Origin of the sequence: Stenotrophomonas sp. A3_2 (assembly GCF_036624925.1) — a bacterium.
Taxonomy (GTDB): Bacteria; Pseudomonadota; Gammaproteobacteria; order Xanthomonadales; family Xanthomonadaceae; genus Stenotrophomonas; species Stenotrophomonas hibiscicola.
The window spans coordinates 56,204-102,260 of the sequence record NZ_JAZKVY010000362.1 but is presented as its reverse complement, the minus strand read 5'-3'; the positions used below and the strand labels follow the sequence as shown (position 1 = coordinate 102,260).

General features: G+C 64.1%; 45 protein-coding genes and 1 tRNA gene (1 of these 46 only partly in view). 13 read left to right on the top strand and 33 right to left on the bottom strand.

The features are described from left to right. Positions 1-113: 113 nt before the first annotated feature. The 10 genes from hisIE to hisS form a co-directional block, all read right to left on the bottom strand. Positions 114-734: a bifunctional phosphoribosyl-AMP cyclohydrolase/phosphoribosyl-ATP diphosphatase HisIE gene (hisIE, locus tag R5H29_RS21710; RefSeq protein ID WP_134731467.1), complete on the bottom strand. Its 621-nt coding sequence runs from the start codon at positions 732-734 to the stop codon at positions 114-116. Continuing rightward, positions 724-1,500, bottom strand: a complete 777-nt coding sequence (gene hisF, locus R5H29_RS21705; RefSeq protein WP_332329821.1) for an imidazole glycerol phosphate synthase subunit HisF — start codon at positions 1,498-1,500, stop codon at positions 724-726. The genes hisIE and hisF overlap by 11 nt, the downstream gene beginning before the upstream one ends. After that, the gene (gene hisA / locus R5H29_RS21700; RefSeq protein WP_332329820.1) at positions 1,494-2,228 is read right to left on the bottom strand and encodes a 1-(5-phosphoribosyl)-5-[(5-phosphoribosylamino)methylideneamino]imidazole-4-carboxamide isomerase; all 735 of its coding nucleotides are present in this window, start codon (positions 2,226-2,228) and stop codon (positions 1,494-1,496) included. The genes hisF and hisA overlap by 7 nt, the downstream gene beginning before the upstream one ends. After that, positions 2,225-2,827 (bottom strand): imidazole glycerol phosphate synthase subunit HisH, encoded by a 603-nt coding sequence (gene hisH, locus R5H29_RS21695; RefSeq protein ID WP_332329819.1) that lies wholly within the window; start codon positions 2,825-2,827, stop codon positions 2,225-2,227. Before hisH ends, hisA begins: the two co-directional genes overlap by 4 nt. Continuing rightward, positions 2,824-3,897 carry a bifunctional histidinol-phosphatase/imidazoleglycerol-phosphate dehydratase HisB gene (gene hisB, locus R5H29_RS21690; RefSeq protein WP_134731463.1) on the bottom strand — a complete coding sequence of 358 codons (1,074 nt, stop codon included), beginning with the start codon at positions 3,895-3,897 and terminating at the stop codon, positions 2,824-2,826. Before hisB ends, hisH begins: the two co-directional genes overlap by 4 nt. Then, a complete protein-coding gene (gene hisC / locus R5H29_RS21685; protein ID WP_332329818.1) occupies positions 3,894-4,988 on the bottom strand; it encodes a histidinol-phosphate transaminase in 1,095 nt (364 codons plus the stop codon). The genes hisB and hisC overlap by 4 nt, the downstream gene beginning before the upstream one ends. After that, entirely contained in the window at positions 4,985-6,280 is a 1,296-nt protein-coding gene (gene hisD, locus R5H29_RS21680; RefSeq protein WP_332329817.1) for a histidinol dehydrogenase, read from the bottom strand. The genes hisC and hisD overlap by 4 nt, the downstream gene beginning before the upstream one ends. Continuing rightward, positions 6,277-7,188: an ATP phosphoribosyltransferase gene (gene hisG, locus R5H29_RS21675; RefSeq protein WP_164144271.1), complete on the bottom strand. Its 912-nt coding sequence runs from the start codon at positions 7,186-7,188 to the stop codon at positions 6,277-6,279. The genes hisD and hisG overlap by 4 nt, the downstream gene beginning before the upstream one ends. 34 nt (positions 7,189-7,222) lie before the next feature. Further along, positions 7,223-7,531: a YerC/YecD family TrpR-related protein gene (locus tag R5H29_RS21670; RefSeq protein ID WP_005416326.1), complete on the bottom strand. Its 309-nt coding sequence runs from the start codon at positions 7,529-7,531 to the stop codon at positions 7,223-7,225. 262 nt (positions 7,532-7,793) lie between these two features. Then, positions 7,794-9,188 carry a histidine--tRNA ligase gene (hisS, locus tag R5H29_RS21665; RefSeq protein WP_019661411.1) on the bottom strand — a complete coding sequence of 465 codons (1,395 nt, stop codon included), beginning with the start codon at positions 9,186-9,188 and terminating at the stop codon, positions 7,794-7,796. Positions 9,189-9,314: 126 nt separating this feature from the next. Here hisS and R5H29_RS21660 point away from each other — a divergent pair, with 126 nt between their 5' ends. Continuing rightward, entirely contained in the window at positions 9,315-10,067 is a 753-nt protein-coding gene (locus R5H29_RS21660; RefSeq protein ID WP_058982370.1) for a Crp/Fnr family transcriptional regulator, read from the top strand. 129 nt (positions 10,068-10,196) lie between these two features. Here the strand turns inward: R5H29_RS21660 and thrC are convergent, their stop codons facing one another. Genes thrC through thrA form a run of 3 tightly spaced genes read right to left on the bottom strand, consistent with a single transcriptional unit; the run spans position 10,197 to position 14,931 of the window. Further along, positions 10,197-11,486, bottom strand: a complete 1,290-nt coding sequence (gene thrC / locus R5H29_RS21655) for a threonine synthase (RefSeq protein ID WP_332329816.1) — start codon at positions 11,484-11,486, stop codon at positions 10,197-10,199. A 29-nt stretch (positions 11,487-11,515) separates the two neighbouring features. Then, on the bottom strand, positions 11,516-12,430 hold the full coding sequence (locus R5H29_RS21650; RefSeq protein ID WP_332329815.1) for a homoserine kinase: 915 nt from the start codon (positions 12,428-12,430) through the stop codon (positions 11,516-11,518). Continuing rightward, on the bottom strand, positions 12,427-14,931 hold the full coding sequence (gene thrA / locus R5H29_RS21645; protein ID WP_180877143.1) for a bifunctional aspartate kinase/homoserine dehydrogenase I: 2,505 nt from the start codon (positions 14,929-14,931) through the stop codon (positions 12,427-12,429). Before thrA ends, R5H29_RS21650 begins: the two co-directional genes overlap by 4 nt. A gap of 27 nt (positions 14,932-14,958) precedes the next feature. Here thrA and R5H29_RS21640 point away from each other — a divergent pair, with 27 nt between their 5' ends. Then, positions 14,959-15,228, top strand: a complete 270-nt coding sequence (locus tag R5H29_RS21640) for a hypothetical protein (protein WP_197575604.1) — start codon at positions 14,959-14,961, stop codon at positions 15,226-15,228. Between the two features lie 60 nt (positions 15,229-15,288). On the opposite strand, the gene R5H29_RS21635 is transcribed toward R5H29_RS21640, so the two are convergent. Beyond that, positions 15,289-16,239: a DMT family transporter gene (locus R5H29_RS21635; RefSeq protein ID WP_188249766.1), complete on the bottom strand. Its 951-nt coding sequence runs from the start codon at positions 16,237-16,239 to the stop codon at positions 15,289-15,291. Between the two features lie 166 nt (positions 16,240-16,405). After that, a complete protein-coding gene (locus R5H29_RS21630; RefSeq protein WP_180877147.1) occupies positions 16,406-17,101 on the bottom strand; it encodes an AraC family transcriptional regulator in 696 nt (231 codons plus the stop codon). An 81-nt stretch (positions 17,102-17,182) separates the two neighbouring features. Between R5H29_RS21630 and R5H29_RS21625 the strand changes: the two genes are divergently transcribed. Continuing rightward, the gene (locus tag R5H29_RS21625; protein ID WP_308305133.1) at positions 17,183-17,962 is read left to right on the top strand and encodes a DUF6491 family protein; all 780 of its coding nucleotides are present in this window, start codon (positions 17,183-17,185) and stop codon (positions 17,960-17,962) included. Here the strand turns inward: R5H29_RS21625 and R5H29_RS21620 are convergent. From R5H29_RS21620 to R5H29_RS21610, 3 genes are all read right to left on the bottom strand, one after another. After that, complete coding sequence (locus tag R5H29_RS21620; RefSeq protein WP_332329814.1) at positions 17,959-19,011, bottom strand: linear amide C-N hydrolase; 1,053 nt, start codon at positions 19,009-19,011, stop codon at positions 17,959-17,961. The two genes, R5H29_RS21625 and R5H29_RS21620, sit on opposite strands and share 4 nt — an antisense overlap. A gap of 65 nt (positions 19,012-19,076) precedes the next feature. Next, a complete protein-coding gene (locus R5H29_RS21615) occupies positions 19,077-19,490 on the bottom strand; it encodes a DUF6691 family protein (protein ID WP_332329813.1) in 414 nt (137 codons plus the stop codon). Continuing rightward, positions 19,487-19,924, bottom strand: a complete 438-nt coding sequence (locus tag R5H29_RS21610) for a YeeE/YedE family protein (protein WP_058982685.1) — start codon at positions 19,922-19,924, stop codon at positions 19,487-19,489. The genes R5H29_RS21615 and R5H29_RS21610 overlap by 4 nt, the downstream gene beginning before the upstream one ends. A gap of 85 nt (positions 19,925-20,009) precedes the next feature. Between R5H29_RS21610 and R5H29_RS21605 the strand changes: the two genes are divergently transcribed. Then, complete coding sequence (locus R5H29_RS21605; protein WP_019661400.1) at positions 20,010-20,324, top strand: metalloregulator ArsR/SmtB family transcription factor; 315 nt, start codon at positions 20,010-20,012, stop codon at positions 20,322-20,324. Positions 20,325-20,333: 9 nt separating this feature from the next. On the opposite strand, the gene R5H29_RS21600 is transcribed toward R5H29_RS21605, so the two are convergent. The 5 genes from R5H29_RS21600 to R5H29_RS21580 form a co-directional block, all read right to left on the bottom strand. Beyond that, a complete protein-coding gene (locus tag R5H29_RS21600) occupies positions 20,334-20,762 on the bottom strand; it encodes a BLUF domain-containing protein (protein ID WP_019661399.1) in 429 nt (142 codons plus the stop codon). Positions 20,763-20,845: 83 nt separating this feature from the next. After that, on the bottom strand, positions 20,846-21,979 hold the full coding sequence (locus R5H29_RS21595; RefSeq protein ID WP_019661398.1) for a hybrid sensor histidine kinase/response regulator: 1,134 nt from the start codon (positions 21,977-21,979) through the stop codon (positions 20,846-20,848). Next, positions 21,976-22,551 carry a chemotaxis protein CheB gene (locus tag R5H29_RS21590; RefSeq protein WP_019661397.1) on the bottom strand — a complete coding sequence of 192 codons (576 nt, stop codon included), beginning with the start codon at positions 22,549-22,551 and terminating at the stop codon, positions 21,976-21,978. Before R5H29_RS21590 ends, R5H29_RS21595 begins: the two co-directional genes overlap by 4 nt. After that, positions 22,551-23,375 (bottom strand): protein-glutamate O-methyltransferase CheR, encoded by an 825-nt coding sequence (locus R5H29_RS21585; RefSeq protein ID WP_019661396.1) that lies wholly within the window; start codon positions 23,373-23,375, stop codon positions 22,551-22,553. Before R5H29_RS21585 ends, R5H29_RS21590 begins: the two co-directional genes overlap by 1 nt. Then, positions 23,372-26,479, bottom strand: a complete 3,108-nt coding sequence (locus tag R5H29_RS21580; RefSeq protein ID WP_332329812.1) for a response regulator — start codon at positions 26,477-26,479, stop codon at positions 23,372-23,374. Before R5H29_RS21580 ends, R5H29_RS21585 begins: the two co-directional genes overlap by 4 nt. Before the next feature lie 151 nt (positions 26,480-26,630). Here R5H29_RS21580 and R5H29_RS21575 point away from each other — a divergent pair, with 151 nt between their 5' ends. Together R5H29_RS21575 and R5H29_RS21570 are read left to right on the top strand one after the other, a co-directional pair. Next, complete coding sequence (locus R5H29_RS21575; protein WP_407073566.1) at positions 26,631-27,794, top strand: nitrogen regulation protein NR(II); 1,164 nt, start codon at positions 26,631-26,633, stop codon at positions 27,792-27,794. Continuing rightward, entirely contained in the window at positions 27,784-28,143 is a 360-nt protein-coding gene (locus R5H29_RS21570; RefSeq protein WP_021202849.1) for a response regulator, read from the top strand. Before R5H29_RS21575 ends, R5H29_RS21570 begins: the two co-directional genes overlap by 11 nt. Before the next feature lie 107 nt (positions 28,144-28,250). Here the strand turns inward: R5H29_RS21570 and R5H29_RS21565 are convergent, their stop codons facing one another. After that, on the bottom strand, positions 28,251-28,715 hold the full coding sequence (locus R5H29_RS21565; RefSeq protein WP_332329825.1) for a GNAT family N-acetyltransferase: 465 nt from the start codon (positions 28,713-28,715) through the stop codon (positions 28,251-28,253). A 332-nt stretch (positions 28,716-29,047) separates the two neighbouring features. Then, a tRNA-Arg gene (locus R5H29_RS21560) sits at positions 29,048-29,124 on the bottom strand. Positions 29,125-29,233: 109 nt separating this feature from the next. On the opposite strand from R5H29_RS21560, the gene R5H29_RS21555 reads away from it, so the two are divergent. The 7 genes from R5H29_RS21555 to R5H29_RS21525 all read left to right on the top strand — a co-directional run bounded on the left by R5H29_RS21555 (position 29,234) and on the right by R5H29_RS21525 (position 36,231). Beyond that, positions 29,234-29,824, top strand: a complete 591-nt coding sequence (locus R5H29_RS21555; protein ID WP_332329811.1) for a phosphatase PAP2 family protein — start codon at positions 29,234-29,236, stop codon at positions 29,822-29,824. A gap of 109 nt (positions 29,825-29,933) precedes the next feature. Next, the gene (locus R5H29_RS21550) at positions 29,934-30,233 is read left to right on the top strand and encodes a hypothetical protein (protein WP_332329810.1); all 300 of its coding nucleotides are present in this window, start codon (positions 29,934-29,936) and stop codon (positions 30,231-30,233) included. An 88-nt stretch (positions 30,234-30,321) separates the two neighbouring features. Next, entirely contained in the window at positions 30,322-31,428 is a 1,107-nt protein-coding gene (locus tag R5H29_RS21545) for a polysaccharide biosynthesis/export family protein (RefSeq protein WP_332329809.1), read from the top strand. A gap of 1 nt (position 31,429) precedes the next feature. Continuing rightward, positions 31,430-32,134: a YjbF family lipoprotein gene (locus R5H29_RS21540; protein ID WP_332329808.1), complete on the top strand. Its 705-nt coding sequence runs from the start codon at positions 31,430-31,432 to the stop codon at positions 32,132-32,134. Then, positions 32,131-32,904, top strand: a complete 774-nt coding sequence (locus tag R5H29_RS21535) for a capsule biosynthesis GfcC family protein (protein WP_332329807.1) — start codon at positions 32,131-32,133, stop codon at positions 32,902-32,904. The genes R5H29_RS21540 and R5H29_RS21535 overlap by 4 nt, the downstream gene beginning before the upstream one ends. Then, complete coding sequence (locus tag R5H29_RS21530; RefSeq protein ID WP_332329806.1) at positions 32,904-35,024, top strand: YjbH domain-containing protein; 2,121 nt, start codon at positions 32,904-32,906, stop codon at positions 35,022-35,024. The genes R5H29_RS21535 and R5H29_RS21530 overlap by 1 nt, the downstream gene beginning before the upstream one ends. Positions 35,025-35,097: 73 nt before the next feature. Continuing rightward, positions 35,098-36,231 carry a glycosyltransferase family 4 protein gene (locus R5H29_RS21525; RefSeq protein ID WP_332329805.1) on the top strand — a complete coding sequence of 378 codons (1,134 nt, stop codon included), beginning with the start codon at positions 35,098-35,100 and terminating at the stop codon, positions 36,229-36,231. A gap of 191 nt (positions 36,232-36,422) precedes the next feature. Here the strand turns inward: R5H29_RS21525 and R5H29_RS21520 are convergent, their stop codons facing one another. The 8 genes from R5H29_RS21520 to R5H29_RS21485 form a co-directional block, all read right to left on the bottom strand. Then, positions 36,423-37,205: a glycosyltransferase gene (locus tag R5H29_RS21520; RefSeq protein ID WP_332329804.1), complete on the bottom strand. Its 783-nt coding sequence runs from the start codon at positions 37,203-37,205 to the stop codon at positions 36,423-36,425. A 409-nt stretch (positions 37,206-37,614) separates the two neighbouring features. Continuing rightward, entirely contained in the window at positions 37,615-39,081 is a 1,467-nt protein-coding gene (locus tag R5H29_RS21515) for a lipid II flippase MurJ (protein ID WP_332329803.1), read from the bottom strand. A gap of 11 nt (positions 39,082-39,092) precedes the next feature. Next, positions 39,093-40,271 (bottom strand): glycosyltransferase family 4 protein, encoded by a 1,179-nt coding sequence (locus tag R5H29_RS21510; protein WP_332329802.1) that lies wholly within the window; start codon positions 40,269-40,271, stop codon positions 39,093-39,095. Beyond that, positions 40,268-41,401 carry a glycosyltransferase gene (locus R5H29_RS21505; protein WP_332329801.1) on the bottom strand — a complete coding sequence of 378 codons (1,134 nt, stop codon included), beginning with the start codon at positions 41,399-41,401 and terminating at the stop codon, positions 40,268-40,270. The genes R5H29_RS21510 and R5H29_RS21505 overlap by 4 nt, the downstream gene beginning before the upstream one ends. 39 nt (positions 41,402-41,440) lie before the next feature. Next, positions 41,441-42,691 (bottom strand): hypothetical protein, encoded by a 1,251-nt coding sequence (locus R5H29_RS21500; protein WP_332329800.1) that lies wholly within the window; start codon positions 42,689-42,691, stop codon positions 41,441-41,443. Positions 42,692-42,801: 110 nt separating this feature from the next. Then, positions 42,802-45,012: a polysaccharide biosynthesis tyrosine autokinase gene (locus R5H29_RS21495; RefSeq protein WP_332329799.1), complete on the bottom strand. Its 2,211-nt coding sequence runs from the start codon at positions 45,010-45,012 to the stop codon at positions 42,802-42,804. Between the two features lie 57 nt (positions 45,013-45,069). Continuing rightward, complete coding sequence (locus R5H29_RS21490; RefSeq protein ID WP_099589757.1) at positions 45,070-45,504, bottom strand: low molecular weight protein-tyrosine-phosphatase; 435 nt, start codon at positions 45,502-45,504, stop codon at positions 45,070-45,072. 150 nt (positions 45,505-45,654) lie between these two features. Next, positions 45,655-46,057: the 3' portion of an undecaprenyl-phosphate glucose phosphotransferase gene (locus R5H29_RS21485; protein ID WP_407073565.1), read on the bottom strand. Its footprint extends 965 nt past the window's final position; 403 of the gene's 1,368 nt are visible here — the last part of the coding sequence; the start codon falls outside the window, past its right edge; its stop codon occupies positions 45,655-45,657.

Here is a 46,057-nt window from a genome sequence, read left to right as displayed (position 1 = left end):
GCGCCTGGTCAAAGCAGCTCTCTGCACCGGTGTGGCAGGTTGGCCCCGCCGGCCGTGCCTGTGGGGGGCGGGCCGGGGGGGGGGGGGCCCCCCGGCCCCCCCACTACCGCACATCAACGATGGCGTTTTTCCAGTACCGCGCGCGCATCATCCAGCGACAGGCCGCGCGCGCGCAGCAGCACCAGCAGGTGGTACAACAGGTCCGACGCCTCGCCCAGCAATGCCTCGTCATCCTGCGCCACGGCGGCCAATGCGGTCTCCACGCCCTCCTCGCCCACCTTCTGCGCGATACGGCGGATGCCGCCCTCGAACAGGCTGGTGGTGTAGCTGCCCGGCGGGCGTTGCGCCTCACGCATCGCCACCAGCTGGCCCAGCCCGCCCAGGAAATCCTTCGGCGCCTGGTCAAAGCAGCTCTCTGCACCGGTGTGGCAGGTTGGCCCCGCCGGCCGTGCCATCACCAGCAAAGTATCGGCATCGCAGTCGACGCTGATCGACTGCACCACCAGCACGTTGCCGGACTGCTCGCCCTTGGTCCACAACCGCTGCTTGCTGCGGCTGAAGAAGGTCATGTGGCCGATGGCCAGCGTGGCCGCCAGCGATTCGGCACTCACATAGCCCAGCATCAGCACCTGCAGGGTGTCGGCATCCTGAACCACGGCCGGCAGCAGGCCGTCGCCCTTGCTCCAGTCCAGCGCCTGCAATGCGTCCGACGACGGCCTGACTTCAATAGACATCCCGCACCTCGATCTGCTGTCCGCGCAGGCAGCGCTTCAATTCTGGAATGGCGATGGCGCCGCTGTGGAACACGCTCGCCGCCAGTGCACCATCGACGTCGGCCTGGTCGAAGGCTTCTGCGAAATGTTCCATCGCACCGGCGCCACCAGAGGCGATCAGCGGCACCTGGCACAGTGCCCGCGCCTGCTGCAACTGTGCGACATCGTAGCCGCGGCGCACGCCATCGCTGTCCATGCAGTTCAACACGATCTCGCCGGCTCCACGCCGTTGCGCTTCGACGATCCAGTCGAGCGTGCGCAGCGGCACCGCCTGGGTCTTGTCCGGATCGCCGCTGAAACGACGCACCCGCCATTGCCCGTCGGCCTCGCGCACCGAATCGACCCCCACCACAACGCACTGCACGCCGAACTCGTCCGCCAGCTCGGTGATCAGCTCCGGCCGGCCCAGCGCCGGCGAATTGATCGACACCTTGTCGGCACCGGCGAACAATACGCGGCGCGCGGTTTCCACGCTGTCGATGCCACCGGCCACGCAGAACGGAATGTCGATCAGGCGTGCGATGCGCTCGATCCAGGCCACGTCCACTGACCGCGCCTCGGGGCTGGCGCCGATGTCATAGAACACCAGCTCGTCGGCGCCCTGGTCACGGTAGCGCTGCGCCAGCTCGGCGATATCGCCCATGTCGACGTGGTCGCGGAAACGCACGCCCTTAACCACGCGGCCATCGCGCACGTCCAGGCACGGAATGATGCGCCGGCTCAACATGCCAGTGCCTCCGACAGGTCCATGCGCTGCTCCAGCAGCGCCTTGCCAAGGATCGCGCCACCGCAGCCTGCACGTCGCGCTTCGGCAACGTCGGCCACGTCACGGATGCCGCCGGACGCCTGCACCGCCACGCCCGGCAGCAATGCCGACAGGTGCTGGTAGAGGCCGATGTTGGGCCCGGCCAGCATGCCGTCGCGGGCGATGTCGGTGCACAGCAGGTGGCGCATGCCGGCGCGTGCGTAGCGCTGAGCCAGAACGTCCAGGGTCACCCCGGCGTTCTCGGTCCAGCCGTGCACCGGCAGCTGCCACTGGCCCTGTGCATCCTGGCGGGCGTCAAGCGCAATGGTGATGCGTTCGGCGCCGAATTCCTCCAGCCAGCCCACCACCTCATCGGGACGGCGCACGGCCAGCGAGCCGACCACTACGCGACCGGCGCCGGCATCGAGGATGCGCGCCACGTCGTCGCGACCGCGCACGCCACCGCCGGTCTGCACCTGCAGCGGCGTCTGCGCACGGATCGACGCGAGCAGCGGCGCAAGGGTGTAGCCACCGGCACGCGCAGCGTCCAGATCGACCAGATGCATCCACTGCGCACCCTGCGCGGCGAAGGCCTGCGCGCGTGGCAACGGATCATCGCCATACGAGGTTTCCTGCGCGTAGTCGCCCTGGCGCAGCCGCACCACGCGGCCGTCGCGGATATCCAGCGCGGGGTAGACGATGAAACTCATGCAGCAGTGCCCTCGAGGAAGTTGCGCAGCATCAGCGAGCCGGTCTCGCCGGAGCGCTCGGGGTGGAACTGTGCGCCGTAGTAACGCCCCTGCTCCACCACGGCAGTGAACAGGCCGCCGTGGTCGCAGGCAGCGACGGTGTGGGTATTGAGCGGCGCCGCATAGCTGTGCACGAAGTAGGCGCTGGCACGCTCCGGCACGCCGCGCAGCAGCAGCGATTCGCGCAGTGGCAGCAGCCGGTTCCAGCCCATGTGTGGCACGCGGATGCCGCAGGCCGGCACCAGCTTGCGCACCACGCCGGGAATCAGGCCCAGTGTCTCCACACCCGCTTCCTCGGAGCGCTCGAACAGCAGCTGCATGCCCAGGCAGATGCCCATCAACGGCACCTCCAGTTGCTGCAGCGGGTCCACCAGGCCCTGCGCGTGCAGGCGCTGCATGCCGGGACCGGCGGCGCCGACACCGGGCAGGATCACCCGCTGCGCGCCGATCAGGCCGTCCGCATCGCGCACCAGCCGCACCGTCGCACCCAGACGCTCCAGTGCATAGCGCACCGAGCCCAGGTTGGCACCGCCGGCATCGATCAGCGCAACGTCACTCACAGCGCCCCCTTGGTGGTTGGCAACGCCGTGCCCTGCCGGGCCAACGCCGGCCGCAGCGCGCGTGCCAGCGCCTTGAAGCAGGCCTCCACCTTGTGATGGTCGTTGTCGCCGCGTACCTGCAGGTTGAGGTTCAGGCCGCTGGCATCGCACAGCGAGCGGAAGAAATGCGGCACCAGCTCGGTCGGCATGTCGCCCACGCGCTCGCGCTTGAACTCGCCCTCGAACACAAAGTAGGGCCGGCCGCTGAAATCCAGTGCGGCGCTGGCCAGCGTCTCGTCCATCGGCAGGGTGAAGCCGTAGCGGCCAATGCCGCGCTTGTCGCCCAGCGCCTCGCGCAGGGCCTGGCCCAATGCGAGCCCGGTGTCTTCAATGGTGTGGTGCTCGTCGATGTGCAGGTCGCCCTCGGCCTGGATGTCCAGCGCGAAGCCGCCATGCTTGCCGATCTGTTCCAGCATGTGGTCGAAGAACGGCAATCCGGTGGCGATGCGTGCATCAGCGGCACGGTCCAGGTCCAGTTCCACGCGGATCTTCGTTTCTTTCGTATTGCGCTGGACCACGGCAGTACGCGGTGCGTCGGCCAGCGCGTGGGCGATGCCCGGCCAGTCCCACTCGCCCCCGAACTGCGCGGTGCGCAGCTGGAAGCCACGGATGTTGAGGTTCTCGGCGAACTGCAGGTCGGTGATGCGGTCGCCAACCATGCCCGAGCGCGCCCAGTCGATGCTGCGGTCCTGCAGGTAGGCGGTCATCAGGCCGATGCCCGGCTTGCGGGTCGGCGCATTGTCCTGCGGCCAGCTGCAGTCGATCAGCACGTCACGGAAAGTGATGCCCTGACTCTCGAAGATCTGCAGCATCAGGTCGTTGGGGCCATCGAAGCTGGCGCGCGGGTAGCTGTCGCTGCCGAGGCCATCCTGGTTGGTGACGATCACGAACTGGTAGCCGGCGTCACGCAGCTTCAGCAGCGCCGGGATCACCTGCGGCACGAAGCGCAGCTTCTCGTAGGCGTCGATCTGGAAGTCGGACGGCTCCTCGATGAGGGTACCGTCGCGGTCGATGAACAGGATCGGGGTCATGCTGCGGCCCTCCGCGCCGACAGGGCCGCAAGCACGCGGTCGTTCTCTTCGGGACTGCCGATACTGATGCGCAGTGCATCACCCAACTGCGGCGCGGCGCGCTGGTCGCGCACCACCACGCCGGCATTCAGCAACGTGTCGAACGCCGCCTGCGCATCGGCGAAGCGGACCAGCAGGTAGTTGCCGGACGAGGCGTACACCCGGCGTACACCGGGCAGGCTGGCCAGTGCCGTTCGCAGGCGCTCGCGTTCGGCGATGACCGTGGCCACGCGTTCGGCGGTGCGTGCCCGCGCGGCCGGCTGCAGGGCCTGCACGGCCAGCTCGGCGCACGGGGTCGGCACCGGGTACGGCGCCTGGCAACGACGCAGCACGGTAATCAGTTCCGGGGCGCCGATCAGCGTTCCAACACGAGCGGCCGCGAGCGCGTGTGCCTTCGACAGCGTGCGCAGCACCGCCAGGTTGGCGTGCGCGGCCAGCAACGTGGTCGCCGACGGCCGCTGCGCGTACTCGACATAGGCCTCGTCCACCACCACCAGCGCCTGCCCGCGCAGCGCAACCACCACGCGCTCGACTTCATCCAGGGCGATGTCACTGCCGGCCGGGTTCGACGGGGCGCACAGGAACACCAGCTTGGCACCTTGCGCCTTGGCCGCGTCGATCACCGCATCCAGATCGGCACGCAGGCCATCTTCGCTGTCCACCAGCGGCACTTCAATCAATGCGGCGCCCTGCAGGCGTGCGCAGACGGCGTACATGCCGAACACCGGCGGCGTGACCAGCACGCCGTCGCGGCCCGGCACGCACAGCGCGCGCACCAGCAGATCAATGGCCTCGTCGCTGCCGCGGCCGACCAGCAGCTGCTGTGGCGTCACGCCGTACAGCGCCGCCAAGCCTTCGCGCAACGCCAACGGTTGCGGCTCCGGATAGCGCCGGCTGCTGCCAGCCGCGTCGGCCGAATTGGCCCAGGCGGACTCGTTGGCGTTCAACCAGACCTCGCCCTGCACCGCTGCGCTGCGTGCCGAGCTGTAGCCGGCGAACGCCAGCAGATCCGGGCGCACCAGCGCCAGCACCTCCTCGACAGCCGCGCTCATGCCGCCACCTCCATGCGCAATGCCACCGCACGCTCGTGGGCATCCAGGCCTTCGGCGCTGGCGATGATGCGCGCGCAGCCGCCGATCGCGGCCAGGCCGGCGGCACTGGCGCTCTGCACGCTGATCAGGTTCTGGAAGCTGGCAACGCTGACGCCACTGTAGGCACGCGCGGCACCGGCGGTCGGCAGCACGTGGTTGGTGCCGCTGCAGTAGTCGCCCAGTGCTTCGGGGGTGTAATCCCCCAGGAACACCGAGCCGGCGGCCTGCACCTTGTCCAGCCACGCGCGCGGATCACGCAGGGCCAAGATCAGGTGCTCGGGTGCATAGCGGTTGCTGATCGCGAAGGCCTCGTCCAGCGAATCGACCTGGATCAGGCGCGAGGCCGACAAGGCCTGGCGCGCGATCTGCTGGCGCGGCAACAAGACCACCTGGCGCTCCACCTCGACTTCGACCGCGGCCAGCATCGCGGCATCGTCGGTCAGCAGCAGCACCTGTGAATCCGGGCCGTGCTCGGCCTGCGACAGCAGGTCGGCGGCGACGAACGCCGGATTGGCACCAGCATCGGCAATCACCAGCACTTCGGAGGGACCGGCCGGCATATCGATGGCGGCGGCGCCATCCTGCGCGACCTGCTGCTTGGCTTCGGTCACGAAGCTGTTGCCCGGCCCGAACAGCTTGTCGCAGGCCGGAACGCTGACGGTGCCATAGGCCATCGCAGCGATCGCCTGCGCGCCGCCCAGCTTGAACACGCGCTGCACGCCGGTCAGCCGCGCCGCCACCAGTACGGCCGGGTCTGCGCTGCCATCGGCTCGCGGCGGCGTGCACAGCACCACCTGCGGGCAGCCGGCCAGCTGTGCCGGAACACCGAGCATCAGCGCGGTGGACGGCAGCGGCGCGCTGCCGGCTGGCACGTACAGGCCCACCCGGCCGATCGGACGCAGCATGCGTTCGCAGACTACGCCCGGCGCGGTTTCAACTGCGTATCCCTTGCCCATGCCGGCGGCGTGGAAGCGGGCGATGCGCTCGGCCGCGTCCACCATGGCCTGGCGCAGTTCGCCGGGTACGGCGGCTTCGGCCGCAGCGAACTCGGCTTCGCTCACTTCAAAGGACGACAGTTCGACACCATCGAAGCGTGCGGTGATCGCACGCAGCGCGTCGTCGCCCTGCGCGCGCACCTGTGCAATCAGCGTCGCCACCGCGTCGCGGGTCTGCTGCGCCACGGTCTGCACCGGGCGGGTCAATGCCGCGCTGCGCGCGGCCTCATCAAGTCGGGACCAGATCAGACGGTTCATGCCAGCGACCGCTCCACGCTCAGTACCATCAGGCCCTGCGCGCCGGCGCGCTCGAGTTCTTCCATGCGCTGCCAGCTCAGCGGGCCGGGGCACATGGTCTGCAGGCGCAGCGCACCGCCATCGGCCGGCAACCGCACCAGCGGCTCGGCATCGGCCAGCAACTGCGCCAGCGCGTCGACGCGATCCTCGCTGGCGCGGAACATCAGCAGCTTGCGGTCCTGGCGCTGCACCACGCCGTCGAGGCGACGCAGCAGCATCGCGCGCAGCGATGCGCGCGCATCATCCGGTACGCGCACTGCACCGGCCAGCACTGCTTCGCTGTCGAGCAGGTTGTGTACCGGGGTCAGCTGATTGGCGCGCAGTGTCGCGCCGCTGGACACCAGATCGCAGATCAGGTCGGCCGTGCCCAGGCGCGGTGCGATTTCCACCGAACCGGACAGCTCGACCACCTGTGCATCCACGTTCTGGTCGGCCAGCCACTGCTTGAGGATGGCCGGGTAGCTGGTGGCGATGCGGGTGCCGGCCAGCTGCGCCGGGCCCTGCCACTGCCATTCCTCGGGCACCGCCAGCATCAGCCGGCACTGGCCGAAGCCCAGCCCGCGCAGCGCCTGGTACGCGTCGGGCAGGCCGATCTGGCGACGTGCTGCGGCTTGCTCGTCCAGCTCGTTGCGGCCGACGATGCCGAGGTCGCAGACGCCGTCGGCGATCAGGCCCGGGATGTCGTCGTCGCGCACCAGCAGCAGGTCCACCGGCAGCGATTCGCCGTAGCAGAACAACTTGTCACGGCTCTCCCGCCAGCTCAGGCCACAGGCGCTGAGCAGGTTGCGGGCGGGCTCGGCCAGCCGGCCACTCTTCTGGATGGCGATACGCAGCCGGTCTCGCGCCGGCGCTGCCTGGGTTGCACTCATGGGGGAGGTCTCGAAGTTCGGAACGGGGCGCGGATCAGCGCGAAGCAAGGCGGTCGATGGCGGCGGCATAGCCTCGATGGCCATGCTCGAGCGTGCGCGCCACCCGTCCGGTGGTGGTCACGCTGACGCCGGTGCGCTCGTGGATCTCGCGGTACGGCACGCCCTGCTGCAGCAGCGGCACCACCTTCCAGCGGTCGGCCATGGCTTCCAGCTCGGCCGGAGTGCACAGGTCGCGCAGGAAGGCTTCCACCTGCTCCGGCTCGCGCAGGGCGGCAAAGGCCCGGGCCAGGGCTTCCAGGTCGGCCTTGGGGTCTTTGGCGGCAATCTCGGGGCGGGCTTTCACGGGGCTGTTTCCATGCATCAATGTAATAGCGCGTTAGTACATTAGCGCATTCTTGCGCAGCGCGTCAAATCTGGGGGAGGCTGGGCGGCGCTGCCCCTGCGCCAGCTGCATGCGAAGCAAGGTCAAATGCCAGGTTGCTGAGGGTTGGCGGGGGCGGATCCGTTTCTGGAGGAAAACCGCCCTGATCCCAGGCAATGGCAAAAAAAACGCCCACCGGGTGGCGGGCGTTTTCGTGGCGTGGTGGCGCGCGGCCAACCGCCCGTTACATCACCTTCGACTGCTCCAGCTCGACCTGCAGGGTGCTGGCCAGCTCGTCGCGGGAGACTTCGAACTGCTGTTCGCGCACCAGGTCCTTCACCGCCACCACGCCGCGCGCCAGCTCGTCTTCACCGGCCAGCACCACGAAGCGGATGCCCGCCTTGGCCGCGTACTGGAACTGCTTGCCGATCTTCTTCGGCTCCATCTGCACTTCGGTGTTGATGCCACCGGCGCGCAGGCGACGCGCGATGTCCAGCGACTGCGGCATGCCCTGCTCGTCCATCAGCGCCACCAGCGCCTGCACGCTGCTGGCCTCGATGCCATCGATCAGGCCAGCCTCGCGCAGCTGCCAGAACAGGCGCGACAGGCCGATGGAAATGCCCACGCCCGGCAGCTTCGACTTGCTGTAGTGGCTGGCCAGGTCCTCGTAGCGGCCGCCCGAGCAGATCGAGCCGATCTGCGGGTGGTCGGTCAGCGTGGTCTCGTAGACGGTGCCGGTGTAGTAGTCCAGGCCGCGCGCAATGGAGAAGTTCAGGCAGTATGCGGTTTCCGGCACGCCCAGCGCCTGCACCAGCTGCAGCACCTCGCGCAGTTCGGCCACGCCAGTGCGCAGGATCTCCGAAGAACCGGCGTTGGCTTCAAGCGTGGCCAGCTGCGCCAGTGCATCGGCATGCCCCTGCGAACGCACGGCCACGAATGCCAGGATCTTCTCGACCTGCTCGCCCGGGATGTTGAAGCCCTCGCCCACCAGCGTCTCGCGCACGTAATCGGCGCCGCGCTTGTCCAGCTTGTCCACTTCACGCAGCACCGCCAGTTGGCGCTCGCCTTCGGCCACGCCCAGGCTTTCGAAGAAGCCGCGCATCAGCTTGCGGTTGTTCAGCTGGATGTTGAAGTCACCGATGCGCAGTTCCGAGAACACGGCGTGGATGACCGCCAGCACTTCGGCATCGTAGCGAACGCTCAGGCTGTCCTTGCCGATCACGTCGATGTCGCACTGGTAGAACTCACGGAAACGGCCGCGCTGGGCACGCTCGCCGCGGTACACGCGCTGCATCTGGTAGCGACGGAACGGGAAGGTGAGTTCGTGTTCGTGCTCGGCCACGTACCGCGCCAGCGGCACGGTCAGGTCGAAGCGCAGCGCCATTTCCGGCAGCGAACGGTCACCCGATTCGGCGGCGTTGGCCAGCGCACCGGTGGACTGCACGAAATACACCTGGCGCTCGGTCTCGCCACCGGACTTGGTCAGCAGCACGTCGGACAGCTCGAACACCGGCGTCTCCACCGGCAGGAACCCGAAGCGCTCGTAGTTGCGACGGATCACGTCCAGCATTCGCTGGAACGCAATCTGTTCGCGCGGCAACAGTTCAAGGGTGCCGGGCGGGGTACGGGGCTTGATCACGGGCGGAACTCCTGCTGGAACGGGACGTGGGAGGGGGCGACATTCTAGCGCCCCCGCCTCGGGCAGGGTCGAACGGCCGCTTGAAGTATCATAAGGCCCTCCCCGCCCGCGATACGCCCCCGCAACATGTCACGGCCTTCCGGCGCTCCGCCCGCCACCAACGATCCCGCCTCGCCGTCCTGCAACACGCTGGACTGCCTGCACTGCTCGGTTCGCCACCTTGCGGTGTGCTCGGCGCTGTCGCCCGATGAAGTGCAGGCACTGGAACAGGTCACCGTTTCCCAGCAGGTCAGCATGGGCAGTACCCTGGCCCGCACCGGCGAAGAGCGCGACCATGTCTATACATTGACCGCTGGCGCACTGCGACTGGTACGCACCCTGGCCGACGGCCGCCGCCAGATCAACGGTTTCGTGCTTCCCGGCGACTACCTCGGACTGAGTGGCAGCGACCATCACCGCTACGACATCGAAGCCATCGCCGACAGCCGCGTATGCCGCGTCGCGTTGCCGCAGATGAAGGCGCTGCGCAGCCGCTTCCCGCACCTGGAGCGCAAGCTGCTGCAGCGTGCCTGCCAGGAACTGGATGCCGCGCAGGACGCTGCACTGGCGCTGGCACGCCTGCAGCCGGCAGAGAAGCTGGCTGATTTCCTGCTGCGCCTGGCCGCGCGCGAGGCCAGGCTGGGTGGTGACGGCCTGCGCGTATCGCTGCCGATGGGGCGTGGCGATATCGCCGACCACCTGGGCCTGACCATGGAAACGGTCAGCCGCACCTTCACCAAGCTGCGCCAGCAGGGATTGATTGCCCTGCCCCATTTGAACGTGGTGGAGATCCTCGATGAGGATGGACTGCGCACGCTGGCCGGTGAAGGGTTGATCTGACCGCATCGCGGTTGGCTGGGTTGCCGGCCAGCGGCCGGCACTACCCGTGTTGCGCGAAGGGCATTGTAGAGTCGAGCCATGCTCGACTCATCGCGCCGTGCGCGAACAGCAGCCGAGCATGGCTCGGCTCTACATGGGAGCCAACACCTCACGCAACGCCGCATACTCCGCAGCCAACGGTTCCGCGTGCGCCGGCCGCTGCAGCAACGCATCCAATGCAGGCGGCACGGCCACGGGTTCGCCGATCAACGGTTCGACCACAGCCTCGAACTTGGCCGGATGGGCGGTAGCCACCACCGCCCAGTCACCCTTGGCACCACGCGCACGCAGGCCCTGCAGCACCTTCACCGCCGTGGCCGTGTGCGGGCAGAACAGCTCGGCGCTGCTGGCATGCGCTGCCGCAATCGTCGCGCGGATGGTCACGTCATCCACCGAGAACGCGCGGAAGGCAGCGCGCAGCCCGGCATCATCACCGTGATAGAGCCAGCGCAGGCGTTCGAAGTTGCTTGGCGCCCCCACATCCATTGCGTTGGCAACCGTGGCCACACTGGCCTGCGGCTGGTAGTCGCCACCGTTGAAGTACGCCGGCAGTACCGCATTGGCATTGGTGGCCAGCACGATCTGCCCGATCGGCACGCCCAGCGCGCGCGCCAGCACGGCCGCCATCGCATTGCCAAGGTTGCCGGTCGGCACCACCAGGTTGAGCCGGCGACGATGCGTCGCGTAATGGGACAACGCCGCATGCGCGTAATAACTCATCTGCGGCAGCAGGCGGCCGAGGCTGATGCTGTTGGCCGAACTCAGCGGCACCTGCGCCTGCAGTTCGCGGTCAGCCAGTGCCTGCTTGACCATCGCCTGGCAATCGTCGAACGCGCCGGCCACGCGCAGCGCCTGGATGTTGTCGCCGAAACAACCGAGCTGATGCGCCTGCCGCGGTGACACGCGGCCATCCGGATACAGCACCACCACGCGTACGCCGGGCTGGCGATGGAAGGCCGCGGCAACGGCGGCGCCGGTATCGCCGGAGGTGGCGACGACGATGGTCAGATCACGGTCCTTGCCGGCCTGCAGCCGCGACAGCGTACCGGCCAGGAAGCGCGCACCGATATCCTTGAACGCCGCCGTCGGCCCATGGAACAGCTCCAGCACATGGTCACCGCCGCCGAGTGCACGCAGTGGCACCGGGAAGTCGAACGCCTCGCGGCAGATCGAAGGCAGCGCTGCCTCCAGAGCATCACCTGCGAAGAACGGTGCCAGCAGATCGGCGGCGGTATCGGCCAGCGTTGCGCCGGCCTGCAGCTCACGTGGCGCCGGCAGCACCTGCGGAACATACAGCCCACCATCGGGCGCCAACCCTGCAGCGATCGCCGCACTGAGGCCAACGGCCGGGGACTGACCCCGGGTCGAAACAAATTGCATGGGTTGGGTATCCAGTAAAGGGGAAGGATTCAGCACAAGCGGGCTCCCGGTGCATCCAGCGGCGACACCCAGGCATCGCTGTCGAAACCGGCGGCGGCGAATGCCGCCTGCACCGGTGCGGCAGCGGCGCGGGCCTGGTCGGCGTCCTCGAACCAGGCGAACACGCTGGGGCCAGCGCCCGAAATGCCCGCGCCCATCGCATGCGCAGACAGCGCCGCATCGCGTGCGGCCTCGAAGCCCGCAATCAGGCCGGCGCGGCGAGGCTCCACCAGCACATCACGCAGGCCTGCGCGGACCAGCGCGGCGTCGCTGCGATGGCAGCCACTGAGTACCAGCGCAAGGTTCGCACTCTGTGCCACGAATTCACCCAGCGCGTAGCTGCCCTGCAGCACCTGGCGCGCACGGCGTGTTTCCAGCACCGCGTGCGGATGCACCAGCAGGCTGTGCCAGGCCGCCGGCACAGGAATTGGCAGCAGGCGGTCGGCCGTACACAGTGCAAGCCCGCCCAGCAGCAATGGCCCTACGTTGTCACCGTGACGGCCACCACTGGCCACCGCCTCGCCATCCAGCGCAAATGGATACAGCGCCTCGCGCGTCAGCGGCGCATCCAGCAGCGCATTGGCGGCGACCAGCGCCGCGACACTCGACGCTGCCGAACCGCCCATGCCGGAACCGAACGGGATGCCCTTGTCGATCTCGACTGCGAAACCGATATCCAGGCCCAGGCCTTCGCGCAGCGACATCAGCGCAGCCCCGGCGGTGTTGCCGGCTGCGTCCAGTGGCAGCGCGACAGCACTGCCACGGATCGCATCGATGCGCACCGCAGGCTCGTCGATGCGGCGCACGCTCACGGTATCGCCGATACCGGCAATGGCATGGCCGAGAATGTCGAAGCCCACTGCCACGTTGGCCACCGAGGCAGGCGCGAACGCACGTGCGATCACAGCCGCGCTCCTTCACCGGCGGCGACCCGCAGCAGGTCCGCGAACACACCCGCTGCCGTCACCTCCGGACCCGCACCCGGACCCTGCACCACCAACGGGTTGTCGCAGTAGCGACGGGTACGGAACTGCACCACGTTGTCGGTCAACCGAAGGTTGGCGAAGGCGTGGTCGGCGGGCAGTTCCTGCAGGCCCACCGAGGCACCGTCAGCGCCCAGCTGTGCCACGTAGCGCAGCACCGCGCCACGCGCCCGCGCGTCCTGCAACCGCTGCAACAGGCTGGCATCGGACTCGCCCAGCCGCGCCATGAAGTCATCCACGCTGCCGTCGCGCAGCAGCGCCGGCACCAGGCTTTCCACCTGTACCTGTTCCAGGCTGAGCGCGTGGCCGGCCTCGCGGGCGAGGATCACCAGCTTGCGCGCCACGTCCACGCCCGAAAGATCATCACGCGGGTCCGGCTCGGTGTAGCCCATCGACCGCGCCTGCGCGACCAGCTGCGAGAACGGCTGGCTGCCATCGAAGCGGTTGAACAGCCAGGCCAGCGTGCCGGAGAAGATGCCTTCGATCGCCAGCACCTCGTCGCCCGTATCGACCAGATCACGCAGCGTGGTGATCACCGGCAGGCCCGCGCCCACCGTGGCTTCGTAGCGGAAGCGCGCACCACTGGCCGCCGCAGCAGCGCGGATGCGCTGGTAGCGCGGCAGTGGGCCAGCACCGGCTTGCTTGTTCGGGGTCACCACGTGGATGCCGGCTGCCAGCCAGCCCTCGTAGCGCTCGGCCACCTCGGCGCTGCCACTGCAGTCGATCACCACCGCATGCGGCAGGTGCGCGGCCAGCAGGTGTTCGGTGAAGCGATCCAGGTCGCTGGGCTCGCCCGCGTCCTGCAATGCCTCCCGCCAATCGGCGTGCAGGCCATCCACTTCCAGCCGCATGCGCGAACGCGAGGCCAGCGCGCGCAGGCGAAGATCCACATTGGCCTTGGCCAGCAGCTGCGGGCGGGCCGCCAGCAGCTGGTCCAGCAGTGCCGCGCCGACGTTGCCCGGCCCGATCACACCGACCGCGAACGTCTGCGGCGACAGCCAGAAGCCCGCATGTGCGGCCCGCAATGCGCGGGTGGCATCGGCACTGTCCACCGCCACAGAAATATTGCGCTCCGACGAGCCCTGCGCGATCGCCAGGATGTTCACCTGCGCGCGTCCCAGCGCCTCGAACAGGCGCGCCGCCACACCGGGCTGGCCGGCCATACCGTCGCCCACTGCCGCCAGCACGCTGACGCCCTCGCTGACCTGCACGCGCTGCACCTGCCCTACCGACAGTTCATGCGCGAACGCATGCAGCAGTGCCTCACGGCCACGCGCCGCTTCGGCGGCGCGAACCACGCAGCAGATCGAATGCTCTGACGAACCCTGCGAGATCATCACCACCGACACCTGCGCCTGGCGCAGCGCCGCGAACACGCGCTCGGCGGTACCGGGCACGCCGATCAGGCCGGTGCCCTCCAGGTTCAACAGGGCCAAGCCGGGGCTCAGGGTCAGGCCCTTCACCGGCCCGCGCGGCGAGCGCTCGGCGCTGATGCGCGTCCCCGGATGCGCCGGCTGGAAGGTATTGCGGATGAAGATCGGCAGGCCGAGGCGGATGGCCGGCGACATCGTCTGCGGGTGCACCACCTTGGCGCCGAAATAAGCCAGCTCGCAGGCCTCGTCGTAGCTCAGTGACTCCAGCTGCACCGCCTCGGGCACCAGCCGCGGGTCGGCCGACAGCACGCCGTCGACGTCGGTCCAGATGTGCAGTTCATCGGCATTGAACAACGCGGCGAAGATCGCGCCGGAATAGTCGCTGCCGTTGCGGCCTAGCGTGGTGATGCGGTCATGGCGGTCACGGGCAACGAAACCGGTGGCGACCAGGCGCATCTGCGGATGCCGCAGGCGCCACTTGGCCAGGCGGTCCGCGCTGGACTCCCAGTCGACATCCACACCCAGTTCGCCATGCCCGACCACCAGCACGTCGCGTGCATCGAGTACCGCACAGTCTTCGCCCAGGGCACGCAGGTGGCTGCCGAGCAGCTGTGCGGAAAACACTTCGCCCAGGCCCTGCACACGGTCGAGCACTTCGCGCGGCAGCTCGCCGATCACCGCCAGCGCCGCCAGCACTTCGGCCAGCTGATCGAAGCGGGCGTCGATCCATTCGACCGTCTCGCCGACCTGCTCGCCCAGCAGCGCCACGGCGGCGCCGCGATGGCGCGCGCGCAGGGCATGCCACGCCTCGCGCCAACCTTCGTCGCCCTTGGCCGCCAGCTGCGCCAGATCAATCAGCGCGTCAGTGACGCCCTTCATCGCCGAGACGACAGTGACCTGCAGCGGTTCGGGGCGGGCCAGCAGCAGGCCGGCAACATGGCGATAGCGTTCGGCATCGGCCACCGAGGTGCCGCCGAACTTGTGCACGACAGTGGACGGCGCAGCCAGATCGGCCGGGGCAACGGGATGGGCGGGGGCGTGGGAAGACATGCAGACCTCGGCAGGAGGCCCCGTCGCATGCAGGTGTCGAGTTTCCCCGCCACCTGGATGGTGCGGGGCCGTGGTTTTCGGGAGTTACACGAAGACGACGGGCCGCACCAGGGCAGTGGTGACGGTGGTGGTGGTAATGGTGGTGGTGGCGACCGGCGCAGTCGAACGGCCCGCAGTGGCGGGGGCGATCAGGCTGGCGTGGGCGGCATCAAGGACCATGGCGCACAGAAAACACTGCGCATGGGCCTGCTGTCAAGTGTTGCACCGCAAAAGACCACTGCCGCGATCATCGGCTAACGTGCGTACATTTGGTTGCAACTGAGACCAAGCGCGCATCAGCACGCTTGTCGACCGGATTCAGCCGGCATGTTCGGCGATCGCCCGCGGCGTGCGATGGGCATGCGCGCACAGCATCACGCCGGCCATCAGCAACACGATGGCCAGCGCTTCCAGCAGCGACGGCCAACGCTGTTGCCAGGCGAAGGCATACAGCAGTGCGAACAGCGTTTCGAACACGATCATCTGGCCAGTCAGGGTCAGCGGCAGCAGGCGGCTGGCGCGGTTCCAGAATGCGTTGCCGAGGATCGAGGCCACCACTGCCACACCGGCGCTGATCGCCCAGAAGCCACTCCACTGCGCCGCCGAATGGCTGCCGGTGTGACCGATGAAGGCCATCGGCACCAGCAGCAGGGCCAGGCCGCCAGTCGTCACGCCGGTCAGCAGCGACCAGTCGTGGCTGGACAGATCCGGTCGGCGCGCCAGCCAGCGGCTGTTGCCGATCGAGTACAACGCCCACGAGAACAGCGCGCCGAACGCGCACAGCAGGCCGATCAGGCGCTGCCGCCACGGGGTGGCCAGGTGCTCGGACATCAGCGCTTCCCAGCCAACCAGTCCCACGCCGAGCACGCACAGGCCCAGCGCCGGCAGCAGCTGCCTCAGCGGCACCGCCCCCTGCTCGCGCACGCCAACGAGGGTGACCACCACCGGGATCAGGCCGACAATCAAGGAGGCTGCAGCGCCACCAGCCCACTGCACCGCCACGGCCAGCAGCAGGAAATAGACCAGGTTGCCTGCCAGGCTCAGCCACAGCAGGCCGATCCATTCGGCACGGCCCAGCCGCGGCGCCAGCCGCTTCCATCGCGGCAGCAGCAGGGCTACGGCGATCAGGCCGTAGACCAGATAGCGACCGGCCGACAGTTGCAGGGCGTTGAACGACTGCAGCACGGCGGGCGCGAGGAAAACCACGCCCCACAGTGCGCCGGCGGCAACGCCATTGGCGATGCCCAGGGCCATCGGGTTGTTGCGCATTCGGGTTCTTCGGGGGAGAGAACGGGCCGCGCAGTGTAAGTGCTGGCCGGTAGGGGCTCTTGACCCAGGCTATTGCCTTGTCATCTCTGTAGAGCCGAGCCACTGCTCGGCTGCGATTGGCCGCTGTGCAGATAAGGGCAGCCGAGCGTGGGCTCGGCTCTATAGATCAGCCGGCGCTCCTGCGCCACGCAGCCGGGGTCTGGCCACACTCGCGGCGCAGCGCACGAGTCAGTGCGCTCTGCTCGGAATAGCCTGCGGCCAGCGCGATATCGCTGATCGGCGCCGTACTGGTGCGAAGCTGGTGCTTGGCCCAGCGCAGCCGGCACGCGCTGAGCCAGGCCTGCGGGCTCAGCCCGAACTCGCGCTGGAACAATGCGTGCAACCGGCTCTCGCTGACACCGACAAATCCGGCCATCCGGGCAACCGGCCAGGCCCGGCCGGGATCGGCCTGGACCGCCGCACACAGGCCCTGCATGCGCGCGCCACTGCCCGCCGGTGCAAACACCTGCAGCAGCTGCGGCAGCAGCGCCGGCATCGGCTGCCCTGTCTGCACGTCGGCCAGGCGCCGGCGCAACGCCAGCGGCAGATGCAGCCAGCGCTGCCGGCACAGATGCTCCTGCGTGCCGTCATCCAGCACGCCTGGAGGACAATCAACGATCACGAAACCATTGGGGCCGTCCGCCATCTGGTCATGCGCTTCGCCGGCAGCAACAAATGCCCCCTGCAGCAGGTCCAGCCGACCGCCGCGCCCTTCCATCTCGAACTGCAGCTCGCCCTGCAGCGGCAGAACCCACTGCGCGTAGTCATGGCGGTCCAGGCCGGTGGCCTGCCCGTAGTGCCGCAGATGGAAGATGGCGCCCATCCGGGCAGTGTGCGCGTGTAACAACGGCCGTGCAAACCGCTGCTATAGTCGGTCCGTCATCCAACGCAGGGAGTGCAGGTCATGACCCATCAGCAGCTGTCCCTGGTGCTTGCCACCAGCCTCGGCCTGGCGCTCACCGCCCCGGCCTCCGCTCAGGAACGTACCCCACCGGCGCCGCACTGCATGGACGCGGTCGGCGTCCAGGAAGTGGAGCAGGCGTCACCGCGTTCAATCGCCCTGCGAGCCGCCTCGGGCCAGGCTTATCGGATCGACTTCAGCGAGGAGTGCCCCGGCGTCCGCGGTGCCACCACGCTGAAACTTGAGGCGCCCGCTGGCTGGGCCTGCGGTCGCCCCAGCGAGCGTGTGGTGGTCGATGGCCGCAGCTGCGCGATCAGCGCGGTGACCCCCGTGCAGGATCGCGACTACGCCAACGTGGCCCGCGACAGCGACCGCCTGCGCATGGCCACCCTGCCCGCCCTGACCATCCGCGAGCGCAGGGACATCCGCCGCAGTTTCGGTGGTTCGCCGTCGTACTGCTTTGCCACGCGCAACGTGCGCGCGTGGTCGTCCGACCCGCAGGGCATGCTGGTGGAGACCAATCCGCATCGCAATGGTGGTCACCGCTACTATCGCGTGGAGCTTGGCAGCCACTGCCGCCAGCTCGACCGTGCGCCACAGCTGAGCTTCCACTCCGGGATGCAGAACGGCCTGATCTGTGGCAATCCGGGCGATCGCATCCTTACCGCCGGATTCGAGAAGGGTGACCTGCGCAACGATGCACTGGCGCCGCTGCCGCAGTACACCCACGGCGGCTGCACGATCCAGGCGGTCTATCCGGCTTCCAGCCAGGCGTCGAACTAACCGTCGACGCCGAGGAAGGTGAACGGTGCGCTGGGTACGAACTGGCCCAGCGCATCGCCGGCAAAGGTGTTGCGCTGGTCCTTGCCGAGGTCCAGCTTGAGGACCTGGCCGCCGAAGTCGACCTTGTTCAGATCAACCCAGAAGGTGTTCGGGGTCAACGCCGACTCGAAGAAGTACAACCGCCGCTTGTGGTCGGCTACGGTGCGCCAGCGCGTGGAAGAAATGTTCGGCTCGCCTGGCGTGGTGATGCCATACGGCACCGATGCATTGCGGATCACGCTGAACACGCTGGCCAACGCCATCACCGGGTCTTCGGCCTTGGGAATGGCATTGATGTAGAACGAGGCGCGGGCGAAGCGGTCGGCGGAACGGTTGGTGCCGGGCAGCATCACCGTGCCACCGATCTGCTGCCAATAGCTGTTCAGCGCCAGCTGGTGCTCGAAGATCGGCGAGTTGGTCATCACCTGGTAGCGCCGGTCATGATGGATCACCTGGCGACCGCCGATGTATTCGACGATCGCGCTGTCGCCGCTGGCATCGGACAGCGACAGGTGCAGCGTCGCCTGGCGGTCTTCGCCGGGCACCTTGTCGGTGACGATCGAGTACGGCTCGCGCTTCAACGCGGTGACCGCCTCTTCAACGGTAGCGAAATTGTCCAGCACATACTGCGCCCACAGCGAAATCGCCAGGCCCGGCTTGTTGCCACGCTTCTGCGGATACTCCGATTCGACCAGCCACAGCAGGTTGGCCACCAGGCCCTTTTCGTTCATGCCGTCGGTGGTCGACACGTCGTAGCCGGTGGCCACCACGCTGCCGTAGCGCGCGGTCCACGCCAGCGACTTCGGGCCGGCCTGGCCGGTGCGCGCAATGCCGCGCGGCAGTATGTAGAGGTTGGTCGCCACATCGACCTTCCAGTCCATCGAGCGCGCGGTGATCACATCGCCGTTGTCACCCAGGTACACCGCACGCGTGCAGGCCAGTGCCGGCGTGATCGCGGACGCCAACGCCACGGCCAGCATCACCTTTCCTTTCCAGTTCATCCGTGCCATGCACTACGCTCCTTTCCCCGTGATGCATGATCTGATCCGATCCAGGGTGACACCGGAGTGAAGCCTCAGCGCGCGAACCAATCGTGCGCCCAGAAGCCCAGGACCATGGCAGGCACGAACCACAGCGCCTCGCGCGATGCCGCCGCCAGCCCCGCGATGGCCGGGCCCGGGCAGTAGCCGGCCCATCCCCAGCCGATACCGAACAGTGCGGCACCCAGCAGTAGACGCGTATCGACATCGCGCGCGGTGGGCAACTGGAAGCGCATCGCGAACCACGGCCGCGCGCGCCGCAGCGCCCAGCGCTGGCCGGCCGCACTGACCAGCAGCGCCGCCCCCAGCACCCATAGCAGGGTGGGATCGAAATCCCCGGTGACATCAAGGAAGCCGAGCACGCGACGCGCATCGGTCATGCCGGAAAGGGCCAGGCCTGCGCCGAACAGCGCACCCGCTACAGCGGCAGCAGCCCTCGGACGACTCATGCCAGGGCTCCACCGTGCCGGACCAGGAAGGTCGTCAGCATCGCGAACGCCATGAATAACAGCACCGCCAGCGACGATCGCTTCGAACCGCGCGCCAGGCCACACACGCCGTGGCCACTGGTACAGCCGCTGCCCAAGCGGGTGCCGAAGCCGACCAGCAGGCCGGCGCCGACCAACTGCCAGGCCGGCAATGCATCACGCAGCAGTGCGCGCGGCGATGCCGCGGGCACCGACTGCCACCACAGCACCAGCCCCGCCGATGCCAGCAGGCCGGCCAGGAATGCCCAGCGCCAGCCACGCTCGCCTTCGGCTGCCCGCAGGCTGCCCGCGGCGATGCCGCTGATGCCCGCCACGCGCCCGATGCTGGCCAGCAACAGCACCGCAGCGGCACCGATCAAGGCGCCGCCGGTGACCGCACCCCAGGGCAGGTTCATGCCCCACCCTCTTCGCCACCGCACATGGAATTGCTCCTTAATTTAGACTACTCTAAATTAGATCATCCTAAACAAAGGAGTCAACATGGTCCGGTCCCTGCCCGACGGCGCAGCCATGGCCGAACACGCTTCAGAGGCAGCCACGCTGCTCAAAGGCCTGGCCCACCCCGCCCGGTTGCGGGTGTTGTGCCGCCTGGTCGAAGGCGAGGCGGCAGTAGCGGAGCTGCAGGCGCTTACCGGGCTGAGCGCGTCGGCGCTGTCCCAGCACCTGGCGGTACTGCGCGCGATGAAGATCGTGGCGACCCGGCGCGAGGCACAGGCGATCCACTATCGGGTGGTCGAAGGGCCTGCGCTGGGTGTGCTGCAGGCCCTGCACGCTGCCTACTGCGGCCGGGCGTGAGGTTGAATGTCAGCCGGCATGCAGCGCCGGCTGCACCACCGTGTCCAGCAGGTCGACCGGTGTCGGCGCCGCGCGATCCCCCTCCAGCGCCCGGCTGAAACCGGCCCAGTCGCTGGATGACAACTGGCGCAGCAGCGCTGCCTCCACCGGCAACGCCCGCATCGACCAGTAGGGAAACTGGCGCTGGCCGAGGCGGCCTCGCGCCAGCTCGATGATGTCGATGTGACTGCCGGCCTGGAGAATGCGCTCATACACCGAGTCGATGCCATCCGGCGGCCCCTCGATGTACTGCAGGAAACGATTGCCATCGTGCAGCAGCACTCCGGTCACCCCCGCCATCTTGTTGAAACGCGCAGCGTCTTCGACCAGCGCCTGCAGGCGTTGGCTGGAGAGCTCCGGCAGCGCCCGGCTGATGTAGGCGATGGCGCGCAATGGCATGGTGCTTCCTTGGCTGGGTGTGAACGCACGGTAGCAGTTGCGGACGAGCCCGTCTCAATACGCCCGCCCGTTCCCTGAAGAATTCAGGTTGCGATGGCGCCCGCCCCGTCCCACCGCCGCGGCAGCACGGCCTCGAACACGACCTGGCCTGCCTCGTTGCGCGCCGCGATCCGGCCGCCGTGCGCGCGCACGAACTGATCCACGATGTACAGGCCCAGCCCCAGTCCCTTGCTCTGGTGGAAACTGGCCTTGAACGGCTCGAACAAGCGCGGCAACAGCGCGTCATCAATATGGCCGGCATTGCTCACCCGCAGCACCACCGCGCGGGCATCGTTGCCATCCAGCTGCACGTGTGCCTCGCTGCCATGCGTCAACGCATTGCCCACCAGGTTTGCTGCGATCTGGCCCAGGCGGTCCATGTCGCCTTGCAGGCGCGTGTCGCCGACGGCGTCGAAACGAATGCGCTCCTGACCGTGGGCACTGCCCGCTTCGGCGATCACCGCACGGGTGACCTCACGCAGGTCGCAGGCGGTAGCCTGCAGCCGCAGGCCACCACTGCGGATCCGCGAAAAGTCCAGCAACTGCTCGACCATCCGCGCCATGCGCAGGGTACTGGCCTCCAGATGCGCCAGTGTCTGCTGCGCGCTGCTGTTGTTCGCCGGAAGCTCCAGCGCCAGCTTGTCGGCACACAACAGGATCGCCGACAACGGCGTGCGCAGATCGTGGGTCAACACGGCGGCCATCGTCTCGTTGAGCTTCAGCGCCCGCTCGAGCGCCTCGTTGCGGGCCTTCAGCAGCTGGCGCTGCTGGTACAGCTCGATGAAGACGTTGACCTTGCTCAGGATGACCTGTGGTGCCACCGGCTTGTGCAGGAAATCCACCGCACCGGTTTCGTAGCCCTTGAACGCACGCAGCGGATCGTCCGGCGAGGCGGTCAGGAAGATGATCGGCACCGTGCGGCTGCGATGCGAGCCGCGCATCAGTTCGGCCAGGGTGAAGCCATCGATCTCGGGCATGTGCACATCGAGCAACGCCAGCGCCACCTCGTGCTCCAGCAGCAGCTCCAGCGCCTCCGCGCCCGAACCGGCCAGCAGCAGGTTCACGCCCTCGCGCTGCAACAGCGCCTGCATGGCCACCAGATTCTGCGGCACGTCGTCGACGATCAGCAGGTTGACCGGGGACTGCGACTGCGCAGGGTCCGGCGGCAACAGGTTCATGCAAACAGCTCCTTCAGGCGACGACACATCAGTTCAAGGGGCAGCACGGCATCGGCACCAGCGTGCTGCAGGGCGGAGGCCGGCATCATCGATGCCTCGGCCTCCTCGGGACATTGCAGCCAGGCTCGACCACCGGCGCCGCGCACTGCGGCCACCCCTTCACTGCCATCGCTGCTGGCGCCGGTCAGCAGCAGGGCCAGCACCTGGTCGCCGAATACGGCCGCTGCCGATTCGAACAGCGGATCGATGGCCGGGCGCGAGAACAGCACCGGCGCGTCCACCGACAGCGCCAGCGAGCCGGCGTCTTCCACCAGCAGGTGGTAATCCGGCGGCGCGAAGGTCACCGTGCCACGCAGCAACGGCTGCTTGTCTTCGGCCTCGCGCACCGGCAGCGCGCAGTACGGTGCCAGCACTTCGGCGATGCGGCTGCTGCGATCGCGTGGCAGGTGCAGCACCGCCAGCACCGGCACCGGCAGCGTCGCGGGCAGCGCGCCGAGCACCGCCTGCAGGGCCGCGACGCCACCGGCCGAAGCCCCGATCACCAGTACGGCCGGGGGTGTCGGCGTGGCCATCAGGCCACCTTCCGGTACAGGCGATGCTCGCGCGAACAGACCTCGAACGCATCGTGGTGGCACCCGAACTGCAGCGACTCCTTGCTGCCCAGGCCCAGGAAGCCGCGGTGCACCAGCGCTTCACGGAACAGGCCCACCGCGCGGTCCTGCAGGTCGCGGTTGAAATAGATCAGCACGTTGCGGCACGACACCAGGTGTACTTCGGAGAACACCGTGTCGGTGGCCAGGCTGTGGTCGGCAAACACCACGTTGCGGCGCAGCTGCCGATCGAACACCGCGCCATCGTAAGCCGTGGCGTAGTAATCGGACAGCGACGCGGCGCCACCGGCCGCCAGATAGTTGCGGCTGAACTGCGCCATCCGGTCGATGCCATAGGCCCCGGCTTCCGCGGTGGCCAGCGCCGCTGGATTGATGTCGGTGGCGTAGACGATGCTGCGCTCGAGCAGGCCTTCCTCGTGCAACAGGATCGCCAGCGACCAGACTTCTTCGCCCGTACTGCAACCGGCCACCCACAGCTTCACCGACGGATAGGTGCGCAGTACCGGCACTACCTGCTCGCGCAGCTCACGGAAATAGGCCGGGTCACGGAACATCTCCGAGACCTGCACGGTGAAGAACTGCATCGCCTGCGCGAACAGGTCCGGCTCGTGCAGCAGGCGGTGCTGCAGATCGGCCAGCCGCCCGCACTCATAACGCTGCATGGCCTGGCGGATCCGTCGGCGCAGCGACGACACCGCGTAACTGCGGAAATCGTAGTGGTAGCGCTGGTACAACGCTTCCAGCAGCACCTTCAGCTCCAGGTCGAACAGGGCCTGCTCGTTCATTGCCGCGAGCACCAGACCCGGCACAGCGATACCAGCTTGTCGACGTCGATGGGCTTGGCGATGTAGTCGTTGGCACCGGCCTGCAGGCAGCGCTCACGATCGTCCGGCATGGCCTTGGCGGTCAGCGCGATGATCGGCAGGTCCTGCAGGTGGCGTTGCGCGCGGATCTCCCGCATTGCGGCCAGCCCATCCTTCTCCGGCATCATGATGTCCATCAGCACCAGGTCGACCTCGCGCTCGGCCAGGCGATCCACCGCTTCCTGGCCATTGCGCGCGATCTCCAGGGTCACGCCCAGCGGTTCAAGCACACTGGACAGTGCGAAGATGTTGCGCACGTCGTCCTCGGCCAGCAGCACCGTCCGACCGTCGAGCACAGTATCGCGACGGCGCGCCTCGCGCAGCAGGCGCTGCTGGTCGGTCGGCAGGCTGGCCTCCACGCTGTGCAGGAACAGGGTGACCTCGTCCAGCAGGCGCTCGGGCGAACGTGCGCCCTTGATGATGATGCTCTTGGAATAGCGACGCAGGCGCTGCTCTTCCTCGCGGCTGAGCGCGCGACCGGTGTAGACGATCACCGGCGGGAAACCGACATCGTCGTTGCTGGCCATGTGCTCGAGCAGGTCGTAGCCACTGCCGTCGGGCAGCGACAGGTCCATCACCATGCAGTCGAACGTGACCGTGCTGAGCTGTTCCAATGCGCCGGCCAGGGTGCCCACCGCGACGATCTGCAGCTGGTCGCGGCCCAGCAGCAGTTCCAGGTTGCGGCGCAGCTCGCTGTCGTCCTCGACGATCAGCAGCCGCCGCACGTCGCGTTGGCTGGTCTGTTCCAGCTGCTCGATGGCCGTCACCAGCCGCTCGCGCGTGGTCGGCTTGATCGCAAACCCGATCGCGCCCAGCTCGCGCGCCACCTGGCTGCGATCCGTGGCCGAGACCACATGCACCGGGATATGGCGGGTATCCGGGTTGCGCTTCAGCCGCTCCAGCACGCTCAGCCCGGACACATCGGGCAGGCCGATGTCGAGCAGGATGCCATTCGGGCGCAGTTCGCTGGCCAGGGCCAGTGCCTCTTCCGCCGTGCCCGCCACCACACAGTCGAAGTCCAGTTCATGGGCCAGGGCCACCAGCGCTTCGGCGAACGTGGCATCGTCCTCCACCGCCAGGATCAGGCGACCGGCGCGCTGCCGGCGACCACGGTCGTCGGCCACGCCGGCCGTCGCAGTGACCGGCGCTGCCGCGCTCGCAACGCGCACAGGCGCGGCTGGCAGCACGGCCGGTGCCGCCGGCGGCGCTGCCAAGGGACCCTCGGCAGCGTCAGCCGCGCTCGCGGCGGGCGCACCCTGCAACGGCAGCTCCAGGATGAAGCAGCTGCCGCGTCCGGGCTCACTGTCGACCTGGATGCCACCGCCCATGCGCTCAGCCAGATCGCGCGAGATCGACAGGCCCAGCCCGGTACCGCCGTAGCGACGGCGGGTGCTGCCGTCGGCCTGGCGGAAGGCTTCAAAGATGACGTCCAGCTGCTCGCGGGCAATGCCGATGCCGGTGTCGCAGACCTCGAACCGGATGCGGCCGTTACCGCCGGCACGCACGTGCAGGCTGACCTTTCCATGCTCGGTGAACTTCACTGCGTTGGCCAGCAGGTTCTTCAGGATCTGCTGCAGCCGCTGGCTGTCGACCACCAGCTGGGTCGGTGCCAGCGCGTCGGCTTCGATCTGCAACGCCAGGCCCTTCTGCCGCGCCATCGGTTCGAAGGTCTCGCGCAGGCGCTGCAGCGCGCTCTCGACCACCACCACTTCATCGGACAGTTCGACGTGGCCGGCCTCGATGCGCGACAGGTCCAGGATGTCGTTGATCAGCGCCAGCAGGTCGTTGTTGGACGAGAGGATCGCACGCGCGTACTTCACCTGCTCCTCGGTGAGCGTGCCATCCTTGTTGTCGGCCAGCAGCTTGGCCAGGATCAGCGAGCTGTTCAGCGGCGTGCGCAGCTCATGCGACATGTTGGCCAGGAACTCGGACTTGTAGCGCGAGGTCGCGGCCAGCTCGTTGCTGTTGCGCACCAGCTGGCTCTGCGCCACCAGCAGCGCCTGCTTCTGCGCCTCCAGCTCGTGGGTGCGCTCTTCCAGCTGCACGTTGCTCTGTTCCAGCTCGGCCTGCTGTTCTTCCAGGTGGCTCTGCGACTGGAGCAGGCTGCGGCTCTGCTCTTCCAGTTCTTCGTTGGCCACGCGCAGCTCTTCCTGCTGGGCCTGCAGCTCTTCACCCTGGCGCTGCGACTCTTCCAGCAGCACCACCAGCTGCGCACGCAGCAGCGATGCGCGCAGCGCCATGCCGACGGTCTCCGCACAGCGCTCCAGAAGTTCGCGATCCAGGTCACGCAGTTCGCCCACCTTGGCGCGACCCAGCTCGATGACCCCGACCACCGCGCCATCGCTGCTGATCGGCGCCAGGATGCGCTCGCGCACCGGCAACCGGCCGAGGCTGGTCTGCAGTTCAAGCACGGCGGCATCATCGCCGTGCAGGTGGCGGATGCGTTCATCACGAGCGACCTGCCCGGCCAGCCCTTCGTGAAGGGCCAGCGACGCTGGCGTTCCCGCAGGCAAGGCGATGCCACCGGTCAGCTGCAACCGCCCGCCTTCCAGTCGGTAGACCGCACCTACCTCCGCGCCGAGCTGCGCGGCCAGGCTTGTCGCTGCAGCCTCGGCGATCTGTTCCGGCCCCAGGTCACCGCGAAGGCTCGTCGCCACCGCGTTCTCGGCTTCCTGCAGCCAGAGCGCGCGCATGGCCTGGCGCCGGGCCTGGATCGCGCGCGAGACGATCAGTGCGATCATCAGGAAGGCACAGCCGCCAATGGTCCGGTTGACGAAGGAGAACGCCGAGTTGGAACTGGCGGGCGCGACGTTGAAGCCGATGACCAGCAGGAGGCAGGACAGCAGGGCCACCACGAACGGCGCCCGCGCGCTGCGCTGGAACACCGTGACGCCAACAGCCAGGAAGTAGGCCAGCCATACGGCATAGCCGAGCGGGACGACCAGTTCCAACGCGATGGTCGCGGCCAGCAGCACAGCGGACGTCATCCAGATCCAGCGGTCACGCGTAGTCGCACCAGGACGCATGCAGGTCGGTTCCAGAAGGCAAAGGGTGGAAGATGGTACTCCGTGTCGCATTCAGCCGCACAGGACAAATGGCACGTGTCAGGTGTGCACGCATCCTTCACACTTGAATGCCTAGCTTCACGTCCCTCACAGGGGTAACACTTATTTACACGTGGACGCAGCTGCCTCTACGACGTCCGTGCTGACGGACCCTTCCCGACAACTGCGACTGCTGATCGACAGCGTGCGCGATCATGCGCTGTACCTGCTTGATCCTGAAGGCATCGTCTGCAGCTGGAACCCCGGCGCCGAACGCATCAAAGGCTATTCAGCCGACGAAGTGGTGGGAACCCACTTCAGCCGCTTCTACCTGGCCAGCGACCGCGAGGCCGGCGAACCGCAGCGCCTGCTCCGCGTCGCAGCGCAACAAGGGCATGTCGCCAGCGAGGGCTGGCGGGTACGCCGTGATGGCTCGTCGTTCCGCGCCAGCGTGGTCATCGAGCCGGTCGTCGAAGCGGGCGAACTGCTCGGCTTCGTCAAGATCACCCGTGACATCACCGAGCAGTGGCAGGCGCAACGGCTGCTGCGTGATGCCCAGCGTGCGCTGCGCAATACCCAGCAGTTCGAAACGGTCGGCCGGCTCAGCCGCGGCCTGTCGCACGAGTTCAACAACCTGCTGACCACCATCGGCAACGCGCTGGACCTGCTGTCGCTGCGCGTCAGCGGTGACGATGCACGCGCGGCCGAGCTGCTGGATGCCGCGCAGGCGGCCACTGACCGTGGCGCGCTGCTGACCCGCCAGCTGCTGGCCTTCAGCACCGGCCAGACCCTGATCCGCGAACCGGTGGACATCAATACGCTGGTGCGGCAGTGGCTGCCGGACCTGCAACGCGCCTGCCCGCCCACGGTGACGCTGGATGCCCATCTCACCCCCGGCCTGCCGCAGGTGAGCACCGATGCGATGCAATTGCAGACCGCCCTGGCAAACCTGGTGGCCAATGCCGTGGAGGCCACCGCCGATGGCGGCCGCATCCTGATCGGCACCGCACTGGAACATCGCCTCGACCCGGATGCGGACACCACGCTGCAACGCGGCTATGTCACCCTCAGCGTCTGCGACGAAGGCCACGGCATGGCCGCCGACATCGCCGAGCGGGCCAGCGAGCCCTTCTTCACCACCAAGGACATCGGCAAGGGCAGCGGCCTGGGCCTGAGCCAGGTGTTCGGATTCACTACCCAGAGCGGCGGCTTCGTCGATGTGTCCACCACCCCCGGTGTCGGCACCACGGTCAGCCTGCTACTCCCCGCAACAGAGGATGCAACCGATGACCGATGAACCGATCCGCGTACTGATGGTGGAGGACCAGAACGATCTGCGCGAGATGATCGGCATGGCCCTGCGCGATTTCGGCATCGAGGTATCCACCACCGCCGACGGCCATGAAGCTGCCGCGTTGCTGAAAGGCGACGCACGCTTCGACGTGGTGTTCAGCGATGTCAGCATGCCCAACGGCATGTCCGGTATCGAGCTGAGCGAGCATGTGGCGCGCGAACAGCCGCAGGCGCGGATGATCCTCTCATCCGGATACGCGCGCTCGCAGCTGCCGCCACTGCCCGATCAGGTGGAATTCCTGCCCAAGCCGTATCGTTTGCGCCAGCTGGTGGAGCTGCTGAAGCAGGATTGAGGAAGGCCGGTCCAGCGCTCGACGGCCCTCATCCCTGACGCCCCATCGGCTTGCAATTATCCTGCGGGCAATGGTGTGCCCTGAAGGCCGCCACGCCGGAGCAGCGTTCAGCCCGAGGTGCGCTGCATGAACAGAAGGTCGGGGGTCGAGAACGCTTCAACCTGCTGGAAACCGAGGTCCCGGTACAGCGCCACGGCAGCCGTGTTGTCACGATAGACGCGCAGGGTGAGCTGCTGCACATCCGCTTGGCCCAGGGCCTGTGCACTCAATGCCTGCATGAGCAGCCGGCCAAGGCCGCGCCCGCGTGCCAGCGGGGAAACGATGATGCGGCCCAGATGTGCGGTGCGGGCGTCAGTCATCCAGTATTGGCCGAATCCAACGCAGGTACCCTGCCCGTCCAGCAGCGCCCAGCCTGGGCGCGACCCGAGTTCGAGCACCTGCGCGAACCGTTCCGGCAGCAGGGGAAACGGCACACCGGGGCCTGCCCAGCGCCGGGTCGCCTCGGCTGATTCAGGCCAGTTGGCCACGATGGCGTAGTGCGACGGCTGGACGGGGCGAAGCTGGGGGCTCATGGCGTTCATGGTGCGTCATCTGCGCCAGGCCTACACGCTGCGCGGCCGCATTTGGGATCTGCCATAGGGCAATAGATTCCAGACGCGCCGCCATCACGCCCCGTGTGCCGCCGCACCCAGCCCAGCCCGGTTTCGCGTGTTCAAAGGCCTCGGCGCGTTTCCCGTTGCCCCGCCCTCTGAAGCGGGTGTCTTCGCGACTGATCGGGCGCGTGACCGGCAGCCACGCCCACGTGGATTCGCGTCATGGCCTGCGCGGCGGCGGCGCTGGGCTGTCTGGGGAGGACTGCCTGCCGCTGCCGTCCGGCGAGCGGTTGCCATGCGGCTGTAGCAGATGGTGACCCCGGCCCGATTCGAACGGGCGACCTTCCCCTTAGGAGGGGGACGCTCTATCCAGCTGAGCTACGGGGCCATTGGCAGCGGAGAAGGATACCTCGTCTGGCTGAATGGACCAAGCGCGTGTCGTTCTGCGAATCGCCCGGACCCGATATGCTGGCCCGCCGCGACCCGTTGTGAACTGGATGTCCGACGCCTGGCGAACCCTTTCCGCCCTCGGCGACAGCCGATGGCTGCTGCCCATGGCCCTGGTGCTGCTGTTCACCCTCCCCCGCGCAGACGCACGCCTGAAATGGCGATGGCTGCTGGCCATCGCCGTCACCGCCGGCATCACGCTTGCTTCGAAGCTCGCCTTCATGGGCTGGGGGATTGGCATCAAGAGCATGCACTTCACCGGCGTCTCCGGGCATGCCGCGATGTCCAGCGTCATCTATCCGGTCGTTGGCGCGCTGCTGGCGGGGCCCGGCAAGCGCGCACGAGCGATCGGCTTGGCAATCGGCGTGCTACTGGCCACGGCCATTGCCTGGTCACGGATTCCGTTGCATGCGCATAGCCTTTCGGAGGTCATTGCCGGGCTGATGCTTGGACTGGGCTGCAGCACGTGGGCAATGCACACCGCGGGCCCCTCGTCTCGCCCTAACGCAGTGGCAGCCGCTGCTGCCGTACTCGCGGGAATGGTCCTGCCCCTCGCCTTGCCTGATGTCCACACGCACCAACTCGTCATCGCGTTGGCAAAGCTCATCTCTGGCAGGGCCGAGATCTTCCAGCATTTCTGAGAACTGCCAACGCGACCGCACAATTCCTTCACGTTCCTTGACAGAGCAAATGAATAGCAGCCAACATAGCGGTGGAAAAATTTCCCTCACGGAGTAGGAGACCCCGTAGATGAAGAAGATGATTGCCGCCCTGGCCCTGCTGGGCCTGTCCTCGCCGGTGTTCGCCCAGGAAGCTCCTGTCGCCGCCGAAACCAGCGCCGAAGTTGCTGGTGCTGAAGCTGCTGGCGCTGCCGCCACCGGCACCCTGACCACCGTCGCTACCGTGGGCCTGGGCATTGCCGCTGCTGGCGTGCTGTACAGCGTTGCTGCGGACAGCAGCAAGGACGACGCGGGCAACAACGGCGGTACCGGCACCACCAACCCGCCGACCGGCACCACCGGTACGACGGGCACCACCGGCACCAACTGATCGGTCCGCCGAAGCAGTAACCCCGCCCTCGCCGGGCGACGTTCGGCGAGGGCTTTTTCATGCCCGATCGGGCCAGGAACAGATTTCGATGGACTGCAAGCGTTTCGTAGCCACAATGACGGTGGCACTCACCCTGACCGGCTGCATGTGGGCGCCAGGCCAGCATCTTCGCTCGAGCACCTTCGCTCGCGATGATCAGCCCATTGGCAACGACCAGATCGAACTGATTCCGATCACGCCCAAGTTGATCGCCATGGAGCGCGCCACCCGCGACGTCGCGGCGCTGCCCGCTGCCCTGACCCAGTATCAGCCAGGCCCCTACCGCATCGGTGCCGGCGACATTCTCTATATCACGGTATGGGATCACCCCGAACTGACCGTGCCAGCGGGCCCGCAGCAGCAGCTGAACGCCGCAGGCCGCCTCGTGCAGTCCGACGGAACGCTGTTCTATCCCTACATCGGCAAGATCACCGCAACGGGCAAGACGCCCGGCGAACTGCGCGAAGAGATCTCCACCAAGCTGGCACGCTACATCGAAGCGCCGCAGGTGGACGTCTCCATGTTGACCTATGCCAGCCAGCGCGTCTGGGTCACCGGCGCCTCGCGCCAGGCTGCCACCGTTCCGCTGACGGTAACGCCGCTGACGATGGGCGATGCCATCAGCCAGGCAGGCCTTGATCCGGCACAGGCCGATCTGTCCGGCATTCGCCTGACACGTGATGGCACCACCTACACCATCGATCTCGATCGGCTGGGTCGCAGCGGCGGTGGTGACACCAATGTGTTCCTCAAGTCCGGCGATCACATCTACGTGCCCTATCTCGACCACAAGGAAGTATTCGTGGTTGGCGAGGTCAATCAACCCGGTGCACTGAACTTCAAGACCGGCGAGATTTCCCTGAGCCAGGCACTTGGCCGAGCGCGCGGCCTGTTGCAGACCACCTCCAACGGCAACGCTGTCTACGTGATCCGAGGCTCGAACGACCTGCAGACTACGCCGTCGCAGGTATTCCACCTGGAAGCGAAGTCACCCGCTGCATTTGCCGTAGCCAGCCAGTTCGACCTGCAGCCCGGCGATGTCGTATTCGTCGGCGCCGCTGGCGTGACCCGCTGGAGCCGGTTCGTGAACCAGCTGCTGCCGTTCACCTCCATCATCAGCAACGCCGCCAGCGCGCGCAACGATCTGGACAAGTGACGTGGCCTCTACCGTGAGCAGGATCGCTCAGGCCGCCACCCGACTCGCAAACCGCCGGCGCCCCGTGGCGCTGGCCTTGCTTGTACTCATCACCGCAACCAGTTGCGGCGTTGTGGGCAAGACCAGCGTCAAGTCGGTCCAGATGGCACTGCGGGGCAAGCCCGACGTGGAGCCTACGGCCGCCGAGGTGGCTGCCAATCGATTCCCGCAGATCAAGGTCACCGGTCCAGCGGGTGGCGCCGTCCTGGTGCTTGGCAACATCGACTCCGGGCGCCAGGCCTGGTACAGCTCCGAGCGAAGCATCGTCTTCCTCAATGATGGTGTCGTCGTCGGAACCCACGGCAGCAGCCCGGAGCTTCAGGACATGACGCTCGAAGGGGACTCCCCCTTCCACGCGCTGCACCGGATAGCAGACGGCACAACCGTGCAGCGCCGTTACGACGTCATGCCGGATTACCGGTATGGAATGAGCGTCACCGGCACCCTGACCACCGTGGGCAAAGAGAAGGTCCATATTTTGGGGAGCGAGCGCGAGCTGTTGCACGTGCGGGAGCGGCTTCAGGGCGACGGCTGGAAGCGCGACAACCACTACTGGGTCGATCCTGCCAACGGGTTCATCTGGAAGAGCATCCAAGCCATCGCACCCGACACCAGCCTTGAAGTTGTCCAGCTCAAGCCCTACTCGCAGGACCTGCAGAACCGATGACACTGCGACCGATCATCCTTGGGCTGGCACTGGCGCTGGCCACCCATGCGCACGCCTCATCGCCGATTGGCGTCGAAGCGGTCGGCCATGTCCGTAACCCTGGCGCACACACCCTCCCTGCCCAGGCCCGTCTCAGCGCGGCAGCACTCGCAGCAGCGCCGGATACAGAAGCCTACATGCCGGCAGCGTCGCTTCTGCGACAACGCTCACTGCTGCCTCAGACCCGCCTCAAGGCAGGCCTGCTCTTCGATCTTGAAACGCTCGCCTCTCAGCAGAACGCCCCGGAGCTTGCCGAAGCAGCCGCCCTACTGGCGCGCGAACTCGGGGATCTGCCCGTAACGGGGCGTGAGCCACAGCTACTTGATCCGCGCCGCCTTGAAGCCAGTGCATCGGAGAATCGGCCCGCGCTGGCCGGCGACCGCGTCGTCTATCCTGGCCGCCCCGAAACCGTGCAGGTTGTTGGCGCAGTGGCAAAGCCCTGCAAGCTGCAGCATCAAGCAACACTCGACGCGCGAAGCTACCGCAACGCGTGTGCCTTGCTGCCAGCAGCGAGCCGGGATGATCTCTACGTCATCCAGCCCGACGGCAACGTGCAGCAACTCGGCGTGGCCCTGTGGAACCGCAGCACGCCCGTGTACCTTGCACCTGGCGCGGTGATCTACGTGCCGCTGGACGCCGCCAAGATCCGCACGATTGCCCCCGATGTCAACGAGGATGCCGTGCGCTTCCTTGCCACCCAGGTGCTGGATGCACCCGGAGTTTCATACTGATGCGCCATCGCTCCGTCCCACTGGCACGCGCCGGTGTTGCCCTTCTCAGCCTGAGCGTCAGTGCTGTATTGCACGCACAAACTGCCCCTGCTCCCACCGCAAGTGATTGGGGTGGCGTTGGCTTGCTGCAGACCCCCACCGCACGCATGGCCGACGACGGCGAAGTGAGCTTCACCGCAAGCCATACCTCGCCCTACAGTCGCTACAACGTGGTGATGCAGCCGCTGCCCTGGGTCGAAGGCGCATTCCGCTATGTTTCGGTAGCGAACCGCCGCTATGGCCCGGAATGGCTGAGCGGCAAGCAGAACTACAAGGACAAGTCGATCGACCTCAAGGTCCGGCTGTGGCAGGAAAGCCGATGGGCGCCCGAGCTGTCCGCAGGCTTCCGCGATATCGGTGGTACCGGCCTGTTCTCCAGCGAATACCTGGTTGCGAGCAAGCGGTTCGGACCGATCGATGCAAGCCTGGGCCTTGCCACCGGCTACATCGGTAATCGAGGCGATTTCTCCAATCCGCTTCGGATGATCAGCGATCGCTTTGAAGAGCGTCCGCGCGCGCAGGGCACCGGCAACTTCAACAGCAAGGGCATGTTCCGCGGTCCCGTCGGCATCTTCGGCGGCATCGCTTACCAGACCCCATGGGAACCCCTGCAGCTGAAGCTTGAGTATGACGGCAACGACTACAAGCGCGAACCACAGAACAACAATCAGACTCAGAAGAGCCCGATCAACCTGGGCGCAAGCTATGCCGTGAATCCCAACGTGCAACTGCATCTTGGCTGGGAACGGGGCGACACAGCCATGTTCGGCATTACCTTGCGCGGCAATGTGGCACGAGCGAAGTCAACGCCCAAGCTGCTGGATCCGCCTCCGGTTGCGCGAGCATCCGCGGCCCCCTCTGCGCAGTCAATGGATGACATTGACTGGCCCGCACTGAGCCGAACGCTGGAAGAGAACGCTGGCCTCCGTGTCACGGACATCAGCCGGCGCGGCTCGGAAGTGATCGTCAGTGGCGAACAGCGCCGGTTCTACTACCCGGCCCAGGGTGTTGGCCGGGCCGCACGCATCCTTGATGCGGAACTACCTTCCGATTCGACGTGGTTCACGATCCAGAACACCCGCCTGGGCATTCCCGTCGTGGAGAGCAGCATCGAGCGCAGCACCTTCAACAGTTACCTAGACAATCGCATCCCGCTGAGCGAACTGGCGGGCCACATCGAGCAGGCAGCGCCCATCCGGCAGCGCGGTGAGCGCCTGTACACAGCGCCGCTTCAGCGCTATGACGGCGCCTTTAATATTGGATACCAGCAGCAACTGGGCGGTCCGGACGGCTTCTTCCTGTTCCAGGTTGCAGGCACCTATTCGGCCAACCTTCACTTCACACGAAACACCTGGCTGAGCGGAACGGTCAGCTACAACGCGTACAACAACTACGACCGCTTCCGCTACGACGCCCCAAGCAACCTGCCCCGGGTCCGCACGAACATCCGTAAGTACTTGACTACGGAAGACCTGACCCTGACCAACCTGCAGTTCACCAGCAATCATCAGCTGGGCAAAGACCTGTATGGCTCGGCCTACGCCGGGCTGTTCGAGGCCATGTACGGCGGTGTGGGTGGTGAGATCCTCTACCGCCCCCTCAATGAGCGCTGGGCCGTGGGTGCCGAGCTGAACTGGGTGAAGCAGCGCGATTTCGATCAGCGCTTCAGCTTCCGCGACTACAGCACCACCACCGGCCACGCCAGCTTCTATTATCAGTGGGGCGATGAGCACAAGATCACCAGCATGATCAGCGCCGGCCGCTACTTGGCGAAGGACTGGGGCGCCACGATCTCGGTTGCGCGCGCCTTCGACAATGGCGTCAACATGGGCGCATACGCCACCAAGACCGATGTTTCGTCCAAGGACTTTGGCGAAGGCAGCTTCGACAAAGGCATCTTCATTTCGATTCCCTTCGACTTCCTGCTGCCTCGTTCGACTCGCGCCCGTGCGACGTTCGCCTGGAATCCACTGTATCGAGATGGTGGCGCGCGATTGAGTCGAAGCTATTCGCTCTACCAGTTGACGTCGGAGCGGGACCCGGACTTCTTCTTCGACAATCTCGAAGACATCGCAAAGTAAGCCCATGGAAATCGAGCCATCTCGATTCCACCCAACCGAACAGGCAACATCGAAGTCTGCAAGGAAGAACAGCATGCGTGTAGCAATCATTCACGACTGGCTTACAGTCAATGCAGGCGCCGAGAAGGTACTGAAGCAGATGCTACTGCTGTACCCCCAGGCAGAGATATTCACTCTGGTGGATTTCCTCCCTGAGGAGGATCGCTCTTTCCTTGGTAGCCACAAGGTTCACACCAGTTTCATCCAGAGGCTGCCACGTGCACGCAAGAGCTACCGGAGTTACCTTCCGCTCATGCCACTTGCCATCGAGCAGTTTGATCTCAGCGGCTTCGACCTCGTTCTATCAAGCAGCTACGCCGTAGCCAAAGGCGTACTCACTGGCCCAGATCAAGTGCATGTTTGCTACTGCCACTCCCCGATTCGATATGCCTGGGACCTACAACCACAGTATCTGCGCGAATCCGGACTGGACCGGGGCCTGAAGAGTGTCATCGCACGGATCATTCTCTCTTACATCCGCATGTGGGATGTTCGGACCTCCAACGGCGTAGACCACTTTATTGCAAACTCCACCTTCATTGCCCGGCGCATACGCAAGGTATACGGCCGCGAATCCGTTGTGATCCCGCCACCAGTGGACATCCCGGAGACCCTCCCTGGCTCCATCCGCCAAGACTACTACGTCACCGCTTCCCGCCTCGTGCCCTACAAGCGCATCGATCTGATCATCGAAGCGTTCAATCGAATGCCTGATCGCAAGCTTGTTGTTATTGGTAGCGGACCGATGCTGGATCAGATGAAGCGACTCGCCAAGCCGAACGTGAGCGTTCTCGGCTACCAGCCTCAAGAGGTACTCGAGAAGCATCTCGCTGAGGCACGTGCATTCGTGTTTGCGGCCGAAGAGGACTTCGGAATTGCACCTGTGGAAGCACAAGCGTTTGGAACACCGGTAATCGCCTACGGGAAAGGAGGCATCCTCGACAGCGTCAAAGAAGGAGAAACAGGATCTTTCTTTTCCGAGCAATCTTCGTTGTCAATCCAAAACGCCATCAGATCATTCGAGCTGCGCTGCGCATCTTGGAATCACACCCAGATCTCCAAGCACGCCAACAAATTCAGTCCTGATGAGTTCCGCAATAGGCTGGCGAAAGAAGTTCAGCTTGCGCACCAGAACCATCAACGGCAGAAAAATCATGCCATTGATTAAACGCAGCTGCATAATACTGCACTCGAGCAAAGGGCTTTTCAGTTGAGATCGCGGGCGGACCTCGCACTGCAAAGGGTACAAGATGAACCTGACGCCTCAGCCCCTCTCGTAAGCCCAAAAATTCAAGACCGAGAATAATTATTTAGAGGTCCCTACACCAGCCAAGGAGAGGGACCACCTGAGAAACGGCCTCAGGCTTGCAAATCGAAGATCTCTGATTTTCGTTGCTTGGATAGGCGCTCAATGTCATTCAACATTGCGACTGTTCGTGACTCATAAGTGTGACGCCTTGCCTCAATCTGACCTCGATCCTTGGCCACTGAATCATCCATAAGGCTTGCCTCAATCTCGCTGACAAACTCATCCGCACCCGAAGCAAATCTACACACATGTGCAAACTCCCTCAGAGAATCAAGGCGCACACTTACAACGGGCAAGCCAGCAGCAAGATACTCAAAGAACTTCATTGGAAACATGCCAAGAGTGTAGTCATTGAGCATATTGGGCATAATAGCAACATTCATACCCTTGAGATAAGCAGGCAAATCAGCGTAAGGCCGCGGCCCTAAGAGGTGCACATTCGGAGCGGCACTGAGCAATTCAGCACAGGTCCAAGGATCACCCTCCCCCACCTTCCCGACAAGTACAATATTCCAGTCAGGGCGGCGCCGGGCGACTCCAACAATTAGTTCAAAATCTATTTTATAAGAACTAATCGCTCCAACAAATCCAATCACCGGCCCTTTGAGCGTCGCAATGTCCGAAGGAACCTGGACACCCGACGAACCCGCTGACGAAAAGTGCACGTAGTCAGCCACATTTGGGTAGTAAATAGTATTTGGATTAATATCGCGCCGCCCCTCAAGAAGGGGCTCCGCAGTAACAAATATCACATCCGACTCTCGTACCAACTCTTTTTCACGTGAATCAATTGCCTCAAACGGCATGCCCGGCTGCGCCTTTACATCATCCACGCAGTGATATACCACCGTCGCGAAACGATCCAAATCCACCAACTGCGTTGTAATTGGATTATAAGTCCAGAGGACGGATGGCTTAAGGCCAACAATACGACTCCAGACCGCGAAAGAGAATCCGAGCAGGGATCTGTTTACCCTCCCAACCACGCTATTTCCATGAAACGGTAGCAGCATGGGCGAAACAACCCATACTCCATCCCTAACCCTTCTAGGCAAGGCGAAGGCCTTTCGGATCCTTCCAATTATCCGTTTCATATCACTTGCAGAAGCAGAAGGCCTTCGGAGACCCACCGAATCAACATACAAGACTCGATATCCAAGCCTACTTAGTTCACATGCAACATGCTGCTTATTGGTCCAGAATGGATTATCCCAATCCGCCGTGGAAAGCAAAATAACATCCCTATTTGTCATAAATCTTCCCCAGCGATCGGCGAATCAAACCAAAAGCAACTGTGCGCGACCGTCTCCAAAGAAGAAGCGCCAGGACCCAATACCCACAGAATACTCCAGCAACACCAAGCTCCCCAACACCTGGAAGAGGGAGCGTCATAACTGCTGCCACGTGCCCCCCCCCAATAATGAGCATGGGGAATAGCCATTTCGAGAAATCACCAAGAACACCCAAATTCCAGCAACACATAAAAGTCAAGAGCACCGAGGCTGCCGCGGCCGCACAACCCAATGCCACTCCACCAATCTTCTTGTAGAGAAGAAAGCTAATTAAAATTTGTACAGCAACCGATATCATCGTAAAAGCCACAACCATACCGTTGCGCATCCGAGCACTCATGGCCTTAACCAGAAAGTAGCTTACAACCTGCGCCCAGAGCCCAACAGACATAGATGAAAGAATAGAAACGGTCGAAGCGGTTGAATTCTCGCCAAATTCCCCGTGCTGAAATAGGAGTCGCACAAGCGTCTCGCCGTGCAGCAGCAGAATGAACGAGATCGGAACCGTGACAATCAGGAGTGCTGAAACAACCTTCACAAGCGCTGACCTGAACTCAACTGCCGTCATTGACCCCATTGTGGCCAAACCGGCGAGGCCCAAGGGCATCGCAAGAAGAAGCACTCCAGTCTCAGTAATCAACTTTGCATACCCAAGCGCAGCTACGGTTGAGTCAGAGATCAATGAAGCAATCGCGCGCTCCGCCACTACCCCTGCTTGAAGCACGACCGGCAGAAGGAGCAAGGGTCGTATTGCGCGAAGAAATCTAAACATCGAATCAAAGTAGTATTCGCGCCTTAGCATTGAGACAGGGGCCCAGCTCCCAACACAAGCAGCCCGAACACCCAATGCAGAATACAGTGCATAGGAACACAGGAACGCCCACGCAATCAAGGAAAAATCCGAGAAGCACCATGCAAGCGCAATTCCAAGAATCATGCCGACATTCTGTATTGTGGCGCGCATCGAAGCCAACGAGAACTCACCATTGGCCATCGCCAGATATGAAAGCAAATTCCCAGCCACATAAAATGGAACGCCCAACGCAGACACCTTAAGAAGCTCTATCGTTAGGCCCCTGGCCTCCGGACCGAACCCCGGAGCCACTACAGAAACCCAGGATTCCGCCAAAACCAGCAGCATCAACAGAATGCCAAAGGAGATCGGAACCATAATAGAAAGAACTGCCCAGAATAAACCTATAACTCTCTCTCTGCCCTCTTTTTCAATGGAAGAGTATAAAGGTAGAAATCCCGCTGACAGCGCGTTAGCGGCGAAGAACTCTACAGGAACTAGCGTAGCCGTTTGGGATGCACGCGCCGCCGATGCTACCGCACCGGTTCCAAAAGCTGTAGCAAGTAAAATCTCCCTAAGTACTCCCGACAGTTTCCCAATGACAGAGCCTGTTGCCAGCTTCAAGGCCGCGCGTATCATTGCACTTCGCCCTTCGATCTACTGGCACCAGAAAACAAATCCAAATAACTCAGTGCAGCATACTGCAATGAATAGCGCTCCGGCAGCAAGCTAGTACGATCCCTTCTTGGTTGAATCACTTTAATAGCTCGTGCAACGCTCGCAGGATCGTGGGGATCCACCTCCTCTATAGCTTCCGACGGCCGCTCTTGCTGGACGACATGACGCGAAACAATACAAGGAAGACCACACGCCAATGCCTCGAGAATATTCATTGGCAAACCTTCGACCCGAACTGTCGTAAACAGCATTACGTCAGCGGCCGAAAGGTAATCCACCATCTCATCTCGCGAAACCGCCCCCGCAAAATGCACAAAGTTCTCCAAACCCAGCTCACGCACCCTGCTCTGAAGACGGACCCGTTCTGGTCCATCACCAACAATGAGGTACCGAACAGAACAATCATCCCTCAAAGCAACGGCAATGCCATCTAGCGCTTGGTAGATCCCCTTCTGCCCGTCTAGGCGCGCCGCTGTAACTACTACCTTCGAGTTCCACCAGCCCATTGACTCTCGAAGACGGAGAGCTCGCTCAGAATCATACCGAAATGTTTCTTCTGCAACCCCATTGCTAATCAGACAAGCCCCTCTTTCTCCACTCAATACGAGTGCAATGGGGAAACGCCCAAATTCAGTTACAACGGCTTGACCGATTGCAACAACAGAAGCATATCGTGGATAATCACGCAAATCTTTGATTAGATTGACTATATTTTTCAGAGACTTAATCAATTCAATCGCGCGACGAGATCTCCATTTTGAAACCAGCTCGCCAAGTGATGTCCCATGCGCCTGCATATGGATGCGTTTCCGAACATCATGCCCCAAATCGAGGAAGGGACTGGCGGCTGAACTGACGCCGAGAATCGCGTCAAAGGACAGCAGATATTCCCTGGGGCAGGCATCCAGAAGTCCTCGCCTCCATCGCGCACCGTATCGCCGCCATGCAACACCTTTCATGCCGCGAATTTCTACGCCACTGTCCCAGAATGTATCTGGCCGATCGCTAATCTCCGCAGTGATAATGGCCACCTCGTGACCTAGGCGAGCAAACTCTCTTGCCAAATCCCAGGCAACTGCCTGCATTCCACCAATGGAATGATGAGGCAGAACACGAGTAACGATGAGAAGCCTCACAGAAGCCCCTCATAGAGTCGACCCAATACAGCCGACTGCACTTTCACATTGAACGAATCCTCGACTATCTCGCGAGCTTGAGCAGATACCCTTGAAGCGAAAGCCGGGCTGATAATGTAGTGACGCATAGCCTCAGCTATAGCTCCAACATCCCCCTCCTCAACCAAGAGACCATTCACTTCCTGCTTTATAAGCTCTGGAATTCCCGCATGAAAAGTTGAAACTATAGGGGTGCCTGTAGCAGCCGCCTCCATGAGAACGATCGGAAGACCTTCAGTATCACCATTTGCCGCCGTTCTACTTGGCTGACACAGCATTAATGCATTCTCCATCAGCTTTCGGGCTTGCTCTCTAGGGACCCCTCCCAGCAAATTCACATGAGACGAAAGGCCCGACGAATCCACGAGATCCCTTATACGTCTCTCCATCGGTCCCGCACCAACAATTACAAGGCGAATATCAGGATGCCCACGATGGATCAGGCGAAATGCATTGATGAGGTCTATGCACCCTTTCTTCTCCACCAGCCTTCCTACATGGAGAATGTAATTTCCCGATCGTTCCGCTACGGGCTTATATGCGAAGGCATCAACGTCCACCCCCATGTAGTGCGTAACAACGCGCCCCTCAGGAAAGCCACTTTCAAGAACCATTCTTTCAATATGGCGAGAAACACAGACAAACAGGTCCCCCCTGCGTTTTAGGCCAGATTTAAATAGAACGTAGTTAATCCATGCCGGCTTCATCGAACGCAATAGCTCGGAAGATTTGAGCGTTACATCATAGCCATGAAAGGTCGTCACTAAGGGAACGTCCATTTCTTTAGCCAAGCCTTCGGCATAGACCCCCTCCACGCCGAAGTGTGCATGAATCAACTCTACACTGGCATCACGCAGTGGCTCAATGTATCCCTTACTGGACCTGAGAATCGACTGGCATCCTTTAGAAAAGCCCCCCATTCTCGTATCATCCCAGAGTGCAAACGAATTGACATCCGGATGTGCAGAACGCGTGCGGCCAGTATAAAACGGCGTCCAGCCAGGGACGGAATCGGCTTGCTCCCTAATGAATGGTTCGGATTGTTTGAAGAGCTCATGCCTAAAGACGGCATACGATTTAGGCTTTTTCATCAAACTTCTCCTAATAACTTTCTAATATGCAGGCAATAATCAAATCCGCACGCGGATGGCATGCGCTCTATTGCCCGCCAACGGCCGCATGATTGCTGCACCCAAGAAAATTGCAGCTACCGAGCTCTCTGCCGGGACTTGCGTAATACCGTAGATGACCATAAAAAAGAGAACAGTGCCCCCACAAGCGAGGAACAACTCTCGACTCGCAAGCGTCAACTTCAAAACTGCTGTAAAGATCATTGCAATCAAAGCAATCCCATAGATTCCACCCACAAAGATCATATAAAGGTAGAGGTTATCGACGAAGGCATACGCAAATCCAACGCCACCGAGCTGCATTGATGCCCCCAACCCCCCAACCCCGAGGCCAAGTAACATGCCCGAATTGGCAATGCCATACTGAATAACTGCCGGCCAGACCACGGTGAACCTATCGTGCAAGCTTGCATATCCCCCGCCCCCAGGGATTGCCGCGCCCTTTGAATACATATAGAACGGCAGTAATAGGCCGACGATCAATCCAGCAACAATGAATGACCCAAGAGCGCGCCTAACCACCCTGCGATTAAAAAGGATCGGAATCGAGGAAATTGCAAATGCGAGTGCAGCTGTCTTCATTGTGCTGAGATAAATGGAAATAAAGACGAACAGCACGATAAGGACGCGCATCAAAGATCGACGCTCCGTGCTGGCCACCAGCAAACCCAAGACTGCGATGAGCAGAGAAGACTCGATAGACGAACTGGATAAGCCAGCCAAACGCCGAACACCACCATCAGACCATTCCCGTCCGACCAGCGATGAAATTCCGCCAATTTCGATCGTAAGCCCTTCCCACGGAAAGACAATAAAATAATTTATCAGCTGAAATGTAATTGCCGCACCCAATAGAATCCTGATCTTCCGCAACATCCAGTGACTGAGAACAGACTGATAAAAAATCATCCCAAAAAAGAAAGGAAGAAGAACCCAGAACCCCATCATTACCTGCGCAATTCCATTCAGCAGAAGTGAACTAGCAAGGCACAAGAAAATAACCGAGACTATAGCAAGCTGCGCCGTCCGCAACCTAAACAGGGCAAGCGGGACCAGCGCAACAGAAAGAAGAAGGATTTTTGAAGCAAGATGAAAGTATGGCAAACCAATAAGGAAACCGAGATACTTCAGCAATCCCGCACAGGCAGTCGTCCACAAATGGAACAGTACAGCCCACTGAAGAAAATCCCCTTTTTCTGCAACGACCTGAGACGGCAAAAATCTCAATTCCTCGCCATTAGAAATTTCCACTAGCAGATCTCGTTAGTTGCCCCAAAAGGGCGTTCCCCGCGCAGATTGGGCGCCGCGATTAGAAAGCACGCCGCAGCCTCATCCAGCAGCGTACTAAAGCAAGTCCCGCCTCACGTCAAAGATTTGTACTCGTAGTATCCATAACTGTAGTAACCAGCGGAACGCCGTTGAACGGCGTTAAAGATCGCACCCTTGATGCGCACGTTGTTCTGTTCAAAGCGGCGCTTGGCGAGCGCCAGCTCCTTCGCCTGGTTGAGGCCAAAGCGCGCCACCATCAGGCAGGTACCGGCGTGATGGGCAATGATCGCAGCATCGGTAACGGCCAGGATCGGCGGCGTATCCACAATGACCAGGTCGTACTGCGGTGCCAGCTCTTCCAGCAACGCGGTGAAGTTGGCGTGCATCAGCAGTTCCGACGGATTCGGCGGAACGTCGCCACGCGCGATGAAGCTCAGATTGTCCAAGCCCGGAAGGCTTCGCACCACCTGAGAACTATCAACCTTGCCCACCAGAAGGTCAGACAGGCCCGGGGTCTGCGCTGCACCCAACGCCTTGTGCAGGGTTCCCTTGCGCATGTCGGCGTCGATGATCAGCACGCGCTGCCCGGCCTGCGCGATCACCGCCGCGAGGTTGGAGGACACGAATGTCTTGCCGGCGTTGGGGCTCGCGCCAGAGATCAACACGATGTTGTTCTTGGCTTCCAGACGCGCGAAGTGCAGGCTCGTGCGCAGGCTGCGCACCGCTTCGATGGCCAGGTCGGCCGGGTCTTTCACCGCCAGCAGATGCAACTTGCCGTCGGCGCGGAACTTGCCGCGGACCGAATCGGTCTGCTGCTGCGTACTCACCGGAATCGAGGCATATACCGGGAGACCCAGCTCTTCGATCTGCGAGGGGTCTTCCACGCCGCGATTGAGCAGCTGCTTCAGCAGTACCAGCGCCACCGACAGGAATGCGCCCAACACGGTGCCGATCAACACGACGACAGCCTTGCGCGGCTTGACCGGCGTAGTGGCATCGACTTCAGCAGCATCGACGATGCGCACATTGCCGACGGTGCCGGCACGGGCCACGTCCAACTGCTGCGCCTGATTCAGCATGCCGGTATACATCTCATTGCTGACCTGGAGGTCGCGGGTCAGGCGCAGCAACTCCTGCTGCGCTTCCGGAAGCTGCTTGACCTGTCCCTGGAAGTTGCTCTTGCGCCCCTCAAGCTCGCCGATCTGGCGCATCAGCGCCTGGTAGGCCGGGTGGTCGCGGGTGAACTTGCGGTCCATCTCCGCCTGCTGCAGGCGAAGTTGCTGGATGCTGGTTTCCACGGCCACTTCCTGATCCAGCAGGCCCTTGGTCTGCAGGGTCAGATCCACGGAGTTGGCACGTGTCTGGTAGGCACTCAGCGCCTTCTGCGCCGCATCCACCTGGTTGCGGACATTGGGCAGCTGCTCCTTGACGAAGGTCAGCTGCGCAGAGGCCTCGGCCGAATTGCGCTCGACGTTCTGGCGGACGTAAGCCTGCGCCACCTGCTGCAGGAAGTTCTGCGCCAGAACCGGGTCGGCACTCTCATAGGCCAGGGTGAGGATGCCAGAGTCCTTGCCGGACTCGCTCACGGCGATGTCCTTCTGCAGGTCGTTGATGACCGTCAGATGGCGCTGGCGCGACACTTCGAAGCGCATGCCTGGATGCGCTCGCATCTCGGCAACCTGCGCGGTCACCCCCTTTCCGGTGGCGACCTTGCCGACCTGCCCCTTCAGCAGCAGATTGTCCTCTTCGTCGAACAGTTCATAGCCGCTGTTCTCGCCGACGACCAGAGTCATCGGTCGTGCAAGCAACGCGCGCGGCACATCCAGCTGGAAGATCTCCAACTTCTCGCCGCCCCAGCCGAAACGGCTCATGCCAAAGCGCACGTCAGCCAAGGCGTCCGGATCGGCACGCTCCGCCTTGCGGGCAAAATAGCCGCCCAGCAGCGGGAATCGATTGGGTTCGATGGCGATATCCAGCTTCAGCGCGTCGACCGCACTGCCCACCACTGCACGTGAGGTGATCAATGCGATCTCGGTGGTTGCTTCTGCAGACCCCGTCCCCATGCCCAGCGACTGGCTGATATCGGACAGCCCCGGCAACGAAGGCACCTTCGATTCAACCTGGACGATTGCATCCGCACGATAGATCGGCGTGGTCAGCAACGCGTAGGCCACCGCAACCACGAAGAAGAGCCCGGTAATGCCGACGATCCACCATTTGTAGTCGATCAAGGTTCCAAGCAGCTGGCGCAGATCGATCTCGTCGCTGTCTTCCGGTGTGGATGTACGGGCTTCAGTGGTCATGAATTAGGGATCTTCAATGCGGGAAAAGAGTTGCAGGACAGGACTTCGCAGCGGACTTCAGAGGTGCCGCGCCCAGCTCTCCACGCCCTCGGCCATCAACTTGTAAACATGCTCGAATGCCGGGCGTTGCTGGCGGTAAGGATCGGGAATCTCCCGATCCTGCTGCCATTTGCCCAGCAGGAAGGTCTTTCCGGACGCCTGCGGCGCGATCTCGGCGATGCGACGAACGTGCTTGCGCTCCATGGTCAGCACCAGATCAGCGGCTCCCAGGATGGCGTCATCAATCTGGCGCGCGCGATGAGCCAGGCCATCCATGCCCTGCTCAACCAGCAGCTCCTGCGCCGTGGCATCAATGCCATGCCCAACCAGCGCACCGAGGCCAGCGGAGGACACCTGGATCCCCTTCCCCTCGACAGCCTGCCGCAGCATCACTTCTGCGGACGGACTGCGGCAGATGTTGCCGACACATACAAATAGAACGTTCTTGAACACTGACTCGGATCCTGTGGCATTCCTTGCAGCGCACGCGCCCGGCACTACACAGGGCGGCGGCAGCCGCTCAGAATACCCTACAAATGCACTACTGGCGATGAAATCACCAGCAGATTCATGGAATTACGTCTCACTTCCAGCCAAAGAGACTCAGTAGGCTGACTTCTGCCCGAGCACTTTCAGCGCTGTCAGCACGATGATCCGCACATCAAGCGTCGGGCTCCAGCGCCGAATGTAGTCGATGTCGTACTGCACGCGCTTCTTCATCGAGCGCAGCTCCGGCGTCTCACCACGCAACCCGTGCACCTGCGCCCAGCCGGTGATTCCCGGCTTGACGTAATGGCGGTGCATGTAGCGTTCGATCACCCGCTCGTAGTGATTGTTATGCTGGATCGCGTGCGGTCGCGGACCCACCACCGACATGTTCCCACCCAGCACATTGAAGAACTGCGGCAACTCGTCCAGGCTGCTACGACGCAGGAAGGCGCCAAACCGGGTGACGCGTGGATCACCGCGCGTTGCCTGGGTGATCTGCCCCTCCCCCTCCGCGTGC

Coding starts and splice junctions, on each gene's coding strand:
- R5H29_RS21535 (WP_332329807.1), top strand. CDS start 32,131: ATGACACTGCGACCGATCATCCTTGGGCTGGCACTGGCGCTGGCCACC.
- hisC (WP_332329818.1), bottom strand. CDS start 4,988: ATGAGCGCGGCTGTCGAGGAGGTGCTGGCGCTGGTGCGCCCGGATCTG.
- R5H29_RS21530 (WP_332329806.1), top strand. CDS start 32,904: ATGCGCCATCGCTCCGTCCCACTGGCACGCGCCGGTGTTGCCCTTCTC.
- hisG (WP_164144271.1), bottom strand. CDS start 7,188: ATGAGTGCAACCCAGGCAGCGCCGGCGCGAGACCGGCTGCGTATCGCC.
- R5H29_RS21570 (WP_021202849.1), top strand. CDS start 27,784: ATGACCGATGAACCGATCCGCGTACTGATGGTGGAGGACCAGAACGAT.
- R5H29_RS21625 (WP_308305133.1), top strand. CDS start 17,183: ATGACCCATCAGCAGCTGTCCCTGGTGCTTGCCACCAGCCTCGGCCTG.
- R5H29_RS21610 (WP_058982685.1), bottom strand. CDS start 19,924: ATGAACCTGCCCTGGGGTGCGGTCACCGGCGGCGCCTTGATCGGTGCC.
- thrA (WP_180877143.1), bottom strand. CDS start 14,931: ATGTCTTCCCACGCCCCCGCCCATCCCGTTGCCCCGGCCGATCTGGCT.
- R5H29_RS21600 (WP_019661399.1), bottom strand. CDS start 20,762: ATGCCATTGCGCGCCATCGCCTACATCAGCCGGGCGCTGCCGGAGCTC.
- R5H29_RS21660 (WP_058982370.1), top strand. CDS start 9,315: ATGTCACGGCCTTCCGGCGCTCCGCCCGCCACCAACGATCCCGCCTCG.
- R5H29_RS21620 (WP_332329814.1), bottom strand. CDS start 19,011: ATGGCACGGATGAACTGGAAAGGAAAGGTGATGCTGGCCGTGGCGTTG.
- R5H29_RS21630 (WP_180877147.1), bottom strand. CDS start 17,101: ATGGGCGCCATCTTCCATCTGCGGCACTACGGGCAGGCCACCGGCCTG.
- R5H29_RS21555 (WP_332329811.1), top strand. CDS start 29,234: ATGTCCGACGCCTGGCGAACCCTTTCCGCCCTCGGCGACAGCCGATGG.
- R5H29_RS21635 (WP_188249766.1), bottom strand. CDS start 16,239: ATGCGCAACAACCCGATGGCCCTGGGCATCGCCAATGGCGTTGCCGCC.
- R5H29_RS21495 (WP_332329799.1), bottom strand. CDS start 45,012: ATGACCACTGAAGCCCGTACATCCACACCGGAAGACAGCGACGAGATC.
- R5H29_RS21565 (WP_332329825.1), bottom strand. CDS start 28,715: ATGAGCCCCCAGCTTCGCCCCGTCCAGCCGTCGCACTACGCCATCGTG.
- hisB (WP_134731463.1), bottom strand. CDS start 3,897: ATGACCCCGATCCTGTTCATCGACCGCGACGGTACCCTCATCGAGGAG.
- R5H29_RS21585 (WP_019661396.1), bottom strand. CDS start 23,375: ATGAACGAGCAGGCCCTGTTCGACCTGGAGCTGAAGGTGCTGCTGGAA.
- R5H29_RS21640 (WP_197575604.1), top strand. CDS start 14,959: ATGCAGGTGTCGAGTTTCCCCGCCACCTGGATGGTGCGGGGCCGTGGT.
- R5H29_RS21545 (WP_332329809.1), top strand. CDS start 30,322: ATGGACTGCAAGCGTTTCGTAGCCACAATGACGGTGGCACTCACCCTG.
- hisIE (WP_134731467.1), bottom strand. CDS start 734: ATGTCTATTGAAGTCAGGCCGTCGTCGGACGCATTGCAGGCGCTGGAC.
- R5H29_RS21505 (WP_332329801.1), bottom strand. CDS start 41,401: ATGAAAAAGCCTAAATCGTATGCCGTCTTTAGGCATGAGCTCTTCAAA.
- R5H29_RS21550 (WP_332329810.1), top strand. CDS start 29,934: ATGAAGAAGATGATTGCCGCCCTGGCCCTGCTGGGCCTGTCCTCGCCG.
- hisF (WP_332329821.1), bottom strand. CDS start 1,500: ATGTTGAGCCGGCGCATCATTCCGTGCCTGGACGTGCGCGATGGCCGC.
- R5H29_RS21595 (WP_019661398.1), bottom strand. CDS start 21,979: ATGAACCTGTTGCCGCCGGACCCTGCGCAGTCGCAGTCCCCGGTCAAC.
- R5H29_RS21580 (WP_332329812.1), bottom strand. CDS start 26,479: ATGCGTCCTGGTGCGACTACGCGTGACCGCTGGATCTGGATGACGTCC.
- R5H29_RS21590 (WP_019661397.1), bottom strand. CDS start 22,551: ATGGCCACGCCGACACCCCCGGCCGTACTGGTGATCGGGGCTTCGGCC.
- R5H29_RS21615 (WP_332329813.1), bottom strand. CDS start 19,490: ATGAGTCGTCCGAGGGCTGCTGCCGCTGTAGCGGGTGCGCTGTTCGGC.
- R5H29_RS21605 (WP_019661400.1), top strand. CDS start 20,010: ATGGTCCGGTCCCTGCCCGACGGCGCAGCCATGGCCGAACACGCTTCA.
- hisD (WP_332329817.1), bottom strand. CDS start 6,280: ATGAACCGTCTGATCTGGTCCCGACTTGATGAGGCCGCGCGCAGCGCG.
- hisA (WP_332329820.1), bottom strand. CDS start 2,228: ATGAGTTTCATCGTCTACCCCGCGCTGGATATCCGCGACGGCCGCGTG.
- R5H29_RS21525 (WP_332329805.1), top strand. CDS start 35,098: ATGCGTGTAGCAATCATTCACGACTGGCTTACAGTCAATGCAGGCGCC.
- thrC (WP_332329816.1), bottom strand. CDS start 11,486: ATGCAATTTGTTTCGACCCGGGGTCAGTCCCCGGCCGTTGGCCTCAGT.